Raw genomic sequence first — 57,671 nt, forward strand, 5'->3', positions numbered from 1 at the left:
TCGAACGTGGCTTGCGTGCATGCAAACCACGTGCCCGGACAAGGCCGGGTCGATGAAGAAGATGTGGAAAGGAAATTATCGGGGACACGACAAAACCGGGATGGCTCACAACCAACCCGTAAGGAAGAAAAACAAGTACCGGAAACCCCCTACGCGCCAAAGAGAGCGTCATCTTCACGCGAAGGAGCACTATTATAGCATCAGCTACTAGAGCTTAGCAAGTCCTTTGCCCTTCGCGCCAAAGTCACCCATGCCCTTCCCTCTCGGCTCGCAAGCTCGCCTTTGTAAAAGGGGTGTGGGCGTGATGGCGGGCGACTACCCGCCATCACGCCCACACCCCTTTTATGTAAGCACCACAGGCGCGACTCATTCTTGGGTAGAAGGGGCCTCTTCCTCGGCAGGTTCTTCCTGCTCCAGGAGGAGAGGGAAGGGTGTTTTTTTGCCGTTGGCAGATAACGCGGAGGGGCGCGCGGAGTGATTATTGGGGTGCGCGCGCTCAAGGGGGAGCTGCTGGTGATGATAGATACGATTCGAGAGCAGGGCATGATTGGCGTTCATCGCCACCTGCATGGATTCAATAATATGCTCCAATTGCTGGATACTGCTGAGTATTTCTTCGATGTTGGTAATATTACTGGCAAAGGCAGGCTGTTGCTGCATGAGATCCACATGCAGGCTCTGCATGTGGACCGCCAGGTAGTTCTGGACCTCTTTGAGCATGCCTTGCATAGAATCATCGAGGATGCTCAGGCGCTGTTCCAGCACCCTGTCAAAGGCGGCTGCCATATCATCCCAGGGAATCTCGGTCTGTAGCTCTATCGAGTCGTACTCGGAACTCAACTCCAGTTCGGTAGCGCCCTCTCCAAAGGTCGCAAAGTCACTCTGGGTATGTTGCTTGATTAGCTCCTCGATGGCCAGCAGTTGGGCCGCCAGGGCGTTCTCCATGGTGTGTTGAAATTGTCCCTGCTGGCGATCCTCGCGCTGTTCCAGGTGGCGCGCCAGAGCCTGGTCCGCACGCTCCTGCCTGGAAGAGACGATCTGGCTCAGCCCCTCCAGCGTGCGCGCATGCTGCTCATTCAAGCGACGAGGAATAGTACGTAAAAGTTCCTGGTTGAGTGAGGAGAGACGCTGCTCAAACTCGCGGCGCAAGGTCGCAAAGCGGCTATCCAGCGAGCGCTCCATCTCGCGTCGATGTGCGCTCAGCCGTTGATCGAGAATGGTTGTAAATGCTTGTAGCTCATCTTGAGTAAATGACATGACCTATCCCCTCTTCGTGTTTGTCCGCTTTAGCGAGTCTCGCCTTCCACAGTATAGGAAGCAAATACATCCATGTCAATATTTTCAGGCTTTTGGCAAGGGCTTTCCATTTCTCGACCACATCGGGGGCTTCCTTTTTCTCGATGGAGCCTTCGCACCTGCGGCGCTCAGGGGTAAAGGAGTGTGATAGCTGGGGCAGGCGGAGCCTGCCCCAGCTATCACACTCCTTTACCCCTAGGCGAGCGTAGCGAGGCGCAAGAGCTAGGAGAAAAATGAAAAGCTTTGGGCTAGCTTGAGAAGTTCATCTGTGCCACGGCAGTATGGGCCAGGAGCTTTTGGGCATTGCGCCACATCAGCTTTTCGCGTGCCTCGGGCGTAAAATAGTCAAAGGCCTCGAAGTCGCGCAGCCAGCGCTGGGGAGTGATAAAGGGATAGTCGGAGCCAAAGAGGAAACGATCCTGCATCCGCGTCGCGGCCTCGCGCAGCAATACCTCGGGGATACGCTTGGGCGACCAGCCTGAGAGGTCGTTATAGATGTTGGTCTTATGCTGCATGGCGGCCAGCATCTCCTCATGCCAGGGCCAGGAGGGGTGAGCGCCAATAATCGTCAGGCTGGGGAAGTCGGCCGCCAGGGCATCCAGGTAGATGGGGCGTGTATAATCAAGCTTAATGCCCATGCCACCGGGCGTGCCAGCCCCCAGGCCATTGGTGCCGGTATGAAAGAGCGCCGGGATGCCCAGTTCCTGAATCTTCTCCATCAATGGATAAAATTGGGGATCATTGGGATAGAAAGCCTGAACGCCTGGATGGAACTTGGCCCCACCCAGCCCAAGATCTTTCACGGCACGCTCGATCTCTTTCACGGCAGCCTTGCCCTTATGAGGGTCGACGCTGGCAAAGCCAATAAATTGCTGCGGGTAGCGCTTCACTATCTCAGCAATATAGTCATTGCCCAGCGGGGGCAGGCCAGTCGCGGTCTCGGCATCCCAGGCCAGCAGCACACCGATCATATCTAACTCGGCGTAATCGGCGGCGATCTGCTCGATATCTTTAAGCTTGACTTCGGTGCGGAAGAACTTCTCAGCGGCCCTGGCATATGGGCCAAGCGTCACCTGCATAAACTCCGTAGTCGGCAGGTGGACATGAAAATCAACGGCGCGTGGCATATCATAACTCCTTGTAATCGATACCTGAATGACACACAACACTGTGCATCTATCTACGCACTCTCATTATAGTATCGCGAAAAGGAGGCATGTCCAAACGGCTGGCGTCTTCTCGCTTGTAATACAGCCTTTTCTGGTGTGCCTCGAATGCTTTATTGCTTTCTTTATGGGACTTCTGTTTTTCTCAGGGGCAAAAAGGGAACTTATTGCGTTATGGTAAGTGAGGATGGCGCGATGCCTTCCTAGAACGCCATAAATATTTTTGCAGGAGACATATCAATTATGCAAAAATACCCGCTAAAACGCACCCAGATAACCAATCAGTACATTTCAAGACTTTTATTTACATGTATCTGCTGCTTCCTGCTCTTTCTCACGGGTTGCTCAGATATGGCAGCTGCCAATCCATCAAGCACGTCATCTCAGGCCGCTGTGGCCAAAGGGAACGAAAACACATATGAAAGCCTCGAACAGCAGCGCCTGAGCAAAGTCAAGGCCTTAATTTCAGGCATGTCTCTCGACGAAAAGCTTGGGCAACTCATCATCGTCGAATACCTTGGCACAGACTATGATAACTCCCCTCTTCCCCCCATGATTGCACAGCATGTAGGTGGCTATCTCTACCAGGCAGCAAACCGTAACTTTCAATACCCCTCCAATACTATTGATGCGGTAAAGCAGGTGGGAGATTTAGCCAATAAAGATGCCAGGATTCCCTTGCTGATCGCCGTCGACCAGGAGGGCGGCTTAGTCAATAAAATCGCAACCTTCTTTGGGGATGCGCCGTCTGCGGCAGACCTGACAGCCACTGGAGACCCCAACAAGGCCCTGGAGGCGGGGCAGGTAGCTGCCAACCACATGCAACAGCTAGGCATAAACACCAATCTTGCACCCGTCGTCGATGTACAAACAGTCACACCTCCGCTCCTCCAATCACGCATTTTCGGTTCGGATGGCGATACTGTCGCGGCCTACGCGGGCGCATTCTTAAATGGCGTGCAGAAAAATAATGTTATTGGCTGCTTGAAGCACTTTCCCGGTCTAGGCGCGCTTACGGCAGGGAATGAGAATGATCCTCACTTAGCACTGCCCGTCGTCTCCAGCAGCATGGATACGCTTCAAAAGTATGACCTGGTGCCCTATAAGAAGCTGATTGCCACGCAGAAGCCTGCCATGATCATGTCGACCGACGTGGTTACCACAGCCATTGATCCTGATCTACCGGCGGAACTCTCGCCCAAGGCCATCAATGGCGTGCTACGTAAACAACTCGGCTATATCGGTGTGGTGATCACGGATGGCCTCTATATGGGCGGCATAATTAATCATTGGACGCTAGGGGAGGCTGCGGTGCTCTCGATCATCGCGGGCAACGACCTGATTGAGGGTCCCACCACCGCCTCAGAGGTAGCCGAGGTCGTGCAGGCCTTTAAAGACGCCATCAAGAATGGGCGCTTAAGCGAGCAACGCATCGATGAATCCCTCCAGCGCATTCTCCTGATGAAGATGCAATACGGCATCATCAAAGCCTGACCAATGTGCTTTAGCAGCGTCTGCTCACCGTGATACAACCGCTTCTGGCGCTCTATGCAAGCCTAATTGATTCCTTTATGGGACCTCTGGTTTTTTTGAAAACAAACGGGGGTATATTGCGTTATGGTAAGTAGGGAATGGCATGATGCCATCATCATATGATACCGCAGATGTTTTTTTGCTGGAGCTTTAATTTACTATGCAAAACTATCCGCTAAAACACACACAATTGACTCATCAACATATTTTAAAATCGTTTCTTGCCTGTATCTGCTGCCTCCTTCTCTTTCTTACCAGTTGCGCAGATACGACAACGAACTCACCAAATACATCTTCCCAGGGCAGCCAGGCTACGGCTTCCAAAGGGAACGAAAACACATATGAAAGCACACTTGAGCAGCAACGCCTCAGCAAAGTCAAGGCCCTCATCTCGGGCATGTCACTCGATGAAAAGCTGGGCCAGCTCATCATCGTCGAATATTTTGGCTCAGATTACGAGAACACCAAACTCCCCTACATGATTGGTCAGCAACATGTAGGTGGCTATCTCTATCAGCAGGTAAATCATAATTTTGAATATCCCTCCAATACCATTGCTGGATCAAAACAATTCTCAGACGCGGCCAATAAAGATGCGAAAATCCCCCTCCTAATCGCCATTGACCAGGAAGGCGGGGTTGTCAATAAGCTCAGCACCTTGTTTGGTGATGCCCCATCCGCCGAGGATTTGGCAGCCACCGGCGACCCCAACAAAGCCCTGGAGGCGGGACAGGAAGATGCCAACCACATGCAACAGGTAGGCATTAATACCAATCTCGCACCCGTCGTCGATGTGCAGACGACGACGCCTCCGCTACTCGCCTCGCGCACCTTTGGCACAGACGGCAACTCTGTCGCAACCTACGCGGGGGCCTTTCTGAATGGCTTACAGAAAAATAACGTTATTGGTTGCTTGAAACATTTCCCTGGTCTGGGATCGCTCACAAGTGCGGATGACCCTCATGACACTCTGCCCGTCGTCTCTAGCAGCATGGATACCCTCCAAAAGTACGACCTGGCTCCCTATAAAAAACTGATCGCGACGCAGAAGCCCGCCATGATTATGTCGACCGACGTAGTCACTACGGCCATTGATCCCGATCTGCCCGCCGAACTCTCGCCCAAGGCCATCGATGGCGTCCTGCGCAAACAGCTCGGCTATAACGGTGTGGTGATCACGGATGGCCTCTATATGGGCGGTCTCAAACGCTGGGGCCTGGCCGAATCCGCCGTCCTCGCAATTATCGCAGGCAATGATCTGATTGAGGGACCCTATGAACCCTCGGATGTAGCAAGTATCATACAAGCCTTTAAAGACGCCATCCAGAATGGACGATTAACTGAGAAGCGCATCGATGAATCCCTCCAGCGCATCCTCCTCATGAAGATGCAGTACGGCATCATCAAAGCGTAAATTACTTGTGTTTGGGAATGTGATAGCCCCTGGCAACCTGAGGTTGCCAGGGGCTATCACATTCCCAAACACAGACAATGATGCTCTTTTTCAGAGCCTCATAGCACAAATAGCATATTTCACTCAACAAGGCAGGCTTTGTATGATACAATTTCAATCTGTACAATGCTGTCCGCTTTCTTCTGTAGATTTCGCATGTAGAAGGAGAAGCTCGCCGATGAGATTAGCACTTAAACGACTTCATCACCTGGGAAAACACCTATCTATCGGTGTGCTTATCTGCACACTCATGACCTTAGGCATAGTACCAGGAACAGTCTCAGCCCACGAAACAACCCAAACGTTCACAACAGCCAGCCATGCCCTCTCTTCCACAGATACAAACTCACCCAAGCGCCAACTACGTGCCGCCTGGATCGCTACAGTTACAAATATCGATTGGCCATCACAGCCGGGCCTGCCCGCCGCCACACAGCAGCAGGAATATCTGACGCACCTGGATGAACTGCAACAGATGAATATGAATGCCGTTGTCGTCCAGGTCAAGCCCACTGCCGATGCGTTCTATCCATCACAGTATGGCCCCTGGTCCCAATATTTAACCGGGGTGCAGGGGAAAGATCCTGGCTATGATCCCCTGGCCTTTATGGTCAATGAGACGCATAAGCGCAATATTGAATTTCATGCCTGGTTTAATCCCTACCGGGTCAGTATGCAAGGCGATATCAACCAGCTTGTGCCAGATCATCCCGCACGCCTGCATCCCGACTGGGTCATCAGCTATGGCGGCAAGCTCTACTATAATCCCGGTATTCCCGAGGCTCGCGAGTTTGTAGTGCAGAGCATCCTGGAGGTTGTGCGCAACTACGACGTCGATGGCATCCACCTGGACGACTACTTCTATCCCTACAAGGTCGGCAACCAGGACTTCCCAGACGATGCCACCTACCAGCAATATGGCGCGGCTCGCTTCGCCAATAAGGATGACTGGCGCCGCGATAACGTCAACCAGATGATCCAGGAGCTTTCAAGCGGGATCAAGCAGATCAAGCCCTATGTCAAGTTTGGCATCAGCCCCTTTGGTGTCTGGCGCAATGCATCGGTTGATCCAACTGGCTCCGATACCACCGCCGGTCAGACCAACTACGATACCCTCTACGCCGATACGCGTACCTGGATCAAGAACAATTGGCTCGACTATATCGCGCCTCAGATCTACTGGAATATTGGCTTCGCGCCCGCAGCCTATGACAAACTCGTAAGCTGGTGGGTCAACGAGGTCGCCGGAACTCATGTCCAGCTCTACATTGGCCAAGCCGCCTATAAGATTGGCACCAGCAGCCCGGCGAACTGGCTCAACCCGGACGAGATGCCCAACCAGCTTGCGCTCAACCTGCAATATCCCCAGGTCCAGGGCAGCATCTTCTTTAGCTTAAAAGATCTCAATGCCAATTTACTGGGCTTTAAAGACCGTCTGGTCAACGATATCTATAAGCAGAAGGCGCTAGTCCCCACCATGCCCTGGCTGGATAGTACCGCTCCTGACCCGGTGATACTCCTGCCTGGCGGACCGAAACAGGACAGCGCGAGTCTACGCTGGCTTGATCTCCCGCATAACACAACGGTCTACTATGTAATCTATCGCTTCGACGGCAAGGTTGTGCCTACCCAGGCGGACTTTGACAACAGCGCCAACATCCTCACAACACTGCGCAAGCTGCAGGATAGCACACAGCAGCAGTTTGTGGATACAAGCGCCCAGAGCGATCACACCTACACGTACTATGTCACCGCAGTGGATCGGCTGCATAATGAAAGCCAGCCAGATCACGGGCGATCAATCACACTTGCCTGACCAATAACGCCATCGATCACACTTGTGTGAACGAGAACGCTATTGATCCACTCGCCTGAGCGTGAACATACCTATCATGAGAAGACCCCCAGCAATTCCTGATTGCTGGGGGCCTTCTGCGCATAAACGATCACACTGCGGGAGACACACATTCCTTTTCATCAATGTATTTTGTAGAAAGGAAGAGGTGAGCGCAGTAAGTCTAGGCCTCCTGCTCCTTGCGGACGCGGCGTACAATGGCCCAGGCGGTGGGCAGCAGGGCTGCGGCGACGACCATCTTGAAGGCCTCGCCAGGGAGAAAGGGGACCGCACCCGCCAGCAGGGACGCGCTCAGGCTATGATTCACACCGTGCGCCATGGGCAGACCGAAGATAGCCAGCCAGATCACGCCCAGACCCAGGTTAATAACCACAGCGGGCAGCATGGCGAAGATCGAGGTCAGGTAGCTGCGGTCCAGGCCGCGCTCACAGAGCCAGCCAACCACGAAGGCCGCAATAGGAAAGGCCCAGATATAACCAGCGGTCAAACCAATCAGGCTGGCGGGAGAACCACCACTCGCAAAGACCGGCAGGCCAACCGCGCCTTCAGCGATGTACAGCAGCATTACCAGTGCGCCACGCTTGCTGCCCAGGGCCGCCCCTGTCAGCAAGACCATAAATGTCTGTAGCGTTATAGGAACCGGGGTAAAGGGGAGGTAGAAGCCTACGTGTGCGGCCAGGGCCATCAAAATACTAGCACTCACGATGAGCGATCCATCACGCCCCAGGCTGGCGACACGTGACGTCCGTCGCGCGGGGACTGCGTAATCAAGAATAGTTGTTCCTGGTGCTATTGCCATTAGTATACTCCTCAATCTGTTGTTCTGTTCGTTCTTTTAATTCCACAACGCTGCCCAGGCCAAAGATCTTCTACGAAATACGCGCTACAAGAGACCTCTTCCTCGGGGCCAGCATTCACGTAGCGAATTCTACCACATTCTTCTAAATTATTGGTAGGTTGCTTAGGGTTATTGTTTAGCCTTCCGATGGCTGGCGAAGCCAATCCTTCATCATACTCAACAATAACCCTAAATACGCACTTTACATGCATATATAATCTTAAAGGCTTATGCAAATACAAAACTATTTATAGCGTGCTACAATACAATTTATATAAGAATGTTCGTTTTCTTCTTTCAATTTCCGCACTCAAGAGATGGAGATGTCACACGATGAGACCACTGCCAGCACGCCTCATGGGCAAACTCATGTCACTCTCCGCGTTGCTCTGCGCCCTGCTCGCCCTGAGCCTGGTGCCGGGCACAGCTAGCATCTATGGCGCCACGAGCGGCCCCGGTATACCTCGGATGAACACGGCTCCGCTCGCACCCAAGCGCCAGTTGCGTGCCGCCTGGCTCGCCACCGTCCAAAACATTGATTGGCCTTCGAAGCCTGGATTGCCCGTCGACACACAAAAACAGGAGTATACGGCCCACCTGGATGAAATGCAGCAGATGAACCTGAACGCCATCGTCGTCCAGGTGCGGCCCACGGCTGACGCCTTCTATCCATCACGCTATGCCCCGTGGTCGGCCTACCTGACGGGTACACAGGGACAGGATCCTGGCTATGATCCCCTGGCCTTTATGGTCAACGAAACGCATAAGCGGGGAATGGAGTTTCACGCCTGGTTTAATCCCTACCGGGTCAGCATGCAAGGTGATATTAACCAGCTCGTCGCTAATCACCCGGCACGCCTGAATCCCGACTGGGTCGTGAGCTATGGAGGAAAACTCTATTATAATCCCGGGGTACCTGCGGCACGCCAATACGTTGAGGATAGTATTCTCGAAGTCGTGCGCAACTACGACATCGATGCAATCCACCTGGATGACTACTTCTACCCTTACAAGGTTGGCAATCAGGACTTCCCCGATGACGCCGCCTATCAGCGCTATGGCAGCGGAAGCTTTGCTAAAAAGGATGACTGGCGGCGAGCCAACATCAATCTCCTCGTCTACGAACTCTCCACGCGCATCAAGCAGATTAAGTCCTTTGTCAAATTTGGCATCAGTCCTTTTGGCGTCTGGCGCAACAAAGTTGCCGATCCCACCGGCTCGGATACCGCTGCCACGCAGACCAGCTATGATGATCTGTACGCCGATGCTCGCGCCTGGATCAGAAACAACTGGCTCGACTATATCGCCCCACAGATCTACTGGAGTATTGGCTTCACGCCTGCCGCCTATGACAAGCTCGTCGCTTGGTGGGCCAACGAAGTCAGCCGGAGCCGCGTCCAACTCTATATCGGGCAGGGAGTTTACAAGATCGGTACCAGTGAGACAACAGATTGGCAATCTCCCGATGAGATGCCCAATCAGCTAGCGCTCAACCTGCAATATCCCCAGATCCAAGGTAGCATCTTCTTTAGCCTGTCCAGCTTGCACGCCAATCCGTTGGGATTCAAAGATCGTCTGAGTAGCACCATCTATCACACTCCGGCGCTGGTCCCCACCATGTCCTGGCTCCCGCGCACAAATCCGCGATCTCTCACATTACAACCGCTGGAACAAAGCGCGCAGGGGATCACCCTGCACTGGAGCGACGCGCCTTATAACGGCACAATAGCATATGTGATCTATCGCTTCAGCAGCAATGGCACGACCCAGGCAACCGACTTCAACACTGGCACCAACATCCTGACGATTCTCCCCAAGCTCCAGAACAATTATCAGCACGCCTTCATGGATACCAGCATCCAGGCAGGAGGAAACTACACCTACTACATTACCCCCGTTGATCGCCTGCACAACGAAGGCACGCCCGTTCGTTGGCAACCCGTAACACAGCGTTAAGGCGTCAAGCATCGTAAAAATAGTTTTTGCCAGCTTGAGCCGGAAAAACTATTTTTACGATGCTTCTTTATCCCTTGAGTGCTCCCATACGGACGCCCTCCAGGAAGTAGCGCTGGAAGATCAGGAAGAAGATAATCATGGGGAGGGCCGCCAGGGCCGCACCCGCGAAGATGATGCCATAGTCTGTGGTGAACTCGCCTTGCAGGCCAGCCACGCCAACTGGCAAGGTATAGGCGGAGCTATCATTGAGCACGATCAGCGGCCAGAGGAAGTCATTCCAGTGGCGCACAAAGGTGAAGATAGCCAGCGCGCCAATGGCAGGCCTGGAGAGCGGCAGGATAACATGCCAGAAGACGCCCGGCTCCCCACAGCCATCGATGCGCGCCGCATCCATCAACTCTGAGGGCAGCGTCTGAATATACTGGCGCATCAGAAAGATGCCGAAGACGCTGGCAAAGCCAGGAAGAATCACCGCCCAGAGCGTGTTGAGCAGGTGCAGGTTACGTGTCACGAGATACATTGGTACCAGTGTCACATACGTTGGCACCATCATGGTCGCAATAACAATCCAGAAGAGTACATTGCGCCCCGGAAAACGCTTCTTGGCAAAGGCATAGCCCGCCAGTGTATCAAAGAAAATGTGGAAGAGTGTGACACATAGCGCAACAGCGATACTATTGCGCGCCCAGATCCAGTAATCGCTCGCCTGGTTCAATAGACGCTGGAAATTCGAGAAGTCTGCATGCAATGGCACAACATCAGGCGGCGTTTTCAAGACAAAGGTGGTCGGCGTTAGGGCGGTCACGAAGAGCCAGTACATGGGCCAGAGCGAGATACAGGTCGTGATTGCCAGAACCAGCCAGGCAAGCCCCTTCGATGGGTGCCAGAGACGAATACGCGCAGCCTGTGGACGCGAAGAAACCGATTTGCTTGCCATTATCAATACTCCACATCAGATCTGAGAAAGCGGAATTGGACCAGCGCGACCGCCGCGATCATCAAGAAGAGGACAAAGGCCTGCGCCGAGGCCAGGCCATAGCGAAACTGCTGGAAGCCGTTCTGGTAAATCTGCGTCACGATGACCTGCGCACTATCGCCGACGCCAGCGGGAACCATCACAAAGACCTTCTCAAAGACCTCAAAGCTGGCAATGGTATAGAGCACCACCAGGTACAGGGTAGTAGGCCTGATCAGCGGCAGGGTAATATGCCACCAGCGGCGCAGGGGACCCGCGCCATCCAGCATGGCGGCCTCATAGTACTCCGTGGGAATACTCCCCATCGCCGCATTAAAGAGCACCACACCCGTTGCCGGTACGGTCAAGACGGTTGAGAGCGTAATGCTATTGAGCACAATATTGGGATCTGACAGCCAGCGCACAGCGGCAAGGTGGAACGCGCCCAGGATATAGTTGAGGAATCCGTACTCACTGTTATAGATCCAGCGCCAGGTGATGGCGATAATGACTACGCTGGTAACGGCGGGTAGATAAAACGCCGAGAGAAAGAAGGTGCGCCAGGGCTTGCTACGCCCCTGAATGAGGCTGGATAGGATCAGCGCAATCAGAATATTAGCAGTGACTGTGATCACAGTATAGTAAAGTGTATTCTTGATCGCCTGGCCAAAGACGCCACCCTCCGTCGTAAAGGCGTGCACATAATTGCTCAAGCCCGCCCACTTGCCATTCCAGATGAAGGTATAATCATAGCTTTGAAAGGAGATAAGCAGTGCCCAGAGCACGGGCGCGAGCGTAAAGACAGCAAAAACGAGCATACTGGGGAGGATAAAGGCATATCCCCACCCATATGCTTTGAAGAAGCGCCTCAGGCTGGCAACGACGCCACGTTGCCGCTGACCAGTCTGCTTTTCAAGTGCGATATGTGACATAGGTCTCTTCCTAATATTGACGCTATAGCGAGTGATGTGCCTGAAGCCGTGCGCCTGCGGCGCTGGCTTCAGTTGATGGTATGGTGCAGGTGGACGGCCAATGGCTGTCCACCTGCACCATACCATCAACTTGTAAAGTGTTTAGCCGTTGAGCAGTGAATTGACCTCGCTGGCGGGATTGTTGAGCGCGTCTTTGGCTGAGACCTTGCCCAGGACCGCCTTCTGAATCTGATCGTGCAGGATCGTGCGAATCTGCGGCCACTGCGCGATGATCGGGGTAATATAGGTATAAGGCACAAACGGCTTGAACAGAGCGATAGGATCGCTCACGTCGACCGATTTACGCGCGCCAGGCGCCAGGTAGTAGCCAGTAATATCGTGACCCACCTGCGAGCTTGTCAGGTAGCGCGCCAGGTCCATGGCGGCCTTAAGCTTATTATCATCCTGCAGGTTCGTCACCGAGATCAGGCCAATGCCTCCGGTCGTGAGTGGTTTGCCGCTCATGCCAATGGGCATCGACTTGACTGTAAAGTTCATCCCCAGGGCTTTATAGGTCGCGGAGGAACCACTGGGCTCACTATACATCGCGTAGTTCTTCTTCTGGCTAAAGCCAGTGACCATGTCAGTGGTGGTTTGCGTACCAAAGTCAGGAGGCGTGACCTTATACTTCAGCGCCAGGTCCATCAGCTTTTGCAGACCACTCACGCCTTCAGGGGTATTAAAGGTATACTGTTTGTTATCTTTGCTCAGCGGATAGGCCCCATCACCCATAATAAAGGGCCAGGTATTGACGACGCCGGCGTCAATGACGCCGCTATAGCCATATACCTGCTGGCCATTGGAGCGTTTGAAGGTGAGGCGTTTGGCGATATCCACAAACTCCTCATAGGTCCAATCATCCTTGGGAACATCGACGCCTCGCTCTTTAAAAATATCCAGGTTGAGATACATGCCCACAGGCGGCACCCAGAGCGGCCAGGAGTAGCGTTTACCGTCGGTCGAGACCGCGTCAAGAAGATTAGAGGCGATATCGCTCTTATCGTCCGCCGTGAGAAAGTCATCGATTGGCGCGACCGACCCCGCACGCACCAGGGTTGGCAGGACATCGGATGGCAGGCGAAATACATCCACGGTACTGCCCCCCTGCACCGCTTGTGTTAGCTTAGTGAAGCCACTCTGATCACCCGTATAACCTGTAATCGTCACCCCCTTCAGGTTCTTGTGAGCCTTTTTATAGGCGGCGACCGCGGCATCGGTCAGTTTACCCGTCTGGTTACCACCATTGGGCGAATAGCCAAGCACCCAATAGCGTAAGGAAACGTCACTTGTTTGATTCCCCGAACCCGAATCCCCCCCACACGCGGCGAGCAGTGCGCTCAGCACACTGGCACTTACAGCAACTTTGCTGCCCTCAACAAGCAATTGACGACGCGTAATCGAGCTACTCATCCTTTTACTCCTCATCTTATCAGGCCCAGGCAGCCGTATTCATGAGAGATGATGTGCAGGTACACGAACCGGCAGGTTGAGCCTTACACTATAGGCCAACACCTAGCGCTCTGCATGTCACATGCGTTAACCTTTAACAAACCCTTTCCCTCCAGGTAGGCGCTCCAACGAGCCTCCACGCAACTCGCACGCGATGTGCACAGGCAGCAGCGCCCGCGTTCTCCAGTATCAGTTATGTTCGATAGACAAACATGCTCACCTCATGCGTAAAAAATAACAGGTGGTAGGCGAAGCTATTGAAGGGTGCAGAGACAGGAGGAGAAGATACTAAGAGAGATCGCCTGGCAAAGGGAGAGAGAGAATTTGTGCGCATATATAAATATATATACAACATGATCACTTGCAAAAAGTGAGGCTTCTTCTTACTCACAACGCCAGGAGTGCGAAAGAACATTTGCAATTGGGAAAGTGCATGGGTTTATTTTAACATTAATAATACAGCGTATGCAATATGGACCTGAACTTAAGTAGAAGTGTTACCTGGCAGGTCACTCTCAATGAGGTGCCAATAAGCGGCAAAGGTAGAGTACACAAGCATAGACCACTATTTTCTTCCTATACGGGAGAACAGAGCAGCATATACCATCATTCCTATGCTACAATAGCAACTGCAGGTGATTATATGAAGTAGGCATGGAGCAATGGCACGCATCGATTATTACAATGATCCTCAAGCCCCCAGACCCAATAGCCTGGTGCCCGCGGCATCAGCGATTATCTGTGATCAGCAGGGCCGCATTTTACTCCATCGGCGCAGCGATAATAATCTCTGGGCACTGCCCGGCGGCGCAATGGAGCCAGGCGAGTCTATTGGCAAGACAGTAGTACGCGAGGTACGGGAAGAGACGGGCTTACATGTCCAACCAGAGCGGATTGTGGGTATCTACTCAGATCCGCGCCACATCATTGCCTTTAGCGATGGGGAGGTCAGACAACAGTTCTCGGTCTGCTTTGCCTGTATGCTCCTTGGTGGCAAGTTACGCGTCAGCGCGGAGTCATTCGAGGTCGCGTTCTTCTTCCCCTGCGAGATAGAGTATCTGAGCATGCATCCCTCTATTCGCCTGCGCATCCATCACTTTCTTGAGCAACGCACACAACCCTACTTCTCCTAGCGTCGGTTGGCAAACAGGGACGCAAGCAAGCCCGTCGCGCTCCCCCAGACCAGGTGAGCGGCGATCATCATCAGGTTACGCCGTCCGGGTTCGCGGTAGGCTGACTCTACCAGTCCCAGCGCGGGCAGGAGTCCAAGGTAGCTTGCGGTCCAGACAAGCAGGCCAAAGCTGCCTCCCTTCGCCAGTGACGGTCCGGACATATAGCGCTCGACAGGTCTATAGAACAGGCCCATAGCAGTTCCATAGCCGAAATGAGATACAAGCGTCGCCAGCAAGATCTGGCGCTTGCTGAGCCGCCAATGGAGGTGCGCTCGCCGCGCCAGGTCTTGTATGATAATCTCGGGTGGCAGATCGTAGCGCTGCCCATGCGGCAAGAAGCGTTGTGTAAGCAGCATAAACAGCGTCATGGGCGCGGTCGCTACACACCCGGCAACGGCATCCTTGATCCACAATGGATACTCCTGGGCATCGGCCTCACGCGCACGTGTAGACATAGCATCTCTCCTTCTTGAACGGCTCCATCCTTCTGCGAGCCCTTTTCCTTTCACACGTTAGAGCGCGCGAATTCGTGGCTAACTCGTTTATTATGCTTGCTTGACGCTGCGCATTTCTAGATGCTACACTCAGGGGCAAGTTATCCAAACAGGACCTCTTATTTTTGCCTGCATAAAGGATGCTGCCATGTCTACACACAAAGAAGTATTTTTGACTACAGCACAAACGGGCTCTGCATCATCCGTCTCTTCCCATCCTCCAGAGCAGCTTGATGCGCGCTATGAGTATTACCGCGAGATCTTTAAAGCGCGGAGAAAGCCCTTCGCCTTTGTGGATCTTGACCTCTTACAGCAGAACGTCGAGCGCATCGCCGCCCAGGCGGGAGGGAAGCATATTCGCCTGGCATCAAAGTCTATCCGCAGCACCACTATCCTGCGCCATATCCTGGAGGCCAATGCATGCTTTCAGGGCATTATGTGCTTTACCGCGCGTGAGGCGGCCTTCCTGGCGGAACAGGGCTTCGATGACCTGCTGCTGGGCTATCCCACCTGGAACGAGGAGGATCTCGCCGAGATTGCCCGCGTCAATGCTCAGGGGAAACGCGCCGTTTTGATGGTCGATAGCCTGGAGCAGATCGCGCAGGCGGAGCGCGTCGCGCAGCAATTCGCCGTACGCCTGCCGCTCTGCCTGGATATTGATATGTCTCTCCCCTGCCGGGGCTGCACTTCGGCGTCTGGCGCTCACCCCTGCGCACCGTCGCGGATGTGCGTCCACTGGTTGAGCATATCCAGGGCTCAGAGCATGTCTTGCTCGATGGCATCATGGGCTACGAGGCACAGATCGCGGGAGTAGGCGACGCCTTCGCAGGTCAGCGCGCAAAAAATACCCTCGTCCGCCTGCTCAAACGGCGCTCGCTCCCAGACATTGCACGCAGGCGAGCAGAGATCGTGCGCTACATTCAAGAGGAGGCGGGACTTCCACTACGCGTCGTCAATGGCGGCGGGACCGGGAGTGTACACACTACCCGCACAGAGACAGCAGTCACCGAAATAACGGTTGGCTCAGGCTTCTACTCCCCCACCCTCTTTGATAACTACCAGGCGTTTCGCTATCAGCCCGCGCTTGGCTACGCCATCGAGATTGTCCGCCGACCTCAGCCCCAGATCTATACCTGCCAGGGAGGGGGCTACACGGCCTCCGGCGCGGTCGGACTCGATAAACAACCTCAGCCCTATCTGCCCGAGGGAGCCAGGCTGGACCCCATGGAGGGCGCGGGCGAGGTACAGACACCTGTTCACTATAAGGGAGCGCTCGCCCTTCACCCAGGAGACCCCATCTTTATGCGCCACGCTAAGGCGGGAGAGGTCTGCGAACGCTTTACGCACCTGCTGCTGGTGCAGTCCGGCACCATCATCGACGAGGTAACCACCTATCGCGGCGACGGCAAATGCTTTTTATAAACGAGTTGTAAGAGGGAATAGATATGAGCCAGAAGAGTTTGATGGCCCCACCCAGCACGGGAAGCGCGCGTAACTGGCGCAACTGGTCGGGTTCGGTTGCCTGCACCCCCCAGAACTTCGCGCGCCCAAGCACGATAGAGGAGCTGCGTAAGCTTGTCCTCCAGGCAGGCACAGCAGGTGGACAGGTGCGCGTCGTCGGTGCGGGGCACTCCTTCACGCCCCTCGTACAGACTAATGATACGCTTATTTCGTTGGACAACTGGCAGGGGATCGAGCATGTCGAGAAAGTGGACGAGCAACAGGACATAGTCACTGTACGTGCAGGCACCAAGCTAAGCACGCTGGGCAAATTGCTACACGAACATGGTTTAGCTCAGGAGAACCTGGGTGATATCGACGTGCAAAGCATTGCAGGCGCCATCAGCACGGGTACGCACGGTACTGGTATTCAGTTTGGCACCATCGCGACGCAGGTCGTTGGCCTGACCCTGCTGACCGCGCAGGGAGAAGAGCTAGAATGCTCACCTGAAGAGCGCCCTGATATTTTTAAGGCCGCGCAGGTTTCGCTGGGCAGCCTGGGCATTCTCACACACGTCAAATTGCGCACCGTTCCCAGCAAGCGCCTGCACTACCGCAGTCATCGTGAATCTCTTGAAAGCTGCCTGGAGCACCTGGAGAGCTACAAACAGGAGAATAGCCACTTCGAATTTTACTGGCTCCCACATACAAAGTGGGTTCAGACCAAGTTTGCCAATGAAACGGAGGCCGCGCCCAACGCTGGAAGTCTCTGGAGCACGATTAACCAGGTTGCGCTGGAGAATGGCCTCTACTGGCTGCTCTCGGAGGCCTGTCGCCTCTTCCCTCGTCTGACACCTACTATTAGCCGCATCTCCGCTATGGGTATCTCCCCCGTAGACGAAGTTGACTACAGTCATTTGATCTTTGCCACCCCGCGCTGGGTGCGCTTCCAGGAGATGGAATACAACATTCCCGCCGAGCACTTCACCACCGTCCTCACCGAGGTCCGGCGTTGCATCGAGAAGCACAACTTTGAGGTCCATTTCCCCATCGAATGCCGCTTTGTGCAGGGCGATGATATCTGGCTCAGCCCAGCCTACCAGCGTGATTCCGCCTATATCGCCGTGCATATGTATCGGGGGATGCGCTACAAAGACTATTTCCAGGCCGTCGAGGAAATTTACCAGCACTACCAGGGGCGCCCCCATTGGGGCAAGATGCACACCCTCACAGCGGAGCAGCTAGCGAGCCTCTACCCTCGCTGGGAGGACTTCAAACGTATCCGGGCGCAGCTTGATCCCCAGGGACTCTTCCTCAACGACTACCTACGTGTCCTGTTTGGCGTGCTACCGGCATCCGTTTAAGAGCGGAGGGATGTACTGAAAGGTCATGCATGATCTTTCAGTACATCCCTCCGCGCCCCTCTCCCCGCACGCCCCATTGTGCTTTCACGCTCAATGAGCCGGAAAGGGATATACACACGCTCTGGTGGTACATCACGTGTACCCTCGATACGCCCCAGCAGGAAATCGACCGCCGTCTCACCAATCAGTTTCTTATCGGGCGAGATGGTCGTCAGCGCTGGAAAGGCATAGCGCCCCTCCTCGATATCATCAAAGCCGATGACCGCGACATCCTCGGGCACGCGCAACCCCATGTCATAGAGGGCACGTAGGGCTCCCAGCGCCATCAAGTCATTGAAGCAAAAAATGGCATCCACAGCTACGTCGTCAGCGAACAGACGGCGTATAGCGCTATAGCCACTCTCGCGATCATAAAAGGCTTCGGTTGTGGTAATCAGTTGCCTATCAGAGGCGATGCCCGCCTCCTGTAAGGCTTGCAGGTAGCCACGCAGGCGTAGTTTGGACGTTTCCGTCTGGTCGGGGATATCGATGCGCAGACCAATAGCGGCAATACGCCTGTAACCCAGGCGCAAGAGGTGGCAGGTGGCTTCATAAGCCGCGGCAACGTTATCAATCGCCACGTGATCATGGGGGACATCGAGGAAGCGCTCGCCCAGCAGCACCACAGGCGTCTCAACCAGGCCAGGTTGCAGATCCTCCTGCTCAAGCGCCAGGGGACTTAAGATCACCCCATCTAAGAGCTGCGGGCGCCATCCATTGATGACCATCCGCTCATTGGCGCGTTCCCCCCCAGTCGTATCCACCAGGACGGTATACGCCTGGCGCCCCGCAGCCAAGATAATAGTATTGCTGACCTCTGCAAAATAGGGGTTTAAGAGTTCAGGGATAGCCAGGCCAATCACACCCACACGTCCCTTGCGCAGATAGCGTGCCGAGAGGTTGGGCTGGTAGTTTAGCTCCTTGAGCGCCTCTTCAACCCGCTCGCGCTTCTCATCAGTGACATACACCCGCCCATGAATCACATTGGAAACCGTTTTTATAGAAACTCCAGCGCGTAATGCGACATCTTTGAGCGTCGTTGGCACGTGTTTCTTATTCCTTTTCCCAGAACTCCATGAAATACAACGTCAAACAACTATACCATGAAAAATTTATGATCGTCAATGCAAACGTCAAAATATATTGACAATGGTAAATTTTATATGGTACAGTTCTTTACAACGTTGTAATCGCGATTACAACGTTGTAAAAAGTGGAGTTACAAGAAATCTGACAGGCGAATTCACGGATCAACGTAGATTTTTAGCGGTGCCGAGGTACCAACGCTGGTGACAGTCTCTTCTTCCGGCCTTTTATTGTTGCTCATATGCAATTACAACGTCAATCACCTGCTTATATCCTCGATCCTATTCACGCAGATTCAACTGGGAGTGTAAGTTACAGAGAGGCCTGCCATGCTTGTAACCGTGTGGCGCTGACACAGCTTTTTCAGAGGAGTATCACACAAAGGAAGGATCACTCAATGGTCTCTGAGCAGCGTACATTTACGACGGGTTCTGAACCGGAACAGGCGTCGCGCATTAGCCGTCGAGGCTTCCTCGGGCGCGCGGCCGCTCTCGGTCTGGGAACCACGGCCCTGGCTGGAATTCTCAGCTCTTGTGGCACAACCGCCTTTAGCGCGGGCAAAACACACATTACCTACTGGCACCTCCTGGGTGGCGGTGACGGCGAGCGCATGCTTGAGATGGTGCAACAGTTCCAGCATAACCACCCCGAGGTTGACCTGGAAGCGGTCACCCTCTCCTGGGGAACCCCCTACTACACCAAGCTTGCGATGGCGGCGGCGGGCGGACGCCCACCCGATGTGGGTATTCTGCATATGTCGCGCCTACCAATGTATGCGGGAAGCGGCCTGCTTGAGCCGTTCGATACCTCCGCCCTCTCCACCAACGGCATCACACAGGATAATTTCGTGGACCCCGTCTGGCAGAAGGCGCATTACAACGGCAAACTGTACGCCGTTCCTCTTGATACCCACCCGCTGGTGATGTACTACAGCACGGACGTCTGCCAGAAGGCGGGGCTACTTGACAGCAACGGCAAGCTCCTGGAATTCAAGGGCGAGGACGACGTTCTCAATGCCTTTAGTGAAGCCAAAAAAGCCTCAGGCGGCCTGGGCCTCGCCATGGGTGTGGGTGATCCCTCCACCTGCTGGCGCGTCTTCTGCGCCCTTTATGCTCAGCTCAATGGGCAGTATTTCTCAGCAGATGGCACGCAACTGACCTTTGAAGATGACAAGGCAGAGCAGGTCCTGGCCTATATCTCGAAGCTCGCCAAAGAGGTAGGCAGCACCAATATCGATTACCCGGGAGCTGTCGCGCTCTTCAGCGGCGGGAAGGCAGGCTTCCACTGGAATGGTGAGTGGGAGGTCACGACCTTCCAGACGCAGAAGATGAAATTCGACATGACACTCTTCCCTAATGTCTTTGGTAGCCAGCAGACCTGGGCCGACTCGCACTCTCTCGTCCTGCCACGCCAGGGGACGGTTGATCCAGAACGGCGCGCAATGAGCATTAAATTTGTCAGCGAGCTTCTCAAGAGTAGCTATATCTGGGCACAGGGTGGACACATTCCGACGTATCTGCCCGTAGCCACCAGCAGCGAATATAAACAGCTCGTACCTCAGTCGCACTACGCGGCCGAAGCCTCAAACGTGGTGTACGATCCCCCGGTCTGGTTTGCTGGAGCGGCCTCTGAGCTGGAAAACCAGGCGGGCGCGGCGTTCCAGTCGGTCATCACGCAGCAGAAGACGCCCAAACAGGGCATTCAGCAGTTCCGCGCAGCCATGCTCAAGCAGTTGCAAACGCCCAAACCGTTTTAAGGACGCTCTACAGCACAGAGAGGATTCGTCATGTCAGAAATTTTGCTTGAACAACAGCCTGCCGAGCGTCTTCAGAAGGCGCAGCAGGCCAGAAGGCAGGCTCGCTGGCGCAATGAACTAACCGGCTTTGCTTTTGTCCTTCCATTCCTGCTGGCTTACGCCATCTTTCTCATCTGGCCCGTCATTCTCGGCTTCCGCATGAGCTTCTTTAACTGGAGCCTGGCGGGCACGGGCACCGATGTGTTCATGGGCTTGAGCAACTATGCTGAGGCCCTGGGCGACGCCAACTTCTGGGGTGCCCTGGGAAACACCTTCCTCTTTACCATCATTAGCACTCCTATCCTGGTGGTACTGAGCCTGGGCCTGGCTTTGCTGGCGAATATGGCCATCCCGGCGCGCTGGCTCTTCCGCCTGGCCTTCTTTGCTCCATATATCCTGCCGGTCTCGGTGGTGGTCCTGATCTGGAACTGGCTCTACCAGCCTGGCTTTGGCCTGCTCAATAGCATGATCACGGCCTTTGGATTCAAAGAGGTCGCCTGGCTGAGTGACCCCAATGTGGCGATGCTCTCGGTCGTGATTGTGACGGTCTGGTGGACGCTTGGTTTTAACTTCCTGCTCTACCTGGCGGGTCTACAACAGATTCCCCAGGAGATCTATGAAGCGGCCTCAATTGATGGCGCAAACTCCAGCTCGAAGCTTTTTAGCATTACCGTTCCACTCCTGAAGAATACGACGGTTACCGTGATTATCCTCCAGGCCATTGGCTCGCTCCAGCTCTACGCGCAGGCAGCCCTGCTCACGGGTGGCGGTCCAAACTTTATGACCCGCCCCATGCTGGAATACATCTACGATTCGGCCTTCACCTCCTTCCGCGTTGGATTCGCATCGGCGATGTCGTATCTCTTCTTTATCGTTGTACTCGTCGTAACAGCCATCCAGTTTGTCGTACTGTATCGTAGGGAGGCAAAAGGTAATGAGTAGTCTGGTATCCAACCTGTCGACTCGGGGGCAGGCAGAACCCAGGAAACGTTTCTCGCTTTCGCGCACGCTCGCGCTTGTCTTGCTGACGATCATGGCACTGCTGTGGATCATTCCCCTGCTCTGGGCGGTCGATACCTCGCTGAAACCAGAGGCAGAGACCACTACAGTGCCTGTAAGCTGGCTGGCCTCGCACTTCACAGGCGACGCCTACCACAACGTCTTCAGTACAGCGGATATCTTCCGCTGGTACTTTAATAGCGCGTTAACGGCGTTGATCGCCACGGTACTGGTCATTATCCTGGCGAGCCTGGCCGCGTTTGGTCTCTCGCGCATTCGTTTTCGCGCCCGGGGTCCCCTCTTCTGGATCATTCTCGCTGGCTTGATGGTCCCCGGTCAGATCCTGATTGTGCCCCTCTTCACCGAGATGCAGCAGATGAATCTCGTCAACACCTACTGGGGCATTATCCTGCCACAGATTGCCTCTCCCCTGGCGGTATTCATCTTCAAGCAGTTCTTTGATAACATCCCACAGGAACTGGAGGAGGCCGCTATCGTTGACGGAGCCAGTCGCTTCCGCGTCTACTGGCAGATCTGGATGCCTCTGGCGCGCACCGCGATCTCGGCGGTGGCGATCATTACCTTTATCGGTATCTGGAACAACTTCCTCTGGCCCTTCATCGTCGCCACTGGTGTTGACATGATGACGCTGCCAGTCGGCCTGGCGACGGTCCAGACCTCCTATGGCGTCCGCTACGCGCAGATCATGGCCTCGGCGGTCGCGGGCGGCCTACCAGTCCTAATCGTCTTCCTGTTCTTCCAGCGCCAGATTATTCAGGGCGTGGCTGGAACAGGCCTCAAAGGCTAAACGCCCGCTCTCGCACCTGCGGCGCTCAAGGGTAAAAGGGATAGGCGCGTGGTACTGGCAAATGCCAGTACCACGCGCCTATCCCTTTTATGTGTATATTGTGAAAAATTTAACGCAAAATGCGTATTATATCTAGCACAACATGCAAACCTCCCAGGAACAAAACACGCGCCTCTGACGTCTCTTAGAAGAGAATTAAAGCTAGACACATCATCTCTATACTGGCTGTCTTGAGACCGCCACACAATGCATACCATTGTCCGCACGTACGGTTGTTGTATTTTTATGTCTAAAAAAGGAGCCGCAATTATGAAGGGCCGGGGAAACCAGCTACGAGGCCTGCTCTGCCTATTACTGACCATCTTCCTTGTAGGCTGTGGAGGTGCGAGCGCCAGCAATACTGGTAGCAGCAGCACAGCTAGTTACAATGCTAGTACGTCCAAATCAGTTAGCTCTAACAACGCGAGTGGATCGTCTAACTCCAGTGGGTCCTCCCCATCCAATGCGCCGACAAACTACACGCCACAGTACCTGATTAAGCAACTAAACGTCACCATGGAGGCCAAAGACACAAACAGTACCGCCAATGATCTACAAAACTGGATCACGAGCACTGATACACGTGCCTCCTCTTCGGGTATGCAATACCAACTAAACGGAGATACGTATACGATTACCATTACCTTCTCCGTGCAGGCCAGCGACTATACCCAGATTCAGCGCTACCTGGTAGATTATCCTGCCAAGCACAACGGGCGCCTGCTTAGCCTGAATGAGTCGGTGCAGAACGCCACCAATGACTACATTGATACGCAGTCACGCCTCAAGAATCTGCGCGTCGAGCAGCAGCGCCTACAGGATTTGATGAAGAATGCCCAATCAATGTCGGATGTCTTGAGCATTAATTCGCAGTTGTCGGATGTCGAGGGGCAGATCGAACAGGCAGAAGGACACCTCAATGCTCTGAGCGACCAGACCACCTTCTATCCCATTTCGATCACGATTCAACCTCCAGGAGATGGCTCCGCTACGCCTACGGCCTCCAGCGGCAATAGTTGGAACGCCGGTCAGATCGCACACGATGCCTTCCAGGCCTCGCTCCACTTCTTCCAATTCCTGGTCTCGATCCTCATCTGGCTGCTGGCCTTCAGCATCTATATTATCCCGACCCTGATCCTCATCTGGCTCTACAGGCGCTGGCGCAGAGGGAGACAGGTGACGAACTACAGACCACAAAGACTCTCTACGCCACCACCAGCAGCGACAGTACACACGCAGCAACCTGTACCAGAGACAGTACACCCTAAAGAGGAAGAACCAGTTGCGCATGTGGATGCTGGCGAACAGGCGGAAGAAGAAGAAGCTCAGCCTGTAGTCAACGAAGAGGAGCTACCAATCAGCTAGCCTCCGGGCAAGAAAAAGTAGCCGCGTACGCCAGTAGCGGGTCCGCTGCTGGCGTACGCGGCTACTTTTTCAGACCTCTTCACCTAAATCTCGACAGCTGCCAGGCCGTGTGCCCCGAGGATGGAGGAGATTTCTCTGACTCTCATTGCTCCAGGGTATCTAGCATCGTACGGATGAAGCCGACGCTTACTGAGAGCCAGTCGAAGGAGCGTGTCCAGGCGACCCATTCCTGCTGTGTCGGCCAGCCGGGTCGGTAACGCGCGACCATGTCGCGGGGCATGATGATCGCCCACTTGCTGCCCTCGCCCAGGGAACCTGGTGTGATCCTGACATTAAGGTTGAAGACAGTCTCTTTAGGGAGGTGCTGCTTCCAATCTGGCATGCTTTTGAGCAAGGGGTCCTGGCGCCAGGCGCTAAAGAGCGCGGGCTGGGGCTCCTCGCTCCCCTCGGCGGGTCGCAGGGTCACAACCTGTCCAACAACCACCGAACGCTCCCACTCAGGGAAGCGCAGCCAGACCGAGTAGCGATACTCATCCAGGCCCATAGCAGAGATGAAGGGAGTATATCCATCACGCGCAAGGCGACGCTGGGTATCGCTCTGCCAGAGCGCCACCATCGCATCGAGACGTTTTTTCTTTTCCTGTTCGCTCGCTCCGGCAAGCGAGCCACTATTCGCGGGGTATGGTGTTGAAGCTGCCATCATCGTATCCTCTTTTGCGTTGTAGGGTCCAAGCTCGCTTGGACTCGCCCGGCCCGCAGGCCGATACCTGTATGTGGGGGAGCCGCTGCGCTCGGAGTCCAAGCGAGCTTGGGCCCTACAACTGGTATGTATCCTTCACTATACAACATGGGGCTGGGCAGCCGGGAAGTAGTGTTCTAACCAGGTCAGCAGGTCCACCGTCAAAGGGGCGGTAAAGGTCATGACACGATTGTCAACATAATGGCGTAGCGTCAGACTGCGCGCGTGCAGAAACTGGCGACCAAGCACGAGATCAGAGGGCTGGGATTCGCGATATACCGGATCACCCACGATAGCCTGGCCTAAGGCCGCCAGGTGCGCCCGGATCTGGTGCGTGCGACCTGTCACTGGTCGGACTTCGAGCAGCGAGCGCGACGCCTCATGCGCCAGCACACGTACCTGGGTACGCGCCTCCTGTCCGCCCTCAATTACGACACAGCGCCGGCGATCATCAGGGTCGCGCCAGAGGGGGCCATCGATCAAAAATTCGGTGCCGGGCGCAAGCGCCTGAATGAAAGAGGTAGGGAAGTGTACGAGCACCTGCCCATTGTGAGGGAAAGCGACACTCAGGGGAGCGCGTGGCCGTGTCCAATCTGGCGAACCTGGCTCGACGACCGCCAGGTAGCTTTTGACTATGGTATGATCATGAAATTGATGAACCAGATGCGTGCGCGAACTCTCCGTGCGTGCCAGGGCCACCACGCCTGAGGTATCTTTGTCCAGGCGATGCACCAGGCAGGGGCGTGGGAGCAGGCCTTCTTCTTGCAGGAATTGGGCACGCCGCCGCTCGCGCAGCATATTCTGGATCTCCAGAGGGGCACGCGCCCAGGCGGGATCATCCGCGAGTTCTGGTGGATTCCACTGCTCGGGCTCCTGCGCTGCCAGGTGACGCAGCAGAGCATCCCACATCGTACCGCCATCAGTATGCTTGTAAGTGGGGTGAATGACTATGCCTGCCGGTTTATTGACGATCAGGAGATAATGGTCTTGATAAAGAATAGTAATGCCCATCTCTTCCATGTTAGGCAGTATAGGGATTGAAGTCGCCAACGTCAATAATCCTTTCAACTGGACAATGGTCCTATCAGGCTCACCCGCAGGACGGAGCACATAAAATTTTTCCCTCGCACAAAAAAGAGGTGGCATATCTCTACTACCATATTTGCCACAAGCCGCAAGAATGGTAGAATGATAACAAATATTTGCTTAAGGAGCATTTACACAGGCAGGTAGAGAGGTTTTTTGAATGTCACAGTTGCACTATCATGCCCAGCCAACCCTACGAGATCCCCTGGTAATCGCCGCGTTCCGGGGCTGGAACGATGCCGCAGAGTCGGCGACGCATGCCATTCAATATCTCGCTGACCGCTGGTCATCCGAGAAAATTGCCGAGATAGATAGCGAAGACTTCTTCATCTTTACAGAAACGCGGCCAACAGTCAAGATTACCGACGACGATAAACGCGTGATTGTGTGGCCCAACAATGAATTCCTGGCCTATAGCGCACCCGATCTAGAGCGCGATATTATCCTATTTCTGGGAACCGAGCCACAACTCAAATGGAATACCTTTGCGCAGAGCTTCTTAAAGGTCTGTAGGAACTTTCGCGCCTCTGAGGTGATCTTGTTTGGGTCGATGCTCTCAGATGTCCCCCACTCGCTCGCGGTCCCCATCACGGGGGCTTCGTACGATCCCGCAACACTTTCACGCCTGGAAGAGATGACGCTCCCTACCTCTGGATATGAGGGTCCCACCGGGATTCTCAGCGTGCTCCATGAAGTCTGCCACCAGGCACAAATACCGACCACGATGTTCTGGGCCGCTGCCCCCCACTACCTGGCGACTACCCCCAATATCATGGTCTCGTCTGCCCTACTCACCACGCTCAACGGCTACCTATCTCTAGACCTGGACCTCGATGAGATCCAGGCTGAAGCCAGGCGCTTTAGTTCCCGCATTGATGCCATGGTAGCGCGCAATCCAGAGGCCGGCGAGTACATTCGCCAGCTTGAAGAGCAGTTGGATGAGCTAGAGAACGAGATCGAGATTGAAATTGAACTGGAGGAGGAAGACGAGGATGAGGCGGATTCCCACCGCGAAGAGCAGTCAACCCCTCTGCCAAGCGCAGATGTTTTGATCGAGAATATTGAGGCCATGTTACGGATGGAACGGGAGCATCAGGGCCTTCCCTATCACTCTGATGATGACGAGAAAGATGTAGAATGAATAAAGAGCTTCATAGCCTCGAAGAGGTATTGCAACCACGCTCAGTCGCGATTCTGGGCGCCTCGCGTTCCCCCCAGAAGTGGGGGCATGTCGCCGCGCGCCAGTTGATCGAAGGGGGATTTGCTGGTGAGGTCTACCTCATCAACCCGACCGTGTCCGAGATCCTGGGACGCCCCACCTATCCCAGCCTGCGTGATGTCCCCGGACAGGTAGACCTGGCCGTGATTGCGACCTCGTTCCCACACGTTCCCAGTTCCATTGAGGATTGTATCGCTAAAGGCGTGAAAGGTATTGTCCTGATCACCGCTGGCTTTAGCGAGACGGGTCCTGAGGGGCGCGCCCTGGAGCAAGACCTTGTGGCCCGCTGCCGCGAGCATGGCATTCGTATCATCGGCAGCAACTGCATGGGTCTCTATGTGCGTCGCTCCAAACTCAACGCGTTGGGAATGGTCTTCCCGCTTCCCGAAGGCCCCATCGGCCTGGTCTCGCAGAGCGGCAACCTGGGAATGTATTTCTACGCCCAAGCGCACCTGGATGGCTGCGGCTTTACCACCTTCTTGAGCGTCGGCAACTCCGTCGATGTCTCCTTCCCGGAATGCATGCAGTACCTGGCCGATGATCCAGAGACCAGTGTGATCGCTGGCTATGTTGAGTCCATCGAAGAGGAGACCCTGCGCCAGGTCACCAGAGATATGCATGCGCGTGGCCATTACAAACCTGCCGTGATCCTGCTCAGCGGCGCGACAGAGGTGGGTGTGCGCGCCTCGCTGGCCCATACGGGCTCCCAGGCTCGCGTTCGCCCAGATAGCGATACCAGCCTCTTCGCCAGCGGCGTCGTACGCGTCCTGCGCTCAGACGAACTCTTCCCCGTGGCCCAGGCCCTCGCGCTCCAGCCAACAACCCCTCAGGGCGGTCGACGCATCGCGATCATTGGCGATGGCGGCGGCAGCTCGGTCGCTTCTGGCGACGCCGTGATCCGCGCCGGCCTGGAGGTTCCCGTCCTCAAAGCCGAGACGCAGGCAGCCCTCCGCGCGCTTATGCCCAGCCGTGCGACCTCGACGAATCCCGTAGACGTCGCGGGCGCCGCCGATGAGGATCCCCTCTCCTTCGCCCACCTGGCCGAGGTCTGTGTCAAAGATCCCGATGTCGATGGCGTGATCATTACGGGACTCTTCGGTGGCTACCGCTGGCTCCTCTCAGAGGACTTTGGCCCACGCGAAGAGGCCGCGGCCCGCGCCCTTGGCGACCTCGTACGCCAGTATGGCAAACCCATACTGGTTCAGACCATCTATGCACGCCACGATATCCCCGCGCTACGCATCCTGCGCGAAGAGGGCGTCCCCTACTACGAATCGGTCGAGATCACCTGTCGCGCCATGGCCGCCCTCTCCGAAGTCGGCCAGTTCCTGGCCAAACAGGAGAGCACGGCTCCAGCCTCACAGGCATCCATTCGTTAATAGAGCTTATAGCGTGAGAAAAGGGGTGTGGGCGGCAAACGGCAATGCCGTTTGCCGCCCACACCCCTTTTCTCACGCTATAAGAATTTTTCAGAGAAGCCACGGCTAATGGTGGTGGCTTCTCTGACGATACGCTCGATGAGTTCCTGGGTCGAGGGGATATCCTGTATCAGGCCCGCAACCTGGCCACCCCAGACGAAGCCTTCGTCGAGCTCGCCCTCCAGGGAGGCACGCGTATTTACCCGCCCCTGGATGTAGGGAAGCAGGCGAGCCAGGCGCTCCGGCGGCGCGAGCTGCTCCTGCTCCATCTCAGCTTCAAGCGCCAGGATCTGCTCGGCGGCCTTCCCTTTTAGCACACGCGCCGGGCGCCCGATGGCGCGCTCAACCACCACGGTATCCGTCTCTTGCGCCTCGACCAGCGCCTGCTGATAGGCGGGATGGGCGTTACTCTCCTGTACCGCGACAAAACGCGTCCCCAGTTCAATGCCTTCCGCGCCCAGGGCCAGGGCCGCGACGAGGCCCCGCCCATCGGCGATGCCTCCGCTGGCCAGGACGGGGATGCTGACCGCGTCCACCACGCGCGGCGTGAGCACCATTGTTCCGATATCGTCACGTCCCAGGTGACCACCGCCCTCAAAGCCTACAGCAATGACGGCATCCGCGCCTAGAGCTTCGGCCTTGCGCGCCGCACGCACTCCCGCGACTAATACCATCGTCTTCACAGGTACGCCGCTCTGCTGAATACGCTTTAAGAGTGACTCGGGATTGCCGCCCGTGATGCTAATGACGGCCGGACCTTCCTCAAGGGTGACATCCAGAAACTCGCCCAGGGGAATGTGACCGATAGGAAAATTGACGCCGAAGGGCTGCTCCGTCAAACGCTTCGCCTGCTGAATATTCGCGCGCAATTCATCGGGAGTCTTAAAGCAGGCGCAGCCAATCTGCCCCAGTCCACCTGCATTAGAGACCGCCGCCGCAAGCTCGGCAAAGGAGAGATGGGCCAGCCCTCCTTGCACAATGGGATAACGAATACCCACCAGTTCGGTAAAACGCGTTTGTATACGTTCTGGAAGTGACGACATCGCTGGCGTACTCACTTTCTTTTTACCAAATTAGATGCAGAAATAAAACGTGCCTGGAATGTTGTATCACATTCCAGGCCGTTGTTTCAATTGTCTCCCTCTTCATGTTCTGTAAAGCTTGCTTAGTGCATGACCAGATTGAAGGCCGCCGCCCCGAGCAGACTTACCACCAGGATGGCTGCGCCAAAGGCGACCAGAGTTTTACGCATATAATTATTCATGGTCTCGTCATGCATTCCAATACCCAGATAGAAGAGGTCTTCGGCCTCGGTGCTGGCCTCCTGGCTCAGGGTCACCGTGGCAAGTTCGCCCATGCGGCTGCGCGAACTGACCACACCTCTGGTATACAGGAACACATTTACAAACACACCGCCTACGACAAGGGCAACGAAGAAGATTAGAGCGATCAAACCGACCATTGCTTGCATAGTTACACCGTCCCTTTTTTGGGTCTGCCTGAACATACCAGTCTGTTTACTACTCCACTTGCGTGGTTGTTCGCACTTTCAATTACCTAGACGCGTACTACACAAGGTGCTAAAAAAAGAAATGCCTCCATTTTTCTTCAATGGAGGCATTTCGTAATGATTTTGTCAGAAAAGCGTAACTTTTCGCGTCACATTCAATAAAGCTGGCGCTCTACAAGCCTATCAACGTCTCTTTCCCATACCAATCCTACAAAACCACTGTCACTTTCCGCTGTGTTCCTCCACGCAGAAATCCAATAGTGACCTTTTCGCCAGCTTTGTGGGTTCGCACGATACGCTGCAAGTCCCGAGGCTCGGTTACAGGCTCTTCATCGGCTGAGAGGATAACGTCCAGGCGCTTGAGCTGAGCCTGGTCCGCCGGGCTCTGGGAGCGAAGCTCAAGAATCTCCATGCCCCAGCGCTGCTGAAGCTGTAAACGCTGGCGCAGCGACTCCTCAAGCGTGACACGCATCCCGCCCACGCCAAGCGAGACACCCTCGGGCCTGGCGGAGCGCTGGGTGGCGATCTTTGCCACCACACTCTTGACTGTATCTAGCGGAACCGAGAAGCCCAGGCCCTGGGCCATCGGCATCATAGCCGTCGTAATCCCAACCACGTGCCCCAGGCTGTCTACCAGGGGACCTCCAGAATTGCCGGGATTGATGGAGGTATCTGTCTGAATCAGGTTGGTCATCTTGGGAGTGCCTGGAGCCTGCAAGGTACGTCCCAGAGCGCTGACCACGCCCGCGGTGACCGTCCAGTTTAAGCCATAGGGATTGCCCACTGCAATCACCAGCTGACCAACCCGCAGGGGCGAATGGCCGAGCTCGGCCACTGGCAAGCGCTCAGCTCCGATACGCAGAACCGCGACATCGACAGCGGGATCGCTTCCCATTAAGCCTGCATCGAAGGTTCGCCCATCCGCCAGGGTTACCTTGATATGGCGCGCCCCCTCGACGACATGGGCGTTGGTTAAAATTTGTCCATCAGAAGCAAAAATGAAGCCTGAGCCGATTCCTCCCCGCAACTCTGGCGGATAGCCATAGGAGCGAGAACGGCGCGTGGCATGCTCGACATCGATACGTACAACCGCAGGTCCAACCCGCTCAGCCGCCGTCGTGACCGCGTGCGAATAGGCATCTAGCGCCAGGGCATCTTTTTCAAACGTACTCATATCACATCGTGCTTTCTCGTGGAACCCGATCATGCTACGTATGTGCGAGGCTACAACTCAATAAATTTGATAGCTATTATATCACAACTGCTGAGACCAGAGTATCAAGGGATAGGTATTCTCTGGGGAGTGGCGTGATCGATAGGGCAACACCTATCGATCACGCCACTCCCCAGAGAATACCAAATCTCCTATGGGCGCGATTATTGACTGGTTGGTTGCGTTGTTCCTAGTAGAAAAGAAAAAGTAAGTTTCTTTTCTTTTGACGGTATGTGAACTGTGCCTGACAAGACAACTGTATGTTTTGTCGTTCCATTACTCCGGAGGATTTGTGAGAAAAAGTTTGCGGCGCAAGATGTCGCCATTTCTCGCTCGCCTGGTGGGATGTGCTGTCCTACTGGCGACGCTTACATCGATGTTTATCTATCAAAGTAATCCCGTTTCTGCGGCGTCACAGACTGGACGTCACACATTACCTAGTCGCGCGATTGAGACGCTCAAACGCTATAAATCCACACAAGAAACTAGCAAACAGAAACAGCTACAACTCTCGATCAGTCTCAATCTTCGCAATCGCGCTGGCCTGGACGCGCTGATCGCGGACCAGAACGATCCGAAGTCACCTTCTTATCACCACTACCTGACGCCCCAGCAGTTTACGGCCGAGTTTGGCCCAACGCAAGCGACGGTGGGAAGCGTCGTCTCCTATCTGAAGGATCAGGGATTAACTGTTACCTCGGTCGCCCCAAACAATATGCTGGTGAATGCAACCGGATCAGTAGCCACGGTTGAAAAGGCCTTTGGTGTCACGCTCAATGATTATCAGTTGGATGGGCGCGTGGTCTATGCGCCTGCCTCTGATCCAACTATTCCGGATACGCTGGGGAGCGCGATTCTAAACATTGAAGGATTGGATAATCTCGTTCGCTATCATCATGCAGCCCTAACACAGCAATCCGGGCCAGCGACTGGCCCAGGAAAAGGCTACACGCCGACGGAGTTGCGGACCGCCTATGATATGAATGAACTAATGAACAATGGCGGCACCGGCGCTGGTCAGACGACGGCTCTTTTTGAGCTCGATGGCTATAATCCCTCCGATGTTTCGACCTACCTCGACTACTATCATCTCGGCGCTCCCAAGTACTCGAATGTGCTTGTGGATGACGCGACCAATACCCCTGGCGATGGAGCGGTAGAGGTCGAGCTGGATATGGAGGTTCTCTCAGCGCTAGCGCCCGATGCCACGCAGAAGGTGTATATCGGTCCCAATACCGTTCCTGGTGTGAATGATACATACAACAAAATCGTGACCGATAACCTCGCCAAAGTCGTCAGTATTAGCTGGGGCATATGTGAGCTGAACTCTGGTGACGCGGAACTGACAACACTGGACAATATCTTCGCGCAGGGTGCAGCCCAGGGGCAGGCTTTCTTTTCAGCATCCGGTGACTCTGGCGCCTACGATTGTCGCGATGGCTCAACCCTGGCTGTTGACTCGCCCTCTGATGACCCATATGTGGTGGGTGTTGGTGGCACCAATTTACAGCTTCAAAGCAATGGGACCTACGGCAGCGAGTCAGCGTGGAGCAATCAGACCTACAGCGAAGGCGGCGGCGGTGGCATCAGTGCTCACTTTACACGTCCAGCCTACCAGGCAGGCCCCAATCTTACAAATCTCAACCGCGAGACGCCCGATGTATCGGCAGATGCCGATCCACAGACTGGCTATTCAATCTACTGCACCACTACGGACACTATCTGCGCTCAGGGGTGGGGAGTTGTTGGTGGTACAAGTGCCGCGGCGCCCTTGTGGGCCGCCCTCGCCACCGATATGAACGAATACCTCTCTAAACAGGGTAAGCCTGGTCTCGGAGGAGCCAGCGCCAGTTTATACGCCCTCTACAACACGCCTCAGACCTACAGCGCCTACCACGATATTACATCGGGTAATAACCTGTACTACCAGGCCACTTCAGGCTATGATAACGCGTCTGGTATAGGCACCCCTGATGCCTGGAACATCGCGCGCGATCTGCTCACCCTGGCACCAGGCGGAGATCATGGCTCGACGCAGTTGTTACAGAATCCAGGCTTTGACAATGGATCACAATCGTGGACAGAACATGCTTCTGGCGCATATGAGATCGTCGATACGACGCAAGCCCATGCGGGGGATACGAGCGCCGATCTCTGTGGCTACGCCACGTGTAACGATAGCATCGGGCAAACTGTGACCCTTCCCGCCAACACCACTAAAGTTGTGCTAAGCTACTGGGTCTATGTCAGCAGCCAGGCCACGGGACGCAACTGCACCGACGCCCTCACCACACGCCTGCGCACGAGCAATGGGACCACCATTGCCACTCCTCAGAAGCTGTGCAACACACAGGCCTCGGGCTGGAATCAATATACCTTTGACGTCACGCAGGCTCTTGCCAGGTATGCCGGAAAACGCGTTGAGGTCGACTTCCACGGGACCACAGCATCTTCGACAGCGACGGCCTTCTTCGTTGATGATGTGGCATTGACGGCTACCCATTCTTGAAAATAGAGGCAAACCATGGATAGAAGAACATTCAAAGGAGTTTACGGTATGCGACCTCTGTTTACAGGCTCCAGATGGAGAATTACAGCCTGGCAAGCACGCTTTTCCTGCATAGCATTGCTGGCAGTGTGTCTGATGATCGGAGCATTTCTAGCGCCTTCCATCGCTAACGCGCAGGTGGCACCGACGGCAACACACCAGATCCAGCTTGCGGGGCTGACCATGATTGACCAGCAACACGGCTGGGCATTCGATGAGAACCATACCCATATCTATGCGACGCATCAGGGACCCGAACACTGGCGCGACGTGACGCCATCACAGTTCAAAGCGACGAATATGTTCGTCACAACTTCATTCTTCCCGGATGCCAGGCATGGCTATATTGGAGCCCTACAAGATCAAACACAGATTCTTCTCAGCACCCAGGATAGTGGTCAGACCTGGCAAACAACATCCTTTACCCTTTCAACCCCTGGTGGGCCATACTACTTCTATCAGATTAACTTTCTGGACTCCCAACATGGCTGGCTCGCGTTCAGCGCTCAGGGTTCCCATCCAGGATCGTCCAATATCGCGCTATTGCGCACCAGTAACGGCGGTAAAACCTGGGAGACCTTACTGAATACCGTTGATAATCCGGCGAGCCTGGCTCGTCCATACGGCCAGTCGATCCATTTTACGTTTGCCACCCCCCAACAGGGCTGGGTAACGGGCATCTGGCTCTCAGGAGAGGTCTATCTCTATAGCACCCATGATGGCGGCAAGACCTGGAACAAAGACACCATTGCGCCAATCAAAGGGAGCAATAGCGTTTATTTTACGCAAGGGTATGGGCCATTCTGGCAGGACAAGTATACTGGCACGCTTTTTGTGAAATATGATACAGATTCTGGCAACGGTATGCCGCATCTCACCGCCTATCAGACACAGGATGGAGGCAAGACCTGGCTGCTGGGACCCTCTTCGCCCGCGACCGCGTACACGGAATTCACAAACTTTAGTTCCCTCAATGCCCGAGAGAGCTGGAGCTTTGGCTTTGATGGTCAGGGCCAATTCGTCCTTCATCACACCAGCACTGGTGGTCGCTCCTGGGATATCATCCATCCAAGCGGGCTACTCAAGGCTGACGCCGATTGGCAGGTGTTGGGTGACTTGACCTTCCTCACGCCCCAAACGGGTTGGGTCTGGATCAAGGATAAGCAGAATAACTGGAATCTTTTCCAGACCAACAACGGCGGTCATAACTGGCATGCTCTGCAGCCAGTTGCCGACTAGCCTTCTTAATACAAATAGAGAATGTGGCGCTGGAGATCGGCTGAGCCGATCTCCAGCGCCACATTCTCTATTTGTATTAAGATTTCTCCAACCTTTCAGCCATGTGCTGCGTATTATATGTGAGGCTGTGAGAGAACGATCACAGTCATGATTAGCGCCTAACAGATGAGATTAGCATATAAAAACATACTTATGCAACATATACAAAAAGGAGAAAATACAATGGCACAAGATCCACGTGAAGGCTATACTGATCGCAGCAATATTGAGCAGAAATCTTATGGTGTTGAAGAGCTCCAGGTCGTTGGCGAGCAGTTGCTGGCCAAGGTAAAAGAGCTTATCCATGAGGGTAATGTTCGCCGTATTATCATTAAGCAGGATGGCAACTCCATTCTGGAGCTTCCTCTGACCATTGGCGTCGCGGGCGTTCTCCTCGCGCCAGCCCTGGCAGCGGTCGGCGTTCTGGGCGCGCTGTTGACGCAGTGCTCCATCGAAGTCGTGCGCACCGATAGCCCCACCGACTATATCGAGCGTAAGGTGGAAGAGATTCGCGACGACGTTCCCCCAGCCCTCTAAACTCAATTAGTGTAGAGAAAAAAGTGTGAGAGCTGGTTCGGGCCAATGCCCGAACCAGCTCTCACACTTTTTTCTCTACACTATAAAACTACCCTAGCTTGACTACGGTGAGGATGCGCCCATTGACGACCTCGACGCCCTGCTTGACGCGCGGGAAGGCCTTGACCTCGCTGACGGGAAGGACCAGGGCATGCTCGCCTTTCTCCCCATTGCGTCCCGTCCAGCCGAGCAGCAGGTGATCCTGTTCATTTACCAGCATACTGAGCAAGACGCGGTCTTTGTCGCCGATCTCGGTAGTGACCACACCACCAGTTGCACGTCCCTTCTGGGGATACTGGCTAACAGGTACCTTCTTGAGCGTGCCCTGCTCGGTTACGACCAGCAGGCTATTCAACTCTGGCAGGACTTCGCCCGTGGTCTCGTCGACGACGGTCCCTTGAGGCTCATAATAAGAGGCGCTTACAACGACGCCTCCTCCCTTGGCGAGGGCGATGGCCGCGACACCCTGGCCGACACGGCCCTGAGCACGCAAGGCCTCGTCACTAAAACGCAGCGTCTGCGCATAGTCGGTAGTGACAAAGTACTCGCCCTGTCCACGTGAGAGCAGCGCCGTGACGACGCTATCGCCCTCTGCCAGCTTCATATCTTGCGCGCCATCGATATCGACCGTTTTGTACTCGCTAAGTGGCGACTTCTTGACCTTGCCCAGGCGGCTAAAGGTGACCATGTAGCGATCCTCGTCATAGGCATCGATGGGCACAACCGCCACGATCTCTTCACCTGGCGCCAGCTCCAGCAGATCGCGGATGGCCTCGCCCTTGGCGGAACGCGTCACCAGGGGTAGGCGATGGCTACCGATCTGGAAGACACGCCCGGTCGAGGACATACACAACAGGTAGTCCTGCGTGGTGGTGGCGACCACCTGGCGCAACTGCTCATCGCCACGGACAGGGGTATACGCAAGCACACCATTTTTCTGCTTGGGCTTGAAGGTATCGGGCGCAAGCGCCTTCAGCGTCCCAGGAGAGGCAAAGGCGACGGTCAGCGGCTCACGCTCATGCAGACTGGCCACATGAGTGATGGGCGCGTGGGGCTGCCCCTCAACATCAATGTAGGTGCGGCGCTCATCCGCAAACTGGCGCATGAGCTGCTGCATCTCCTTCTTCAAGAGGGAGATCAGGGCGCGCCGATTCGCGAGCAGATTCTCTAGCTCCTCGATGCGCCGCTGCAACTCATCGCGCTCGCGCTGGTATTTGCCGCTATCCAATTTGGTAACCTGCGAGAGTGTCATCGAGGCGATGACGTCCGATTGGATCTCCGTCAGGGAGTAGCGCTCTTCAATGGCTCTACGGGCGCTGGCCCGATCTTCTGACTGCTGGAAGATCTTCACGATCTCTTCCGCGTGCGCGGCACCGGTAATCAGGCCCTCAATGACATGCAGGCGCTCACGGGCCTTGCGCAGGTCGTACTGTGCCCGGCGCGTGAGCAGGTCGAGCTGGTGCGCGTTCCAGTAGTTGAGCAGTTCCAGCATCCCGGTCTGTTTGGGCTGGCGTGCGGCCTGCATGGGTGAGCCAAAGAGAAAGACCATCTGGAAGGAGATCGCGATCTGGAGATCAGTTTCGCGATAGAGCTGCTCCAGTGTCTGGGCTGCGTCCACGTCTTTGCGCAGTTCCAGCACGATGCGCGTCCCCTTCTCGGTGTCGCTCTCGTCGCGCAGATCGGCCATCAGTCCTTCGAGTTTGCGCGCGTTAAAGGCCTTGATAATGGAAGCCTTGACCTTGTCGCGTCCAGTCGGGGGAATCTGGGTAACGACGAGCGCGCGGCTGCGCGGCGTCTCCTCCAGGCGCACCTCCGCTCGCACAATGATACGTCCCTTGCCGGTGGTGAAATAATCGCGAATGCCCTCGGTGCCGATGATATGGCCACCCTGGCTAAAGTCAGGCCCTGGAATATAGCCCATCAGCTCATCGACGGTCATATCGGGACGATCCAGCAGGGCGATACAGGCTCGTAGCACCTCGCCCAGGTTATGGGGCGGAATGTTGGTTGAGAGGCCAACTGCGATACCGCTGGAGGGATTGACAACAGGCGGAATGCGTCCAGGTAGATAGTCAGGCTCCTGCACCTTGGGATCCTGCTTATAGGTTGGATGCAGGGGAACCGTCTCACGCTCCATATCGGCCATCAAGGCCTCCGCGAGCGGCGAGAGGCGCATCTCGGTGTAGCGATAAGCCGCCGGGGCATCGCCATCCTCGCTGCCCATGTTGCCCTGCCCCTCGATCAGCGGATAGCGCATGGTAAAGGGCTGGGCCATGCGGACCGCCGCATCATAGACCGAGGTATCGCCGTGTGGATGATAATTACCCAGGATCAGGCCCACGACCTCGGCGCTCTTGACCGTAGGGCGGCTGGCAAGGTAACGCGCCTCGCGCATACCCGCCAGGATACGGCGCTGCACCGGTTTGAGGCCATCGCGCGCATCTGGGAGGGCGCGATCCGTGACCACGGAGAGGCCATAGGTCGCAAAGGCCTGGGCCATGATCACGGAGAAATCTTCCTGTATGATACCCGTTTCTACGGTTTTCTCTGTATTTTCACTTACACTTGCCATCGTTTACACGTCCAGTTCCTTGATCTTACGCGAGTGTTCCGCCAGGAAAACGCGACGGCGTTCCGCGTTTTTATCCTCCATCAGCTCAGTCACCAGTTTCGCCGCCAGGACGCCATCCTCCATTGTTACCCGCTTGAGCGTACGCCGTGCCGGGTCAAAGGTGGTATCGCGCAGTTCCTTCGGGTTCATCTCGCCCAGACCTTTGAAACGCTTGAACTCCAGGTTCTGCGCGTCGGCATGGGTACGTACAAAGCGCTCACGCGCCTCGTCATTGAGCAGCCAATGCACCTTGCCCTTATACTTGACGGAGAACAGGGGGGGACAGGCAATATACACATGCCCTTGCTCAATCAGATCGCTAAACTCCTGGTGGAAAAGCGTCAGCAGGAGGCATTGGATATGCAGACCATCCACATCCGCATCGGTCGCGATAATAACCCGGTTAAATTTGAGACGGCTAATATCAAATACATCGCGTGTGCCGGTTCCCAGCACATTGATGATCGTGCGAATCTCTTCGTTCTCGACGATACTCTTCAAATCGGCCTTGGCCACGTTCAGGGGTTTGCCCTTGAGCTTTAAGACGGCCTGGAACTCGGAGAAACGCCCCTGACCGGCGCTACCACCCGCCGAATCGCCCTCGACGATAAAGAGTTCCGCGCGCGAAGCATCACTGGTGTTGCAACGCAGGAACTTCTTTGAGAGCGAGGTGTCGATCATCTCATTGTTCTTCTTGGTGCCCGCCCGCGCCAACTCCTCCACCAACTGAGCCTCATTGCGCGCCTTCTGCATCTGCTGAATTTTCTTCAGCCACTCTTTCCCGGCCGCGCTATTCTTCTCAAACCAGTCCTTCAGCCCCTCGTCAACGACTGAACGTACGATGCCTTCAATGGGAGCATTGTTCAGGCGATCCTTGGTCTGGCCCTGGAACTGAGGGTTGGTCAACTTGACCGAGATAACGACGTTTAGGCCCTGTTGAATTACCTCTGGTTTAAAGCCATCACGCTCGCGATTCTTGATCACGCTCAGCTTGATGGCATAGTCATTGATGACCTTGGTTAAGGCGGCCTTAAACCCGCTTTCGTGCACACCACCATCGCGCGTACGCACGGCATTGGCGTAGCTATAGAGCGCGGTTTTATACCCTGTGGTAGGCTGGAGCGCAACCTCGACCGAGACATCGTCCTTCTCTTTGGCGATGCCAAGCACATGCTTAAACATGGGGGTATTCGTCCCAGAGGAGAGATCACGCACGTAGTCCGGCAGACCCTCACGCGAGTAGTACACGCGCCGTACCTGCTCGTTGAGGCTCTCATCCCAGGCCTCTAAATGGAAAGTTACACCGCGATTGAGATAGGCGGAGGCCTTCAAACGGCTATCGATGGCTTCAAGAGAGTAGTAGACATCGGGATCAAAGATGGTGCGGTCATACGCCCAGCGCAACTGGGTACCGTGTAATTTTGGGTCACAAGGCTCAATCTGGTGTGGCAGCGCGGTACCACGACTAAACGACTGGGTAAAACACTGCCCATCCTTCCAGATGGTCAATTCTAGCTTCTCTGAAAGGGCGTTGATGACGGTCGAGCCAACACCATGCAGACCGCCTGCAGTCTTGTAGGCACCTTCAGCGAATTTGCCGCCTGAATGAGGTACTGTTAGGATAACCGTTGCCGCGGGCAGGTAATCCCCCTGGTAAAGCATAAGGTCAAAGGGCATACCTCGTGCTTCGTCACGTACCGTGACCCAGCCCTCCCGATCAATCGTTACCCAGATCTGCTTGCCATAGCCAGCTACAGCCTCATCAACAGCATTGTCAAGCGCCTCCCAAATCAGATGCACCAGTCCAGAGGTAGATGTTGAGCCAATATACATTCCCGGGCGATGTCGAATGGCGGAGATACCCTCGAGCACCTGGATATCGGCAGAGGAGTATACTGCCTCCTTCCGGGCTCTAGGCGCCTTCGACTCAACGCTCTGTATCTGTTGTTTTTCTTCTCTATCTTCGTCTATACTCCGCGTCGCTAAGAATGAGAACTCCTGTTGCTGAAGGTCTGACTCATTCTGCATGGGAGGGAGTGCTTTTGGGGAACGAGACATCTAACCCTATACCTCTTTCAATGCGTTTATTGCCTAATCAGCATACAGCCTTAAACATGGAAAGTCAAGATAATCTCTAGCAATTTTGGATCAAAAGTTCTATTAGTCAAATTCTTTTTGTTCTTAGCATATCTGGTAATCATGCCAGGGCGCAAGATTAGCGCATGCACATGTTAGAATAGAGACACCAATTTGGCAACTGTGGGTAGCACAAACGGCTGTGATATACTCAACTATCCTGGCCTCATTTTCGTAGTATAAGACAGCAAGGATAGAATTTCACCGGGAAAGGGCGCGAATTATCATGAAGCCAATTACAGGTCAGTATGAGTGTCAGCATCGCTCAGGGGTGGGTCTAGACTACTTTACCTCCCTCATTGACCGCCTTGTTCTCCAAGCGAATGGGCGCTTCGTCTTGATTGTCCAGGATCGCAGTCGCCTGGCCCATATGGCCCAGTCCTTCATCAAGGGCGAGCAGACCAACGCCACGGCGCCCGCCGCTGAGATCAGGCGTGAGGGAAATTTTTATCAGCAGGGCTCGCTACTGACCCTGCGCTTTGATGATGGGAACCAGGAGCAAGGACAGTTGACGCCGCAAGAGGATGGCATCCAGTTGGGGAAGAACCTATTCGCGAAGGTCTCAGACTCACCATCCCTGCCCTCGATGCAGCGCATGAAAAAGGATATGGACGATATCGCCAAAGGCATTAAGATCGCCACGACGCTGGGTGGAATGGCCGTCAAGGCCGCGAAAACCATCAATGATACGATTCAGAGCACACAGAAGCCAGATCCCGACGCGCAGCTAGCGGGTCCGAGCCAACCTACAGCGAATCCAAACTATCCCAGGCAACCAGTGCAGAACGTCGCTCCGCCTGCGCCACAACACCAAACTATGCCCACGCCGCCTGCGCCACCATCCGCGCCCCCCGTTGTCAGCCAAAATCAGGCGCCAGCAGCCAGTGGGCAGCCAATCTATTGTGAGCAGTGTGGTAATCGCTGTCGACCGGGGAAGCGCTTCTGTAATCGCTGTGGCGCGCCCCTCTTCTAGGCGCGCCCAGCTCTCCTATTTCTGTTCGCGCATCAAAGTATGATAGGCCGCGATGATACGCTGCATCTGCTGGGGATCGCCTCCCCGGTCCGGGTGGTATCGCTTGGCCAGCAGGCGATAGCGCTGTTTAATTTGTTGAGGACTCGCGTTCGCAGGCAGGCCCAGCACCGCCAGGGCCTGCTGGCGCTGCATGAGCACACGGGCTGGATTTGAATTGCTCTCCCAGAGCGCTTTCATACTCAGGCGCAGCATCTGCCATAGTAAGGCGCCCAGCGATTTTGGTGGTCGTGTACTCATTGTCCTCTCAATCTACAGTAAGCTCCTGCCCGATGCTACTAAAGTACGTGTCTACATATTATGCCCGTATATAATACACAGCTTCATGCTACTACATACCGCTATAGGTTTTCTGCCTGCCTTCTCTCCAATACTATACCCGAAACAGCGCTAGAAATGAAACGCTACACTATGCTCAACCGTGACTGATATACAGAAGATAAGGTCCTTTTTCTTGCTTTTCCTTTATCTTTCAGAAAATGCGGATAGCAGATCGAGCACTGTATAGTATCCAACGGGAGATGCAATTATGGCAAGAGGCATAAGCAATATGGAGAGTGAGGCGCACAAGAAAAAGAGCGCGACACAGCACCTCCTCCACGGGGCGGAAGCGGGCGGCAAGACCTTCCGCGAATTCCTAAACAAATTTAATAACGACTGGTCGTCAGGCCTGGCGGGCCTGCTGGCCTATAACATTCTGATGTCGATAGTGCCTATCGCCATTGCCTTGATCGCCATCCTGGGGTTTGCCCTGGGTAGTGTCACCGATACACAGCAACTTATTAACCAGGCAACGAGCTTCTTCCCAATCGCAGGGTCCAACAAGGCTGCGCTCAGCCTGGCGATTACGCAACTGCAGAAAAACGCCGGTTGGTTGACAATTATCGCCGTGGTGCTGGCACTTTTCAACGGCTCCAACCTGTTTGTGACCATAGAGAACTGCCTGGACATCGTCTACCGCGTACGGCCACGCCCTATGATACGCCAGCGCCTGGTCGCCATAGGCATGGTACTGATCTTTGTCTTTCTCGTTCCCATCATGGTCTTTGCCTCGTCGCTCCCCACCCTTATACTCGGATTACTGCAAAATAACCCGGCATTGAAGAGCATTCCCTTTGTATCAACCATCGCCGCAAACCCTGTGCTCTCGTACCTGGCAGGTTTTGGCGGTAGCGTCCTGGTAGGTTTTATGCTCTTCGAAGCCATTTACGTTATTGTCCCCAATCAGCAAATCAGCTGGAAGAATAGCTGGAAGGGCGCGCTTGGCTCGTCGATTGCCCTGGCTCTTTTCCTGGCACTCTTCCCAATCTATGCGCGTTTTGGCCTGGGCAACTATACCGGCCAGGTGGGCTTCGCGATCATTTTCTTGATCTTTTTCTACTACTTCGCCACGATCCTGATGATTGGTGGCGAGATCAATGCCTTCTTTAGCGAAGGCGTACGCCCTCTCCCCAACAACCTGGTAACGTTTGTCAGCACCATGGCGGGCAAGCTCAATAAGGATATTCCAGAGAAAGAAGCTGAGGCAATTGTAAATATCAAAGCCACCGAGCTTGCCGACCGCCAGCATGTTGCAGAAGCACGGGAACAGGAGGAGCAGAACCTGCGCCGCAACCAGGAGAAAATTCACCAGACGCCAGGTTATCTGCAACACGGTTCAGCCGGAAAAGCCCCTGCCGCCAAACCAAGCAAGAAGGGCATGGTCCTACAGGTGGCTGCTGGCTCCCTCGTCGCGGTCTTGCTCGAATGGTTCCGCCTGCGCCAGAGACATTAGATGCTCAGTAACCTCGGCCGCGAGTCCCTGTCCATCCAGACCATCGGCGAGAAGCGCGGCTCCTAGCGCACACTCGAAACCTTCAGGCTCGCTTGCCTCACGGGGAAAACCATAGACCTGGTAGAGGTCCCCGAGGCGAGCGAGCATCTTTTCGTTTACCAGCGGCACCGTGGCTGTTGATCCCGCAGGCGTATAGCCTCGATCCAGCAACACGATATCTTCGATGTGGTGGATAGCTATAAGCGCCGCGAGGTCCTGGCGTAGATCCTCTTCCAGCGCCATGGCTAATTCCTCGCTCTCAGCCTGCTTGGGCGAGAAATAGGTGAGTGGCTTCTCGCCATAATCATCGATGATGCGCCCATCATAGATCACCGTAATATGACGCGCTATACTGCTCATGTCAAGCAAGAGGAAGCGCATCTCTGGCCAGACCGCCTCGCGCTGGCGCATACGGTAGAGCAAGGTCGCCGCCACACTGAGGCGATCAGATCCCCCCATCTGGGAGCGATAACGCTTGCGAAAAGCCGGCACACTCGGCAAATAACGCACACTCGGCAGGCAGTAGCTATGACTATTGTAGGCGCTTAACGAGACGAGAAAGCGTTGTAGCTCATCAAGCTCCTCAGCGCTAGCCGCGGTACAGAGCGAAAGCGAGACCTGTGTCCCTGGATCAAACGTAGCTAAAGGGCGCAGGCCCGTTTCCAGTTGAGATGCCAGGGCCAGAGCCGGCTCGGGATAGCAGGCACAGAGACGCGATATATGCTCTGCGAGCAGTTCGCCCATGGCGAAGGATCTATACTCGATGAGCTTTCCCTGCTCCAACACGCACAGACGCCACTCACCATGGCGATACTCAAGACCCAGGCTTATATTCATGCTCTTCAATTTATCTCCCATGTATGGACACAACATATTGAAACACACAGCGCGTCCAATACTGTATTCCTTCGTTTTCCTTGACGTAACCTGTAAGAATCTGTTACACTTTCACTCAATTAGATGAGATGCCTCGTTTACCCAATGCCGTCCATGAACTCCTGGTTCTAGTGACAGAGTATAGTAAAAATGCACGTGCCTTTTTGAGGTCCATGTAGCTTCGGAAGAGGTCGTAAGTATGCCTGGAGAGCAATCTATATCGACAAGTAATGAAGAGCACATTCGACTGAGAAACGCATTGCGCGAGAGCGAGTTGTTGCGCGAACTCTCAGAACTGCTGGCCTCTTCGCTGGACCCGACCCATATTTTACAGGTACTCGTGCGCCGTACCACAGAAGTGTGCGAAGTGCAGCGCTGCGCGGTCTGGCTCCTCGACGAAGCCCAGACTTCCTTTCTCCCCTCAGCCTATCACCTGAACGCCTCAAGCTTTCCGCCGAAGGCGCTCCAGGCCGCCGACCACGTCTGGCACCGAAGTCGCTTTCCCTTTCATGATCCTATTGTACAACACCTCGTACAACAACAACCCTGCCTGGCACTTAGCGATCTCGCCAGTACCCCCAGTTCCCACATGCGCCTGCTCGCTGATAAATTTCTGGTGCGCTCGATTCTATTGATCGCGCTCTTGCGTGAAGGCAAACCCGTGGGCATCATGTCGCTCGATAATCCCCAGCAGGAAACGCTTTTTAGCGCGGAACAACAGCAGTTGGCACGCGCCATCGGGCAGCAGGCCGCGCTCACCATTCATAATGCCCGCCTCTATCAGCAAGCACAAAGCGAGCGCAAGCGCGCCGAACGCCTGATCCAGCGCGCCCGCTCTATTTACCAGGTCGCTATGGCCGTCAACTCCGGTGAGGAGCTGGCGACGGTCTTGCATATTGCCACACAGCACCTCCAACAGGGCTTTGGTACGGGCAAGGCAGCCATTGCGCTTCTCTCCCAGGACACGACCCTGACCGTGATGATCCAGGGCGAGTCAACCTCCTCAACACCCAGCGAAGGCCCCCACCTGCCAGCGTTATCTCACTGTCAGCAAGCGGCCACAACGGGGAAGACCTACTTCATTCCCTCCGATCAGGCCACTCCATATGAGCGTGCCTGGTTTCAGCAGCTTGGTTTTGAGCAGGTCCTCGTGGCTCCCTTGATGGGGAATCTTCCCCGCCAGCATAGTCAGCGGACGGCGCGAGGCGAGACCTCGTGCCTGGGACTGGCCTTGATTGGCTTTCCCCTGCATGCACGTGCCCCCTCGCAGGGATATCGCGCCTTTGCCCTGGATATCGCGGCTCAATGTGCCCTGGCCATCGAGAAAGATCATATTTTGCAGGAGGCCCGCCAGGCCGCCGCCCTGGCGAATGAACGCGCCAATACACTTGATGCTATCTTCAACGCCATGAGCGAGGGCATCCTGGTCCTGGATATGCAAGGGGAGGCCATTCTCAGCAACCATATGGCCAGGCGCTACCTGGAAACCTCTTTTGACGCGCAAATTGACCTCTCCAAGCTCCTCCAACATCGACATATTTCAACCTTACGCGGCAAAACTATTCCACCTGAGCGCTTCCCGATTGTACGCGCACTACGTGGCGAATATATCCGTGGCGAGCGCTATGTGACGACAAGCGCCGATGGCTCCGAGCGTACCATGGAGATCAATGTCGAGCCGCTCCTAGACGATCAACAGCAACAGATCGGCATCGTCAGCGCATTTCGGGATATCAGCGAACAGATACGCAGCGAGCGGCGCGTCCGGCGCGCACTGGATACCATGCTCCATGCCGCCGAGGCGGTTTCGGGCCTGACGAGCCTTCACGATATGCTACAGAGCCTGCTGGGGAAAACCCTGGCTTCGCTGCATTGTGATCGCGGTATGGTTCAGCTCTATAACCAGGAGCAGCATGTATTTGAACCCTATCTCTCCATTGGTTTCGCTCCAGAAGAGGAGGAGCTCTGGCAGCAAGAACAACAAACCTGGCTTATGCCAACAGAGGGACAGTACACGGGATTTCGGGAACACCTGCTGTCCGGGCACGCGCTCCAGGTCAGCGCGGAACAATGTCCGGAGCAGCCTAATCCCTTCGCCGAAACCATGCTCATCGCGGCTCCCATTATGCATCGTAACGACCTCCACGGGGTTATTCTGCTCGACCGCTCGACCACGCTGCGCAAGGAGCAGCATCCACAGGAGGGCGCGACGCGTCCCCTGCGCCACCCGGTCTTTAATGTCTGGGATCTCGCGGTCGCCGAAGGTATCGCGCAGTTCGCGGGCCTGGCCATGGAACAGATGCACTGGCAGAAGGAGGCAACCCTCGCCCGCACCAGTGAGGAGCTTATGCGCCAGTCAAACGATCTGAAAGACGAATTTCTCGATATTACTGCCCATGAGTTTCGCACACCGCTCACCATTATCGTCGCCCATAGCCAGATGATGGCGCGCCTGCTCCGCAAGCATCAACTTGAGCCAGTGCTCCAGGATAAATTGCATGAGAGCATCGCCACGATTGATCAACAGGGCCATCAACTCACTAACATCGTCAATACCTTCCTGGAGGTAACGCGCCTCAATCGTGGCCAGATCGTACTCAATACAGAAGAGCTTGATGTCCAGCGTATTGTTGAGCGGACGGTCGCCGAGCATGCTATGACCTCGCCCATGCATACCATCACCTGCCAGGTTCAAACAGGCGCGCACCCCTACCTCATCCTGGGTGATAGCGCCCGCCTCTCCCAGGTCTTTGCGAACCTCCTGCAAAATGCGATAAAATACAGTCCGTTCGGAGGATCTATTACTGTTACCTTGCAGCAGACACCTAACGCCAGCGGGGATCCCTTTGTAGAGATACGCATACAAGATCAGGGCATTGGCATCCCCCTCGATGCCCAGGCACGCCTCTTCGAGCGCTTTTATCGCGCCCCCAATATCGAAGGGAACAAGACCAGGGGTGTGGGCCTGGGGCTGTATGTCGTGGCACAGTTTCTAAGCCTGCATGGTGGGCATATCGGCGTCGAGAGTAGTGGTATTCCGGGCGAGGGCACTTGTTTTATTCTCACCTTACCATTAGTAGAAAGATCTGACATCATTGAAGCCTGAACTTCGCTCCTGGATCGTGGAACGCGCCAGGGAGGTACTGGAACAAGAAGAATGTAAGGATGCCTCACATGATTTTGACCACTTACTTCGTGTCATGTCCCTGGCAGAGACGATTCAAGCCAGGGAGGGTGGTGATCTGCCAGTGATCTGGGCCGCGGTCGCATTTCACGATATCGGGCAGGAGCGCGAACGCCTGCATGGTGGCGACCATGCCGAGATAGGCGCGCATATGGCCGCCGACCTGCTCGCGCATACCCACTTCCCCCAGGAGAGCATTCCCCTGGTCCAGCAGGCCATTCGCGACCATCGCATGACAGGGGGCCAGGTTCCGCGCACCCTCGAAGGGCGTATCCTCTATGACGCAGATAAGATTGATTGTCTAGGCGCAATTGGGATTGCGCGCCTCTTCTGCATTACAGGACGCTACAACCAGAAGGTCTACTCAGAGGTTCCCCCCGAGGTCAGTCGACCTGTCGATCCCCTCCTCGTTCGCCAGCTCCGTCGGCGCCCTGACTATTCGCCAAGCATCGAGTTTGAACTGCTCTTCGATGCCATGCCCCAGCGCATGACGACCGCGGCCGGCCGCGAACTGGCACAGGAACGCTTTGACTATATGGAAAACTTCTTTCAGCGCCTGCGCCAGGAAGTACAAGGAGGGCTGTAAAGATACAGGATGTCGAGATGGGGCGACGCTACAAAAGTACGCGTCTACATATAGACCATATGTAGACGCGTACTTTTGTAGCGTTGTCTAGAGGATGATGTAGTTAAAGGTTGCTTGTTTAGATGCAGGGGCCGTCAGATGGACGGTGAAGCCGACGCCGGGCTGGAGCGTGACGAAATGCACCACCACCGGGCCAGGGTCAGATGTCAACGTGACCAGGACCGTACTGGTGGCACTGACCTGCTCATGATTAATGGTGACGTCGCGCTGAGCGCTCTCAAAGACGCCACTCCCCGCATTCGTCGTCTTCCGTGCTGTCTGCACTGGTTTCAGGGCCGTAAGGTAAGCGCTATTACGCATCATCTCCATGGGCGTATCGGGCAGGAGACCAGGGGCGTGTGTAGCCACAATGTCCTCACTTGCACGCTTCTCGCTTCCCTTCTGCACGGCTGGCATATAGGCGCTCACGCTCTCCTTGCGGCGCGTCCCGACAATGGGAACACGGGGAGCTGTGGGTGAAAGCGGGATCTGAGTAGAGGCCAGGGTCTCCTTCGCCATAGCCACAGGTGAGGCGGCCTGCAAATGAATTTTGGTAGTGTGGCCAGCCAGGCGATACCTGCCCCTGCCCGTCTGCGAGACAGCAACGCTTCCCATAGAGGAACTGATGCTCGTCATGGAGGCCGAGAATGAACCCATCGAAGATGGCAACGGGCGAAAGGCTTCATTCCAGGGTGTGTCAAACATCTGCTCCAGCGGAGGTATAGTCATTTGGTCCGCAATATGCGCTGCCTCTCTCATCTCATTCATAGTCGGCATGCCATCATGAAAAGATGCCGGTATCGATGGAAAATCAAGCGTCTCTTGCGCAGAGATCGTGTTAACCACAACATTTGTAGTATCCCTAGCAGCAGTATTTCTATAATCACCTGACTCCGGAGGTGTTCCGCTCCGTTTGTAGAAACCGATAGCCGCCAGCGATGAGGTGACACGCCGCGCGAAGCGGGTCAGCAGGTTATTCTCAGAACTCGCCTTCAGTTCGCCATTTTCACTCAGAGCCATGAGGGCCACATTTGTCTGCGTGACCGCGGGTTCCTCGCCCAGATTACTGCGGTAAAAGGCTGGTGCCAGGCGCGATTGCAAGCTAATACGAGGTGGAATCAGCGTTTTGCCATAGATGGTATGACTCGAGTTCTTCACTTTCCCATCTACCCCCTCCCGCTCTCGACCAGCAGCCACAGATTTCTCATAGAATGTCTGCTCTATAGAGGCCGAAAGATTATACCTCTCTCTCGCCACATAAGTATGCCAATCTTGGTTCGTTGTTTCTACTTGTTCTCTATGCAAAGACATCGCTGCTCCCAAAAGTTTTTAGGATTATACGATACAGGTTGGAACGTATAGATGCAGTATAACACATATTCCACAAAAGATTTGCAAAAAATATGCAGATAGCACATTTGGATAATCTACTTTCCATACATTTCGAAATCCCAAATTTACATATTGAATGCAATTTATAGACCTCATAGAAGATAGAAGATATCCATTCGAGACGCCGTAAGCCTCCCCTGCGATGGACATTCTCTGAGTAAAGGGTGATGATGTGGCGTGTGGGCAAATGCCCATGCGCCACATCATCACCCTTTACTCCTGAGCGCCGCAGGCGCTCAGGAGTAGGAAAAGAGGCTAACTTCTTGAAAGTCGCATAAGAAGTCGGTACAATAGGGCCTGATCTACTAGATCGTACATGCAAACACATGCATATTGCAGAAGCGCATCAAGACGCTATCAACAATATTTTTTCTAAGGAAGGGTTTTTCTCGCATGAAACTTAGTGGTACACACAAGTTCAAGTCTTCCAGCTCGCAGGTCTTCAAGGGCATACTCAATCCCTCCATCCTCCAGGCCAGCATCCCTGGTTGCCAGTCGATTGAGTTCCTCGACGCGAACCGCATCAAGGCATTTGTGACGACACCCATCCCCGGACTGAAAGGTCCCTACGCGGTGGTCATCAACATCACCCGCGTTCAGGAACCCAACTTCATTGAACTTCAGATTCAGCGCCAGGGCACCGGTGGCTCGGTCAATGGCGTCTGCCAGATCAATATTTCCGACGAGCCCGGCGGCGCCGTGCTGGCGTATGAGGCCAACGCGGAGCTTGAAGGTGCGGTCGCGATGGCGAACAATCCCATCGGCAAGGGCGTAGTCAACAGCACCTTGAACACCATCTTCAAGAACCTGGATAACAATATCGCCTAATCTCTCGCAAACTCAAAAAGCGGGTCCCTTGCTCTCGGATGAGAGCAAGGGACCCGCTTTTCTTGTTCCTGCTTATCCATTCGCCCGCCAGGAGATAATGGCATTGGGCATCTGCGGCAACGGGAAGGTCAGCATGGTCCCCTGCTCAACCAGCCAGGAGGCCAGCATGCCACGCAGTTCCTCCGTAATCTCGGGATCCTCAGGCAAAATCAACTGCTCACGCATCTCCGCGACGGCCTCCTCAAGCGAGGCAAAGCTCATACTTTGCGTGGTAGAGACGACCTCGACATTGGCATAAATGCCCATTTCGTAGAGGACATCCAGCGCGTGGATATAGCCAGGAGGCAGGCAACGCGCCTCGCCATGAAAATGCCGCCACAGGGGATCGCTGATCTCATCAAAAGAGGTGGCGCGCATAAAGAGGAAGCAGGTGTGCCGCGTCGCTGCATGTAGCCTGGCGAGGAAACGGTCCAGATCAAGAATAGGATAGAGCACGTGGCTGCACAGCGAGACATCTGCACGCAGGGCGGGGTCTGCCTCCTGCCACGTACTGACTATAGATGAAATATTCGTGATCCCGCTGGCCTGCGCATCCGCTTGTAAATAGCGCAACATACTTGCGTTTGGCTCGACCGCGTAGACGTGTTTCACCAGAGGTGCCAGGGCCAGCGCATAGCGTCCGGTGCCCGCTCCTACATCCAGCACCTCGCTCTCGGGCATAAGCACCTCACTCATTCGCAGCAGCAACGAGTTATCGGATTGAACTCGTTGGCTTGAGCGGTGGTAGTTGCGCGCGCGCCGATCCCAGAAGTCGGCACTGGAACGCCCCAGACGGGCATATGCCTCGTCCATCTGACGCGCCCTCGCCGTCAGGATCTCCTGCCAACGCGCAAGCGCCGTTTGCATTGTTTCTACCTCCCTGAGAACAGAGCACAAGGCCTACAACGCGGTTACTCGCCAGCTGAAGCGGTCTGTGGCTCCTGGAGCTTGGATTGGAGGCAGCTAAAGAACTGGTTAGTCATCTTCTCGGCGGTGCCATTGATCAGGCGCGCGCCGACGCTGGCAATAGAGCCACTGATCGTTACCTGGGCGTTCCAATCCATCTTCGTCTGGTTAGCATCAATGGCGCTTAACTGCATATCGCCCGCGAGGTCGACTGCGCTGCCGGGCGCTTTGCCACGTGCCTTGACGGCCATAAATTCGGGTTCGCGCTTCTCTGGGCGCGTGACATCCAGGTTAAACTTGGCCTTCACAGGTCCCACGCCAACCGAGATCAGGGCCTTCCAATGCTCTTCGCCCAACTGCTCCAGGCTCTGAAAGCCCGGCGCACAGCTCGCCACATTATTCACATCTAAGAGAAACGCCCACACCTTCTCAAGAGGGGCAGCGATCGTTTGCGAGCCAGAAAACTGCATAACACATTATCCTTTCCACAATTCCTACTTGTCGCGCAAGCAAAGCGTTGTTACCATCATATCACACCAATGCTGGGGCTAAAGAAGCATTACTTTTCGCGCCTGCGGCGCTCAATATACTTTAGCTTCCCCGATCTCGTCAGTGCCACCAGGGAGTTGAAGTCTCGATTTGCGAGCAACCCAGCGCGCTATGTGGTACAGTAAGAACAAGAACGACGATTACAGCAACAGAGGAAGCCTGAAGCGCGGCGACAGAACAGGCCAATTCATTCATTACGGACAATACCAGGCCTTATGAGGGCCGAATAAAAGAAAGGGGTAGATCGATATCATGGCAAGCATAACTCAGTTGAAGCGCAGCAGCCCGGAAGCCGAGGGCATCCCCTCCTCGGCGGTCCTGGATTTCATCCGGGCAGTTGAGCAGCACACCCACCCGTTGGACGCGGTGCTGGGCTTCATGCTTCTGCGTCACGGGAACGTGGCGGCAGAGGGATGGTGGACGCCCTACGGGCCCCAATTCCCGCACTCGCTCTACTCGCTGAGCAAGAGCTTCACCTCCACCGGCATCGGCCTGGCAGTGGCCGAGGGGTTGCTCACGGTGGATGACCCCGTTCTGAAGTTCTTCCCCGACGACTCTCCGGCGAATCCTAGCGAGAACCTGAAGGCTATGCGCGTGCGGCACCTGCTGTCCATGAACACCGGCCACAAGGAGGACACGTCCGGGCACGTGTTCGGAGGCGAAGACGACAACTGGCCCCGCACTTTCCTGTCGCTGCCCGTCGAATACCAGCCTGGCACGTGGTTCGTCTACAACACCGCGGCCACGTACATGCTCTCGGCCATCATCACCAGACTGACGGATGAGCCCCTGCTAGACTACCTGCGCACGCGCCTGTTCGACCCTCTGGGCATCGAGAACCCCACCTGGGAGATCGACCCGCGCGGCATCAACATCGGCGGGTCCGGTCTACACATCAAGACGGAGGACATCGCCCGCTTCGGCCAGATGTATCTGCAGAAGGGCAACTGGCACGGCAGGCGCATCCTGTCGGAGGCGTGGGTCGCCGAGGCGACGAGCGCCCACTCCGACAACAGCAACACCCAGACCAACCCCGACTGGACGGTCGGGTACGGCTACCAGTTCTGGCGCTGCCGGCACGATGGCTACCGCGGCGACGGCGCCTTCGGCCAATACTGCATCGTCATGCCTGAGCAGGACGCGGTGCTGGCCATCATCGGCGGCGTGCGGAACATGCAGGCTGTACTGGACAAGGTCTGGGAGCATCTGCTGCCCGCCATGCAGCCGGAAGCGTTGCCCGCCGACCCGCAAGCCTACGGCGGGTTGTACGACAAGCTGGCGGTCCTGTCGCTGCCGCTGCCGAAGGGGCAGCCCTCGTCGCCCAAGGCAGAGCAGTGGTGGGGGCAAACGTACAAGCTGGAGAGCAATGATCTGAAGCTGGAGAGCGTCGCGATCAAGTTCGGCGACGAGCGCGGCACGCTCATAGTACGCGACGAACGCGGCGAGCACCCGATGCAGGTCGGCTACGCCACGTGGCTGAAAGGGACCACCGACATGCGCGGGTATGGCGACGAACCCGTCGCCGCGTGCGGCGCCTGGACGGCGGAAGACACCTACGAGGTGAGGATCTGTTATTACGAGGGCGTGTTCTGCCCGGTCTTCCGCTTCTACTACACGAGCGACAAACTACAACTGGAAGTGGAGCCGAACGCATCCTGGGGCCCCACGACGGTCACGACGATCACCGGCCGCGTGGTCGGTTGAGGTAACGCTAAGATCCTTGCAAAAGAGGATTGTCGTTCCCTTCACGAAGCAAAAGGACAAGCCTTGTCTCGTGAAAACAAGTGGCCAATAAACCACGAGAAATCACTAGACAATGTTATGTCCTTGGAACTATAGTATAGATGACATCAAGTGCGCTGTCCGATCTTTTGCCTATTCGGGTGCCCTCGCACACGCCCGTGCGGGACTCGGCGCTGAGACCCATAGAGAAGATGGTACCTGAAACACTATCCTTCCCACTATACATAGGAGCTTATGAGCACACAGTATACCAACACCATCTACCTCATTCGCCATGGAGAGAATCTCGCAAACGTTACTGGAGAGTTTTCCTACAAACGCATTGACTACTCGCTAACGGCCAAGGGTGTGCTTCAAGCACAACAAACCGCCGCCCATCTACACGAATGGCATATTGATGAATTCTTCTCTTCGCCCCTCAAACGCGCCCGTGAAACCGCCGAAATTATCGCTGAACCGCATCATCTACCAGTCACACTCTTTGAAGAGTTCCGCGAACTAAATGTGGGTGATCTCGAAGATGCCGCGCCCACCGCTGAGAACTGGGACTATCATAACAATATCCTGGCGCAGTGGTATCATGGTCACCTCGACGTCAGCTTCCCCAATGGAGAGAGCTTCCTGACCCTGACCGAGCGCGGCAAACGTGGCCTGCATAAAGTGACCTGGGGCAAGCAGGGGCGCGTGATCGCCATCGCCGGACACGCAGCCATTTTTACCGCCCTCGTCTCGGCGATCTGTGGTCCCGAGAGCCTGGAGACCATTCGCAGAGGCAAAAAGCACAACTGCTCAATTAGCGAGATCGAACTCACCACCAGTGAGCACGATGTCGTGGGCAGGCTGGTACAGTGGGCAGCCTGCACCCATCTCTCAGGCGAGGCCGCGAACTTCGTGCCTGCCGTTCCCGAATTCAAGAAGCAGTCAGCAGGGACAGAAGAGGTGACGCAGGTTCGTTAGGACCCGCATCACCTCCCTTTCTTAAAGGACTCGGCAAAAGACGGACTTGAGATAATTGGTTTCCGGCATTGCCAGGTTGGTAGGATGATCCACGCCATGGGTATAGGACTCCAGCAGTTGTACCGTGCGCTTCTGACGCTGGGCACTATTGGAGACGACCCCCAGCAGATCGTCCATACCAATCACGCCAGAGCATGAACAGGTCAAGAGAATCCCGCCTGGACGCAAGACCTGCATGCCTAGGGTATTGAGGCGACGATAGGCTTTAAGAGCCTGCGTACGCGCACCCTGGTTCTTGGCGAAGGCCGGTGGGTCCAGTATAACCACGTCAAAGCGCTCCCCACGCTCTGCGGCCTGTTCCAGGTACTCAAACACATCCTCGGTATGAAACTCGTGCTTGCTGGCATCCAGGCCATTCAGGGCAAAATGCTGACGTGCCGCCTCAATAGCTGGAGCAGAGGCATCTACGCTCACCGTCTGTGTCGCTTCTGAGCTCAGGGCCGCGTAGACCGAGAAGCCCCCGCTATAACTGAAGCAATTGAGCACACGCCCACCTCGCGCATATTTGCGCAAGGCCTCACGCTTATCGCGCTGATCCAGGAAAAAGCCCGTTTTCTGTCCCCGCCAGGGATCAACAATGAAGCGCACGCCGTTCTCAAAGATCTCGATCTGCTGGGGCACCTCTCCTGCTGCCACGCGTGGCTCCTCTATCTCCAGACCCTCGCGGCGACGTGCCTGGCTCTCGTTGCGCAAGAGAATTCCGCGTGCGCCCGTCTCCGCGAGCAAGGCTTCAAGCACCTGGGGCAGCAAGCGATCCATACCTAGAGTATGCACCTGGGCAACCAGGATGTCGGCGTAGTGATCCACCACCAGGCCCGGCAGGCCATCTCCCTCCGAGTGAATCAGGCGATAGGCATTGGTCACACCCGGCACAAAGACCTTGCGCAGCTCCTGCGCCTCGCACACACGCTTACGCAAAAAGTCACCATCGATAGCCTCTGTGTTATCGCGTGTCAGGATACGGATCGCGATATCCGTCTGGGGATTATAGTAGCCGCGCGCCACAAACTGGCCTGTCGAGGACTTCACGTCCAACAGGGCACCTGGCTCGACCCAGCGTGGTGGTTGCTGTAAGGCGCCAGAGAAGATCCAGAGATGGCCTCCAAGCAGGCTCTCATCACGATGGGGTTTTAAACTCGCTGTAGGGTATTGCACAGATGACACTGATATAACTCGCTCTCTGTTTGTGTTGTTTTTGCTATTATCGCATACGCAGTGAAGTCGTTAAGTTGTAGGGTCCAAGCCAGCTTGGACCCTACAACCTTCTTCATTGGAACGAAGCATTCACGTAAAAAGGCATGAATTTGAAGGAGGACAATGCCCCTCCCCCAAATTCATGCCTGTGGTACATTGTGCATACAGGCTATTCGTTTGCTTCCAGGCTACCAGTGGAACGACAAAGCTTACTGTTTGTTCAAGCGAATGGCTGCAATCAAAGGGTCGGTATGATGCTCGGATTGACGAATCTCAGCTTTGCGCAGGTTGAAGGCGCTGTTGATAAGCGCGATATGCGTAAAGGCCTGGGGATAGTTCCCCAGCGCGCTGCTGGTATTGGCATCCACCTCTTCCGAGAAGAGTCCCAGGCGGCCAGCATATTTAAGCAAGCGCTCAAAGAGCGAGCGTGCTTCGTCGACCCGGCCCTGCATGGCGAGATTATCCACCAGCCAGAAGGTACAAATGGTAAATGTCCCTTCGTGACCGGCGAGACCATCCTGAGAGATATAGCGGAAAACAAAGCCATTCTCGTCCGTCAAGCCTTCAATGATACGGTCCACGGTTGAACGCATTCTCGGATCATCGGGTGGGATAAAGCCTATCAAGGGCAGCAAGAGATTGGAGGCATCCAGGGCAGTATCCCCATAAGATTGGGTGAACGCGCCGACGCTCGTGTTGTAACCGTTCGCCAGGATGTCGGCACGAATCTGGTCTCGCACCATCAGCCAGCGCGGCAGGTCCGCTTCAAGGTTGAGTTGCTGCGCGGCACGAATGCCCCGGTCTAAAGCCACCCAGCACATCGCCTTGGAATAGACATAGTGCCGGTCATCGCCACGGATCTCCCAGATGCCGCTATCGGGGTCCTGCCAGTGCGCACAGACATGCTCCACGAGGTCGCGCATTAGATTCCATAGCGGACCATCCAGTGTCTCACCATAGCGCTCAAAGCTGCCCTGGCGCCGGTAGAGGTGGATACAGTCCAGCACCTCACCGAAGACATCCATCTGTCTCTGCCTGGCGGCCCCATTGCCAACGCGTACGGGGCTTGAACCGGCATAGCCCTCCAGGTAAGTCAGTTCTTGCTCGGCCAGGTCACGCTCGCCACGGATACCATACATAATTTGCAACGACTCGCCATCCGCGTATGTGAGGCGCCTGAGCCAGTGCGTAAAGGCGCGTGCCTCGTCGGTAAAGCCAAGGACGTTCAGGGCATAGAGCGTAAAGGTCGCGTCCCGCAGCCAGGTATAACGGTAATCCCAGTTGCGTACCCCACCCATATGCTCGGGCAGCGAGGTCGTGGGGGCCGCGACAATGGCTCCTGTGGGGGCATAGGTCATCATCTTTAAGGCCAACGCGCTCCGCTCCACCGCCTCGCGGTACGGCCCACGATAGTTGCAGGTCGAGAGCCACTCGCGCCAACAATGCAGAGTATGTGCTAGTTCAGAATCGAAATTGCGTTGATGCAGTTCGCCCTCGACCAATCTTCGCGTCGCCTGCATGTTGCGGCCCATACCCACCGCGAAGAGCAAGCGCTCGCCCTCTGAGAGCATCACGTTCAATACAACCGAAGGATGCCTATCTTCAGCGTCCTGTACGACATTGAGTGTTAAGGATGGATGCAGGTGTGCGCCAATAATAGCCAGGCCAACGTATTGGTTTCCACCTGAAACGAGAACGCCTTTGTTCCCAGGAACCAGGCTGACCTCGCTGGGCGAGGCAGCATAATTTGGACTGACCTTGAGTGTCATAGTTACAGGCATCTCGCCATGGGTACATTCGGCAATACGCACCATGCAGTGGCATGAGCCATCTTCACGCGTCCAGGTATTGTTATTCATCCCCTGGTACGGCCAGGCACGCAAGGTTTCTACCGGCATAAAGTCGGTCAGGAGTAATTCGCCAGTGGTACTGGTAAAACGGGTTTGTAAAACATTGCTACCTTTCAGGTAGCGCTGGGTCCCCGGCATAGGCTCGGAGGGGGCGATTTGAAAGTAGCCACCATGCTCGTGATCAAGCAATCGACAGAAGATAGCTGGACTATCGAAGT

General features: G+C 55.3%; 46 protein-coding genes (1 of these 46 only partly in view). 24 read left to right on the forward strand and 22 right to left on the reverse strand.

Going from position 1 to position 57,671, the window contains the following annotated elements:
• Window positions 1–366 precede the first annotated feature (366 nt).
• Window positions 367–1,257: a hypothetical protein gene (locus JMJ16_RS17195; protein WP_201383443.1), complete on the reverse strand. Its 891-nt coding sequence runs from the start codon at window positions 1,255–1,257 to the stop codon at window positions 367–369.
• 287 nt (window positions 1,258–1,544) lie between these two features.
• The gene (locus JMJ16_RS17200) at window positions 1,545–2,423 is read right to left on the reverse strand and encodes an amidohydrolase family protein (protein WP_201383445.1); all 879 of its coding nucleotides are present in this window, start codon (window positions 2,421–2,423) and stop codon (window positions 1,545–1,547) included.
• Window positions 2,424–2,813: 390 nt separating this feature from the next.
• Between JMJ16_RS17200 and JMJ16_RS17205 the strand changes: the two genes are divergently transcribed.
• The 3 genes from JMJ16_RS17205 to JMJ16_RS17215 all read left to right on the forward strand — a co-directional run bounded on the left by JMJ16_RS17205 (window position 2,814) and on the right by JMJ16_RS17215 (window position 7,264).
• Entirely contained in the window at window positions 2,814–3,956 is a 1,143-nt protein-coding gene (locus JMJ16_RS17205; protein WP_236601605.1) for a glycoside hydrolase family 3 protein, read from the forward strand.
• Window positions 3,957–4,155: 199 nt separating this feature from the next.
• Entirely contained in the window at window positions 4,156–5,409 is a 1,254-nt protein-coding gene (locus JMJ16_RS17210) for a glycoside hydrolase family 3 protein (protein WP_201383448.1), read from the forward strand.
• Window positions 5,410–5,698: 289 nt separating this feature from the next.
• A complete protein-coding gene (locus JMJ16_RS17215; RefSeq protein ID WP_374229073.1) occupies window positions 5,699–7,264 on the forward strand; it encodes a glycoside hydrolase family 10 protein in 1,566 nt (521 codons plus the stop codon).
• Window positions 7,265–7,466: 202 nt separating this feature from the next.
• Here JMJ16_RS17215 and JMJ16_RS17220 read toward each other — a convergent pair whose 3' ends face one another.
• The gene (locus JMJ16_RS17220; RefSeq protein WP_201383450.1) at window positions 7,467–8,102 is read right to left on the reverse strand and encodes a biotin transporter BioY; all 636 of its coding nucleotides are present in this window, start codon (window positions 8,100–8,102) and stop codon (window positions 7,467–7,469) included.
• Window positions 8,103–8,474: 372 nt separating this feature from the next.
• Here JMJ16_RS17220 and JMJ16_RS17225 point away from each other — a divergent pair, with 372 nt between their 5' ends.
• Entirely contained in the window at window positions 8,475–10,097 is a 1,623-nt protein-coding gene (locus JMJ16_RS17225) for a glycoside hydrolase family 10 protein (protein ID WP_201383451.1), read from the forward strand.
• Between the two features lie 67 nt (window positions 10,098–10,164).
• Here JMJ16_RS17225 and JMJ16_RS17230 read toward each other — a convergent pair whose 3' ends face one another.
• The 3 genes from JMJ16_RS17230 to JMJ16_RS17240 form a co-directional block, all read right to left on the reverse strand.
• Window positions 10,165–11,034, reverse strand: a complete 870-nt coding sequence (locus JMJ16_RS17230; protein ID WP_201383452.1) for a carbohydrate ABC transporter permease — start codon at window positions 11,032–11,034, stop codon at window positions 10,165–10,167.
• Window positions 11,035–11,036: 2 nt separating this feature from the next.
• The gene (locus JMJ16_RS17235) at window positions 11,037–11,984 is read right to left on the reverse strand and encodes a carbohydrate ABC transporter permease (protein WP_201383453.1); all 948 of its coding nucleotides are present in this window, start codon (window positions 11,982–11,984) and stop codon (window positions 11,037–11,039) included.
• Between the two features lie 141 nt (window positions 11,985–12,125).
• A complete protein-coding gene (locus JMJ16_RS17240) occupies window positions 12,126–13,433 on the reverse strand; it encodes an extracellular solute-binding protein (protein WP_201383454.1) in 1,308 nt (435 codons plus the stop codon).
• Between the two features lie 701 nt (window positions 13,434–14,134).
• On the opposite strand from JMJ16_RS17240, the gene JMJ16_RS17245 reads away from it, so the two are divergent.
• Window positions 14,135–14,605: an NUDIX domain-containing protein gene (locus tag JMJ16_RS17245; RefSeq protein WP_201376408.1), complete on the forward strand. Its 471-nt coding sequence runs from the start codon at window positions 14,135–14,137 to the stop codon at window positions 14,603–14,605.
• Here JMJ16_RS17245 and JMJ16_RS17250 read toward each other — a convergent pair.
• Window positions 14,602–15,099, reverse strand: coding sequence for a DUF6789 family protein (locus JMJ16_RS17250; protein WP_201383456.1), 498 nt, complete (start codon window positions 15,097–15,099; stop codon window positions 14,602–14,604). The two genes, JMJ16_RS17245 and JMJ16_RS17250, sit on opposite strands and share 4 nt — an antisense overlap.
• Window positions 15,100–15,286: 187 nt before the next feature.
• Here JMJ16_RS17250 and JMJ16_RS17255 point away from each other — a divergent pair, with 187 nt between their 5' ends.
• The 3 genes from JMJ16_RS17255 to JMJ16_RS17265 are packed head-to-tail and all read left to right on the forward strand — an operon-like array spanning window position 15,287 to window position 17,942.
• Complete coding sequence (locus JMJ16_RS17255) at window positions 15,287–15,952, forward strand: alanine racemase (RefSeq protein ID WP_201383458.1); 666 nt, start codon at window positions 15,287–15,289, stop codon at window positions 15,950–15,952.
• The gene (locus JMJ16_RS17260; RefSeq protein WP_201383460.1) at window positions 15,865–16,560 is read left to right on the forward strand and encodes a hypothetical protein; all 696 of its coding nucleotides are present in this window, start codon (window positions 15,865–15,867) and stop codon (window positions 16,558–16,560) included. Before JMJ16_RS17255 ends, JMJ16_RS17260 begins: the two co-directional genes overlap by 88 nt.
• Before the next feature lie 23 nt (window positions 16,561–16,583).
• Window positions 16,584–17,942, forward strand: a complete 1,359-nt coding sequence (locus JMJ16_RS17265) for a D-arabinono-1,4-lactone oxidase (protein WP_201383462.1) — start codon at window positions 16,584–16,586, stop codon at window positions 17,940–17,942.
• A 23-nt stretch (window positions 17,943–17,965) separates the two neighbouring features.
• Here JMJ16_RS17265 and JMJ16_RS17270 read toward each other — a convergent pair whose 3' ends face one another.
• Entirely contained in the window at window positions 17,966–19,027 is a 1,062-nt protein-coding gene (locus JMJ16_RS17270; RefSeq protein WP_201383464.1) for a LacI family DNA-binding transcriptional regulator, read from the reverse strand.
• Between the two features lie 437 nt (window positions 19,028–19,464).
• Here JMJ16_RS17270 and JMJ16_RS17275 point away from each other — a divergent pair, with 437 nt between their 5' ends.
• The 4 genes from JMJ16_RS17275 (at window position 19,465) to JMJ16_RS17290 (ending at window position 24,073) form a co-directional block, all read left to right on the forward strand.
• On the forward strand, window positions 19,465–20,823 hold the full coding sequence (locus tag JMJ16_RS17275; protein WP_201383466.1) for an extracellular solute-binding protein: 1,359 nt from the start codon (window positions 19,465–19,467) through the stop codon (window positions 20,821–20,823).
• 30 nt (window positions 20,824–20,853) lie between these two features.
• Window positions 20,854–21,804: a carbohydrate ABC transporter permease gene (locus JMJ16_RS17280; protein ID WP_201383468.1), complete on the forward strand. Its 951-nt coding sequence runs from the start codon at window positions 20,854–20,856 to the stop codon at window positions 21,802–21,804.
• The gene (locus JMJ16_RS17285) at window positions 21,797–22,669 is read left to right on the forward strand and encodes a carbohydrate ABC transporter permease (protein ID WP_201383470.1); all 873 of its coding nucleotides are present in this window, start codon (window positions 21,797–21,799) and stop codon (window positions 22,667–22,669) included. Before JMJ16_RS17280 ends, JMJ16_RS17285 begins: the two co-directional genes overlap by 8 nt.
• Before the next feature lie 309 nt (window positions 22,670–22,978).
• On the forward strand, window positions 22,979–24,073 hold the full coding sequence (locus JMJ16_RS17290; protein ID WP_201383472.1) for a DUF4349 domain-containing protein: 1,095 nt from the start codon (window positions 22,979–22,981) through the stop codon (window positions 24,071–24,073).
• A 142-nt stretch (window positions 24,074–24,215) separates the two neighbouring features.
• Here JMJ16_RS17290 and JMJ16_RS17295 read toward each other — a convergent pair whose 3' ends face one another.
• Both JMJ16_RS17295 and JMJ16_RS17300 read right to left on the reverse strand, forming a co-directional pair.
• A complete protein-coding gene (locus JMJ16_RS17295) occupies window positions 24,216–24,776 on the reverse strand; it encodes a hypothetical protein (protein ID WP_201383474.1) in 561 nt (186 codons plus the stop codon).
• A gap of 135 nt (window positions 24,777–24,911) precedes the next feature.
• Window positions 24,912–25,862 carry an RluA family pseudouridine synthase gene (locus JMJ16_RS17300; protein WP_201383476.1) on the reverse strand — a complete coding sequence of 317 codons (951 nt, stop codon included), beginning with the start codon at window positions 25,860–25,862 and terminating at the stop codon, window positions 24,912–24,914.
• A gap of 196 nt (window positions 25,863–26,058) precedes the next feature.
• Here JMJ16_RS17300 and JMJ16_RS17305 point away from each other — a divergent pair, with 196 nt between their 5' ends.
• A complete protein-coding gene (locus JMJ16_RS17305; protein ID WP_201383478.1) occupies window positions 26,059–27,039 on the forward strand; it encodes a PAC2 family protein in 981 nt (326 codons plus the stop codon).
• Window positions 27,036–28,496, forward strand: coding sequence for an acetate--CoA ligase family protein (locus tag JMJ16_RS17310; RefSeq protein WP_201383480.1), 1,461 nt, complete (start codon window positions 27,036–27,038; stop codon window positions 28,494–28,496). Before JMJ16_RS17305 ends, JMJ16_RS17310 begins: the two co-directional genes overlap by 4 nt.
• Before the next feature lie 77 nt (window positions 28,497–28,573).
• On the opposite strand, the gene JMJ16_RS17315 is transcribed toward JMJ16_RS17310, so the two are convergent.
• From JMJ16_RS17315 to JMJ16_RS17325, 3 genes are all read right to left on the reverse strand, one after another.
• Window positions 28,574–29,578 (reverse strand): nitronate monooxygenase family protein, encoded by a 1,005-nt coding sequence (locus JMJ16_RS17315; RefSeq protein ID WP_201383482.1) that lies wholly within the window; start codon window positions 29,576–29,578, stop codon window positions 28,574–28,576.
• A gap of 122 nt (window positions 29,579–29,700) precedes the next feature.
• On the reverse strand, window positions 29,701–30,006 hold the full coding sequence (locus JMJ16_RS17320; protein ID WP_201376422.1) for a hypothetical protein: 306 nt from the start codon (window positions 30,004–30,006) through the stop codon (window positions 29,701–29,703).
• A gap of 247 nt (window positions 30,007–30,253) precedes the next feature.
• Window positions 30,254–31,219 carry a S1C family serine protease gene (locus JMJ16_RS17325; protein WP_201383484.1) on the reverse strand — a complete coding sequence of 322 codons (966 nt, stop codon included), beginning with the start codon at window positions 31,217–31,219 and terminating at the stop codon, window positions 30,254–30,256.
• A 355-nt stretch (window positions 31,220–31,574) separates the two neighbouring features.
• On the opposite strand from JMJ16_RS17325, the gene JMJ16_RS17330 reads away from it, so the two are divergent.
• From JMJ16_RS17330 to JMJ16_RS17340, 3 genes are all read left to right on the forward strand, one after another.
• Window positions 31,575–33,767 carry a protease pro-enzyme activation domain-containing protein gene (locus JMJ16_RS17330; protein ID WP_236601606.1) on the forward strand — a complete coding sequence of 731 codons (2,193 nt, stop codon included), beginning with the start codon at window positions 31,575–31,577 and terminating at the stop codon, window positions 33,765–33,767.
• Between the two features lie 48 nt (window positions 33,768–33,815).
• Complete coding sequence (locus JMJ16_RS17335; protein WP_201383488.1) at window positions 33,816–35,045, forward strand: YCF48-related protein; 1,230 nt, start codon at window positions 33,816–33,818, stop codon at window positions 35,043–35,045.
• A 222-nt stretch (window positions 35,046–35,267) separates the two neighbouring features.
• Window positions 35,268–35,621 carry a DUF4342 domain-containing protein gene (locus JMJ16_RS17340; protein ID WP_201383490.1) on the forward strand — a complete coding sequence of 118 codons (354 nt, stop codon included), beginning with the start codon at window positions 35,268–35,270 and terminating at the stop codon, window positions 35,619–35,621.
• Window positions 35,622–35,709: 88 nt separating this feature from the next.
• On the opposite strand, the gene JMJ16_RS17345 is transcribed toward JMJ16_RS17340, so the two are convergent.
• The gene (locus tag JMJ16_RS17345) at window positions 35,710–38,232 is read right to left on the reverse strand and encodes a DNA topoisomerase (ATP-hydrolyzing) subunit A (protein WP_201383492.1); all 2,523 of its coding nucleotides are present in this window, start codon (window positions 38,230–38,232) and stop codon (window positions 35,710–35,712) included.
• A 3-nt stretch (window positions 38,233–38,235) separates the two neighbouring features.
• Window positions 38,236–40,329 carry a type IIA DNA topoisomerase subunit B gene (locus JMJ16_RS17350; protein WP_236601607.1) on the reverse strand — a complete coding sequence of 698 codons (2,094 nt, stop codon included), beginning with the start codon at window positions 40,327–40,329 and terminating at the stop codon, window positions 38,236–38,238.
• Between the two features lie 304 nt (window positions 40,330–40,633).
• Here JMJ16_RS17350 and JMJ16_RS17355 point away from each other — a divergent pair, with 304 nt between their 5' ends.
• Window positions 40,634–41,380, forward strand: coding sequence for a zinc ribbon domain-containing protein (locus tag JMJ16_RS17355; protein WP_201383494.1), 747 nt, complete (start codon window positions 40,634–40,636; stop codon window positions 41,378–41,380).
• Between the two features lie 15 nt (window positions 41,381–41,395).
• Here JMJ16_RS17355 and JMJ16_RS17360 read toward each other — a convergent pair whose 3' ends face one another.
• Window positions 41,396–41,677 carry a J domain-containing protein gene (locus JMJ16_RS17360; protein WP_201383496.1) on the reverse strand — a complete coding sequence of 94 codons (282 nt, stop codon included), beginning with the start codon at window positions 41,675–41,677 and terminating at the stop codon, window positions 41,396–41,398.
• Between the two features lie 289 nt (window positions 41,678–41,966).
• Here JMJ16_RS17360 and JMJ16_RS17365 point away from each other — a divergent pair, with 289 nt between their 5' ends.
• A complete protein-coding gene (locus JMJ16_RS17365) occupies window positions 41,967–43,211 on the forward strand; it encodes a YihY/virulence factor BrkB family protein (protein ID WP_201383498.1) in 1,245 nt (414 codons plus the stop codon).
• Here the strand turns inward: JMJ16_RS17365 and JMJ16_RS17370 are convergent.
• Window positions 43,143–44,087, reverse strand: coding sequence for a DUF1464 family protein (locus tag JMJ16_RS17370; RefSeq protein ID WP_201383500.1), 945 nt, complete (start codon window positions 44,085–44,087; stop codon window positions 43,143–43,145). The genes JMJ16_RS17365 and JMJ16_RS17370 overlap by 69 nt on opposite strands.
• A gap of 238 nt (window positions 44,088–44,325) precedes the next feature.
• On the opposite strand from JMJ16_RS17370, the gene JMJ16_RS17375 reads away from it, so the two are divergent.
• Window positions 44,326–47,232 carry an ATP-binding protein gene (locus tag JMJ16_RS17375; RefSeq protein WP_201383502.1) on the forward strand — a complete coding sequence of 969 codons (2,907 nt, stop codon included), beginning with the start codon at window positions 44,326–44,328 and terminating at the stop codon, window positions 47,230–47,232.
• Window positions 47,222–47,896, forward strand: a complete 675-nt coding sequence (locus tag JMJ16_RS17380) for an HD domain-containing protein (protein ID WP_201383504.1) — start codon at window positions 47,222–47,224, stop codon at window positions 47,894–47,896. The genes JMJ16_RS17375 and JMJ16_RS17380 overlap by 11 nt, the downstream gene beginning before the upstream one ends.
• An 87-nt stretch (window positions 47,897–47,983) precedes the next feature.
• On the opposite strand, the gene JMJ16_RS17385 is transcribed toward JMJ16_RS17380, so the two are convergent.
• A complete protein-coding gene (locus tag JMJ16_RS17385) occupies window positions 47,984–49,093 on the reverse strand; it encodes a hypothetical protein (RefSeq protein WP_201383506.1) in 1,110 nt (369 codons plus the stop codon).
• Between the two features lie 627 nt (window positions 49,094–49,720).
• Here JMJ16_RS17385 and JMJ16_RS17390 point away from each other — a divergent pair.
• Complete coding sequence (locus JMJ16_RS17390; RefSeq protein WP_201376435.1) at window positions 49,721–50,155, forward strand: CoxG family protein; 435 nt, start codon at window positions 49,721–49,723, stop codon at window positions 50,153–50,155.
• A gap of 72 nt (window positions 50,156–50,227) precedes the next feature.
• Here the strand turns inward: JMJ16_RS17390 and JMJ16_RS17395 are convergent, their stop codons facing one another.
• The gene (locus tag JMJ16_RS17395) at window positions 50,228–51,061 is read right to left on the reverse strand and encodes a bifunctional 2-polyprenyl-6-hydroxyphenol methylase/3-demethylubiquinol 3-O-methyltransferase UbiG (protein ID WP_201383508.1); all 834 of its coding nucleotides are present in this window, start codon (window positions 51,059–51,061) and stop codon (window positions 50,228–50,230) included.
• Between the two features lie 44 nt (window positions 51,062–51,105).
• On the reverse strand, window positions 51,106–51,570 hold the full coding sequence (locus JMJ16_RS17400) for a CoxG family protein (protein WP_201376437.1): 465 nt from the start codon (window positions 51,568–51,570) through the stop codon (window positions 51,106–51,108).
• A gap of 331 nt (window positions 51,571–51,901) precedes the next feature.
• On the opposite strand from JMJ16_RS17400, the gene JMJ16_RS17405 reads away from it, so the two are divergent.
• Together JMJ16_RS17405 and JMJ16_RS17410 are read left to right on the forward strand one after the other, a co-directional pair.
• Window positions 51,902–53,353 (forward strand): serine hydrolase, encoded by a 1,452-nt coding sequence (locus tag JMJ16_RS17405; protein WP_201383510.1) that lies wholly within the window; start codon window positions 51,902–51,904, stop codon window positions 53,351–53,353.
• 273 nt (window positions 53,354–53,626) lie between these two features.
• Entirely contained in the window at window positions 53,627–54,349 is a 723-nt protein-coding gene (locus JMJ16_RS17410) for a histidine phosphatase family protein (protein WP_201383512.1), read from the forward strand.
• Window positions 54,350–54,370: 21 nt separating this feature from the next.
• Here JMJ16_RS17410 and JMJ16_RS17415 read toward each other — a convergent pair whose 3' ends face one another.
• Both JMJ16_RS17415 and JMJ16_RS17420 read right to left on the reverse strand, forming a co-directional pair.
• Entirely contained in the window at window positions 54,371–55,573 is a 1,203-nt protein-coding gene (locus tag JMJ16_RS17415) for a class I SAM-dependent rRNA methyltransferase (RefSeq protein ID WP_201383514.1), read from the reverse strand.
• Between the two features lie 239 nt (window positions 55,574–55,812).
• Window positions 55,813–57,671 carry the 3' portion of a glycoside hydrolase family 15 protein gene (locus JMJ16_RS17420; protein WP_201383516.1) on the reverse strand. Its footprint extends 124 nt past the window's final position, so only the last 1,859 of its 1,983 coding nucleotides appear in the window; the start codon falls outside the window, past its right edge — the gene reads right to left on this strand; its stop codon occupies window positions 55,813–55,815.

The sequence above is a fragment of the Ktedonobacter sp. SOSP1-52 genome (assembly GCF_016587395.1).

Coding starts and splice junctions, on each gene's coding strand:
- JMJ16_RS17195 (WP_201383443.1), bottom strand. CDS start 1,257: ATGTCATTTACTCAAGATGAGCTACAAGCATTTACAACCATTCTCGAT.
- JMJ16_RS17200 (WP_201383445.1), bottom strand. CDS start 2,423: ATGCCACGCGCCGTTGATTTTCATGTCCACCTGCCGACTACGGAGTTT.
- JMJ16_RS17205 (WP_236601605.1), top strand. CDS start 2,814: ATGGCAGCTGCCAATCCATCAAGCACGTCATCTCAGGCCGCTGTGGCC.
- JMJ16_RS17210 (WP_201383448.1), top strand. CDS start 4,156: ATGCAAAACTATCCGCTAAAACACACACAATTGACTCATCAACATATT.
- JMJ16_RS17215 (WP_374229073.1), top strand. CDS start 5,699: ATGACCTTAGGCATAGTACCAGGAACAGTCTCAGCCCACGAAACAACC.
- JMJ16_RS17220 (WP_201383450.1), bottom strand. CDS start 8,102: ATGGCAATAGCACCAGGAACAACTATTCTTGATTACGCAGTCCCCGCG.
- JMJ16_RS17225 (WP_201383451.1), top strand. CDS start 8,475: ATGAGACCACTGCCAGCACGCCTCATGGGCAAACTCATGTCACTCTCC.
- JMJ16_RS17230 (WP_201383452.1), bottom strand. CDS start 11,034: ATGGCAAGCAAATCGGTTTCTTCGCGTCCACAGGCTGCGCGTATTCGT.
- JMJ16_RS17235 (WP_201383453.1), bottom strand. CDS start 11,984: ATGTCACATATCGCACTTGAAAAGCAGACTGGTCAGCGGCAACGTGGC.
- JMJ16_RS17240 (WP_201383454.1), bottom strand. CDS start 13,433: ATGAGTAGCTCGATTACGCGTCGTCAATTGCTTGTTGAGGGCAGCAAA.
- JMJ16_RS17245 (WP_201376408.1), top strand. CDS start 14,135: ATGGCACGCATCGATTATTACAATGATCCTCAAGCCCCCAGACCCAAT.
- JMJ16_RS17250 (WP_201383456.1), bottom strand. CDS start 15,099: ATGTCTACACGTGCGCGTGAGGCCGATGCCCAGGAGTATCCATTGTGG.
- JMJ16_RS17255 (WP_201383458.1), top strand. CDS start 15,287: ATGTCTACACACAAAGAAGTATTTTTGACTACAGCACAAACGGGCTCT.
- JMJ16_RS17265 (WP_201383462.1), top strand. CDS start 16,584: ATGAGCCAGAAGAGTTTGATGGCCCCACCCAGCACGGGAAGCGCGCGT.
- JMJ16_RS17275 (WP_201383466.1), top strand. CDS start 19,465: ATGGTCTCTGAGCAGCGTACATTTACGACGGGTTCTGAACCGGAACAG.
- JMJ16_RS17280 (WP_201383468.1), top strand. CDS start 20,854: ATGTCAGAAATTTTGCTTGAACAACAGCCTGCCGAGCGTCTTCAGAAG.
- JMJ16_RS17285 (WP_201383470.1), top strand. CDS start 21,797: ATGAGTAGTCTGGTATCCAACCTGTCGACTCGGGGGCAGGCAGAACCC.
- JMJ16_RS17290 (WP_201383472.1), top strand. CDS start 22,979: ATGAAGGGCCGGGGAAACCAGCTACGAGGCCTGCTCTGCCTATTACTG.
- JMJ16_RS17295 (WP_201383474.1), bottom strand. CDS start 24,776: ATGATGGCAGCTTCAACACCATACCCCGCGAATAGTGGCTCGCTTGCC.
- JMJ16_RS17305 (WP_201383478.1), top strand. CDS start 26,059: ATGTCACAGTTGCACTATCATGCCCAGCCAACCCTACGAGATCCCCTG.
- JMJ16_RS17310 (WP_201383480.1), top strand. CDS start 27,036: ATGAATAAAGAGCTTCATAGCCTCGAAGAGGTATTGCAACCACGCTCA.
- JMJ16_RS17315 (WP_201383482.1), bottom strand. CDS start 29,578: ATGTCGTCACTTCCAGAACGTATACAAACGCGTTTTACCGAACTGGTG.
- JMJ16_RS17320 (WP_201376422.1), bottom strand. CDS start 30,006: ATGCAAGCAATGGTCGGTTTGATCGCTCTAATCTTCTTCGTTGCCCTT.
- JMJ16_RS17325 (WP_201383484.1), bottom strand. CDS start 31,219: ATGAGTACGTTTGAAAAAGATGCCCTGGCGCTAGATGCCTATTCGCAC.
- JMJ16_RS17330 (WP_236601606.1), top strand. CDS start 31,575: ATGTCGCCATTTCTCGCTCGCCTGGTGGGATGTGCTGTCCTACTGGCG.
- JMJ16_RS17335 (WP_201383488.1), top strand. CDS start 33,816: ATGCGACCTCTGTTTACAGGCTCCAGATGGAGAATTACAGCCTGGCAA.
- JMJ16_RS17340 (WP_201383490.1), top strand. CDS start 35,268: ATGGCACAAGATCCACGTGAAGGCTATACTGATCGCAGCAATATTGAG.
- JMJ16_RS17345 (WP_201383492.1), bottom strand. CDS start 38,232: ATGGCAAGTGTAAGTGAAAATACAGAGAAAACCGTAGAAACGGGTATC.
- JMJ16_RS17350 (WP_236601607.1), bottom strand. CDS start 40,329: ATGTCTCGTTCCCCAAAAGCACTCCCTCCCATGCAGAATGAGTCAGAC.
- JMJ16_RS17355 (WP_201383494.1), top strand. CDS start 40,634: ATGAAGCCAATTACAGGTCAGTATGAGTGTCAGCATCGCTCAGGGGTG.
- JMJ16_RS17360 (WP_201383496.1), bottom strand. CDS start 41,677: ATGAGTACACGACCACCAAAATCGCTGGGCGCCTTACTATGGCAGATG.
- JMJ16_RS17365 (WP_201383498.1), top strand. CDS start 41,967: ATGGCAAGAGGCATAAGCAATATGGAGAGTGAGGCGCACAAGAAAAAG.
- JMJ16_RS17370 (WP_201383500.1), bottom strand. CDS start 44,087: ATGAATATAAGCCTGGGTCTTGAGTATCGCCATGGTGAGTGGCGTCTG.
- JMJ16_RS17375 (WP_201383502.1), top strand. CDS start 44,326: ATGCCTGGAGAGCAATCTATATCGACAAGTAATGAAGAGCACATTCGA.
- JMJ16_RS17390 (WP_201376435.1), top strand. CDS start 49,721: ATGAAACTTAGTGGTACACACAAGTTCAAGTCTTCCAGCTCGCAGGTC.
- JMJ16_RS17395 (WP_201383508.1), bottom strand. CDS start 51,061: ATGCAAACGGCGCTTGCGCGTTGGCAGGAGATCCTGACGGCGAGGGCG.
- JMJ16_RS17400 (WP_201376437.1), bottom strand. CDS start 51,570: ATGCAGTTTTCTGGCTCGCAAACGATCGCTGCCCCTCTTGAGAAGGTG.
- JMJ16_RS17405 (WP_201383510.1), top strand. CDS start 51,902: ATGGCAAGCATAACTCAGTTGAAGCGCAGCAGCCCGGAAGCCGAGGGC.
- JMJ16_RS17410 (WP_201383512.1), top strand. CDS start 53,627: ATGAGCACACAGTATACCAACACCATCTACCTCATTCGCCATGGAGAG.